Source organism: Amycolatopsis sp. NPDC004079, assembly GCF_040610415.1.
In the GTDB taxonomy this organism is placed as follows: domain Bacteria; phylum Actinomycetota; class Actinomycetes; order Mycobacteriales; family Pseudonocardiaceae; genus Amycolatopsis; species Amycolatopsis halotolerans.
This window is the reverse complement of the sequence record NZ_JBEXMH010000004.1, coordinates 1-55,514: the sequence shown is the minus strand read 5'-3', so window position 1 is coordinate 55,514 and position 55,514 is coordinate 1. Positions and strand designations below refer to the sequence as shown.

Below are 55,514 nucleotides of genomic sequence, written 5' to 3'. Positions count from 1 at the left end.
ACGCGGCGCACGGCGAGTGGGGTTTCGAGACGATCGTCTACGGGGCGTCGAGCGTGGCGTTGCCGGTCCTGGAGCGCGCGCTCGATCGCTTCGGGCCGACGTTGGTGCAGGACTACGGGCAATCCGAGGCTCCGATGACGATTACCTGCCTCAGCAAGTCCGATCATCTTGACGCGCAGGCGAGACAGTCCGCGGGGCGGCCTTGGCGGTCGGTGGCGGTCGAGGTGCGCGACGGGGACGGACGGGTCGCGCGGCCGGGCGAAATCGGGGAGGTTTATGTGCGCGGGTCGCATTTGATGTCCGGGTATCACCGCAAACCTGAGGCTACGGCCGCGGTTCTGGTGGACGGGTGGTTACGCACCAAAGATCTCGCGCGGGCGGACGAGCGCGGGTTTATTCATCTCCAAGGGCGCAATGACGAAATGATCAATTCCGGCGGGTACAACATCGCGCCTCGCGAGGTGGAGAACGAGCTGTCGGCGCACGCGGCGGTCAGCGAAGCGGTGGTGCTCGGCCTTCCCGACCCGCGCTGGGGCGACGCGGTCACGGCGGTGGTGCGGTTGCGGGACGCGCAGTCGGCGTCCAGTCAGGAACTGATCGAGTTTGTCCGGCCCCGGCTGGGGATTCGCACGCCGAGAAGGCTCGAGATCTGGGACGCCATTCCGCGCACGCCCTACGGGAAGGTCGACCGGGTCGAATTGCGCGACAAGCTGATCGGAGGGTTCGAGTGAACACCGACGACATTGAGATCTTGGGCGTGGGGATGCATCCCTTCGGCCGGTACACCAACTCCTCGCTGAAAGATCTCAACCGCGTCGCGTGTGTGTCCGCGTTGGTTGACGCGGGGCTTGCGGTGCGCGACATCGACGCGGTTTACGCGGCCAATGCGATGGCAGGGTTGCTGCAGGGGCAGGAGATGATCCGCGGGCAATCGGTGATGCGGGAGATCGGGATCGAGCGCGTCCCGGTCACGAATGTCGAGAACGCGTGTGCGAGTGGGTCGACCGCGTTGCGTCAGGCCATCTTGGCCATTCGCGCCGGGTCGGCGGATACAGTGCTGGTCGCGGGCGTGGAGAAGATGTTCGTGGAGGACCGTTCCCGGACACTCGCGGCATTGGAGTCCGCGGGTGACCTCGACGTCGTATCTGGGATCGGGCTGCAGTTCACCGCGGTTTACGGGATGCGGCTGCGCAAGCTCATCGCTGCGGGCAGGCTGACGGTGGACGACCTGGTCGCGGTTTCCGTCAAGAGTCACGCCAATGGCGAGCGCAATCCGTATGCGCAGCACCGGAAAGTCGTCAGCGCTGAGGAAGTGCTGGGTTCCCGGCCGATCGCTGACCCGTTGACGTTGCTGATGTGCAGTTCCATCTGCGACGGTGCGGCGGCGGTCGTGGTGGCGCGGCGTGGGGCGATTCCCACCAGAAAGCCGACTGTCCGGATCAGAGCGTCGCAAGCGGCAACCGGGTACACGACCACCGGGAACGAGCCGTCGTTGACCGAATTGTGCGCGGCCGCGGCGTATGCGGAGGCGGGGTTCGGGCCGGAGGACGTCGATGTCGCCGAGGTACACGATGCGATGGCTCCGGCCGAACTCATCGCGTACGAGCAGCTCGGCTTCTGCAATCCGGGCGACGCGGGCGCGCTGCTCGACAGCGGCACGACGCAGATCGACGGCTGCCGTCCGGTCAACCCCAGCGGCGGGCTGTCGTCGCGCGGGCACGCGGTGGGGGCGACCGGATTGGCCCAGATCGCCGAGTTGACCTGGCAGCTGCGTGGCGAGGCGACGGGACGGCAGACCCAGCGTCCGCGCATCGGCCTCGCCCACAACAACGGCGGCTGGCTGGAGGGCGAGTCAGCCGTCTCGTGCGTGCATTTGCTGGAGAGGACCGATCCATGGGATTGAACGCCGCTTTGAAGGTTCCGACTACCGCGGAGAGGCCGCGCGACAACGGGCATGCGCTCGTCGGCAGCCGTTGCGGACAATGCGGTGCGGCATCGTTTCCGGCCCGCGCCGTCTGTCATCGATGTGGGACGGCCGCGCCCGCCGAGCATACGTTCGCAGCGACTGGCGTGCTGCTCACCTACACAACCGTGCACGTCGAGCGACCTGGGCTGCCCGCCCCGTACACGCTCGGTCAGATCGCCCTCGACGACGGCGGGCCGATGGTGTTCGGCCAGGTCCGGACGGACGGGGACGGGCTTGAGGCCGGGATGGCCGTGCGCGTGCGGATAGGCGAGACGCCGCGCTACTGGTTCGTGCCCGAGCGTTTCGCTGGTTGATACGGTGACCTCACCTGAGGAAAACGCAGAGGTGGCCAGTGACTGAAACCCCCGACGGCTCCACGGTCCGCGCGGTCAGCCGGGCGATCGACATCCTGTTCGCACTCGGACACAACCCGCTCACGCTCGGCGACGTGGCCGAGGTCGTCTCGCTGTCGAAGCCGACGACCTACCGGCTGCTGAGCACGTTGCGCGCCAAGGGAATGGTCGTCCAGGACCAGGCCAGCGGGCACTACGGGCTCGGCCCCGGCTGCTTCCACCTGATGTCGTCGATCTCCAACGGCAACGCGGGCTTCATCTTCGAAGCGACGGACGCGCTGGAGCAACTGCGCGACGTCACCGCGGAGACCGTCGCGGTGCACGTGCGCGCCGGCCGTTCCCGCATCTGCGTCAAGGAACTGCCCAGCCCGCACCTCATCCGCTACATCGCGGGCGTCGGCGTTTCCGAGGGCATCCACACCGGGTCGGCGGGCAAGACGCTGCTCGCGTTCATGCCCGAGGCCGAGCGCGAGCGCCTGCTCAAGGATCTCCCGCTCAACCCGACGACGCCGAACACGATCACCGACCTCGAAACCCTGCGCGCCCAGCTGAAGAGCATCGCGGCCGCGGGCATCGCGCACAGCCACGGCGAACGGGCGATGGGCGCGGTCGGCGTCACCGCGCCGATCACGGACGCGAACGGTTTCGCGCTCGCGGCGTTGAGCGTCATCGGACCGGAAAGCCGCCTCGGCAAGGAGAAAATCGCCGAGATCGAACGGCACGTGCGGGAAGTCGCGGCCCGGATTTCGGCGACGGTGTCCGGAGCATCCGAAGTGGACTGAACGAGACGGAGGTCCAGTGGCCCACGACAGCGACGACATCACCACGGCGAACGACGGCCGGGTCCCGATCCGCGCGCGGTACGCGCCGACCGCTGCCGAGCCCGCGCTGAAAGCGTGGAGCGACAACCGGATCGCCGGGCCCGGACCGTTCCGGCCGCGCTTCATGGTCTACTCCGGGCTCGGCCCGCCCGCGATGACCGCGGAACGGCTCGCCGTGCTGCAGGAGGTCGGCGCGGAGTCGTTCCTGCTGGCCGCGGACCTGCCCTCGCAGCTCGGGTTCGACCCCGACCACGAGCTTTCGCACGCCCAGGTCGGCCGCGCCGGGGTGTCGTGCGCGACGCTCGACGACTTCGCCACGATCTGCTCCCGGCTCGACCTCTCCGCCGCCGACAGCGTCGGGATGCTGCAGAACTCGCTCGGCCACGTCGCGCTGGGAATGGTCCACAGTGTGCTGTCCGATCGGGACGCTCGGCACGTGAAGCTGGTGATGCAGAACGATCCGCTCAAGGAATTCACCGCGCGGGGCACCGAGATCCACTCCCCCGCGCAGGCGCTGCGGATCGCCGCCGACTGCGTCGCGTTCGCGATCGACGAGGACATGCCCGGCGCGGCGCTCACCGTCTGCTCCAACCACTACGACGTCGCGGGCGCGGGTCCGCTGCTGGCGGTGGCTTTCGCGTTCGGGAACGCCATCGCGTATGTGGACGAACTGGTCGCGCGCGGCTACGAGCCCGCGGACGTCGCCGGGAAGCTGATGTTCTTCTTGAACGAGCGGAGCGATTTGTTCGTAGAGGCTTCGGTTTTCCGCACGGCGCGGATCTTGTGGAGTGAGATTCTGCTTGGCCGCTACGGCATTCCGGTCGCCGAGCAGCCCGTCGCGAAGCTCATGGGTTACGCGCACGGCCTGGAATCCGCCGAGGAACCGCTGGTCAACATCCCGCGCGTGACGCTCAGCGTGCTCGGCTCCATGCTCGGCGGCGTCGACTACCTCTGCGCCACCGGTTACGACGAGGCCTTGCGCATCCCGTCCGCCGACGCCGCCGCGCTCGCCGTGCGGACGATGCAGGTCGTCGCCTACGAACACGGCGCGCTGACGACCATCGACCCGCTCGCGGGCAGCGCCAAACTGCGCGACGTGGACGAGCAGGTGATGCGCAAGGTCCGGCTCGAACTCGACCGCCTCACCGAGGCCGGCGGACCGCTCGAAGCCATCGAGAACGGCTACATCGCCGGGCGCATCGACGAGAACCGAGGCGCCCGCCAGGAACAACTGAGATCCGGCGAGCGGCTGATGGTCGGTCACGGCGTGTTCGACGCCAAGGCCCGCGCGGAGTGGTTCGCGGGCAAGAGCTCGGGCGAGATCGACTTCGCGAAGGTCGAGCGGGATGCCGTCGAACGGATCACCGAGCACAAGCGCCGGCGGGACACCGCGCTGGTCGACCGGGCGCTCAAGGCGGTCGAGACCGCGGCCGCGGGGACCGAGAACCTCGTCCAGCCCAGCATCGAGGCGCTGCGTGCGGGTGCGACCTCCGCCGAGATCGTCGGGGCTACCCGGGAAGGGTTCGACCGATGAAACGCGTCGTCCTCGCCAAACTCGGCCTCGACGGACACGACGTCGGCGTCCGGCTCATCGGCAAGCACCTCGCCGACGCCGGATTCGAAGTCGTCTACCTGGGCAAACGCGTCGCCACCGCGACGATCGTGCAGGTCGCGGTCCAGGAGGACGCGGACGCCGTCGGGCTCAGCTGCCTCAGCGGCGGGCTCGGCCACTTCGCCTCGCTGACCGTCGAGGGACTGCGTCGCGAAGGCTCCGACGTCCCGGTTCTCGCTGGCGGCATCGACGAGCCCGCCGAGATCGATCGGATGATGGCGGCGGGCGTCCACCGGCATTTCGGGCCCGGTGCGTCGATGGAGGAGGTCGTCGCGGCCTTCCGCGAGGCGACTTGACGTCGTCCGCGACCCGCCTCCCGCTCAGCCGACCGGGAGGTCCCGGTCCTGCCGCGAACAGCCCGGCAAGACCCCTCTTGACCTGCGTGACCAGGGCGAGTAGACAATCCATATCACGTAGTGATTCGCACGTTTCATAGGACGAAACACAGAGAGTTTCGTCCCGACGGCCGTCGAAGGTGGCGGAAGGAGCGGGCAATGGCGCCGGCGCAGGAACCGACCCAGGCACGACCCGAGACGAGACTGGCCAAGGTCGCGGTGACCGCACTCTCGGCCTCAAGCATCGAGAACTACGACTTCTTCATCTACGGCACCGCGGCGGCGCTGGTCTTCCCCCAGCTCTTCTTCCCCGAGCAAACCGCGCTGACCAGCGCACTGCTCAGCTTCGCGACCTTCGCGGTCGGCTTCATCGCGCGGCCGCTCGGCGGGGTGCTCTTCGGCCACATCGGCGACGTGCACGGCCGCAAGAAGGCGCTGATCGGCGCGCTGGCCGGGATGGGGCTCGCGTCGACCCTCATCGGCCTGATGCCGACGCACTCGGTGATCGGGGTCGCCGCGCCGATTCTGCTGGTATTGCTGCGTTTCCTCCAGGGCATCGCGGTCGGCGGACAGCTCGGCGGGGTCGTCCTGCTCGCGATGGAGAGCGCGCCGCCCCGGAAGCGCGGCTTCTTCTCGAGCTTCGCTCAGGCGGGCGGTCCGGGCGGCATCATCCTCGGCAACCTCGCGTTCATCGCCGCCATCCGGCTCACCTCGCCCGCCGCGTTCGAGGCGTGGGGCTGGCGCGTTCCGTTCCTCGCGAGCGCCGTGCTGGTCTGGCTGGCCATCCACTTACAGCTGCGTCTCGAAGACACGGATGCGTTCCGACGGCTCAAGCAAGTCAAGAAGCCGGCCGCCGAACGCTCCCCCGTACTGCGCGCGTTTCGCGTCCACTACAAGCAAATCGCGCTGGTCGCGGCTGCCTACATCGGCATCAACGTCACCTACTACCTGTTCATGACGTTCGCGGTTTCCTACAGCACGAACCCCGCGATTTTGGGCCTGTCGAAGGACACCGTCCTGCTCGCCGTCCTCGTGGCGGCCGGGGTGCAACTGGTGTTGCTCCCGGTGTCCGGCGCCATCTCCGACCGCATCGGCCGCCGCGCGATGCTGCTGGCGGGTTCGGGGATGCTCTGCGCCTTCTCGTTCGCGTTCTGGCCGCTGCTGAACACGAAATCGACGTTCCTGATCCTCGTCGCGTTCATCGTCGGCCTCGGCCTCATGCACACCACGATGTACGGACCGCAGGGCGCTTTCTTCGCCGAAGCGTTCTCCACCGGGCTCCGGTACTCCGGCGTCTCGCTGGGCGTGCAGATCGGCGCCGTCATCGGCGGCGCGTTCGCCCCGCTGATCGCGACGTCGCTGTACGCGGCGACCGGATCCTCGATGTCGGTGGCCATCTACATGGCGGTGGTCTGCGCGATCACGTTCGGCGCGGTACTCCTCATGCCGGAAACCCACCTGAAAGACATCAACGAATCAGTGGCGGCGGCCGAACCCGCCGCCGCGAACGACCCAGCCGTCTGACCAAAGGAGAAGCAGCATGGCGATGCCCACCCGGCATCTCGGCAAGCTCGACGTCGGCGCCCAAGGGCTCGGCTGCATGGGCATGAGCGATTTCTACGGCAGCGGAGACGAAACCGAGTCGATCGCGACCGTGCACCGCGCGCTCGACCTCGGCGTGACGCTGCTGGACACCTCCGACATGTACGGCTACGGCGCCAACGAGGAACTGGTCGGACGGGCGATCGCCGGTCGCCGCGACGACGTCGTCCTGGCCACCAAGTTCGGCGTCGTCCGCGCGGAGGAGGACTCGATGGCGCGCTCAGTGCGCGGGGACGCGGAGTACGTCCGGCAAGCCTGCGACGCGTCCCTGCGCCGCCTCGGTGTCGACCACATCGACCTCTATCAGCAGCACCGGGTCGATCCCGCAGTCGACATCGAGGAAACCGTCGCGGCGCTGGCGGAGCTGGTCGCGGCCGGGAAGGTGCGCCATCTCGGGCTGTCGGAGGCGTCGGCGGACACGATCCGCCGGGCGCACGCCGTCCACCCGATCACGTCTGTGCAGACCGAGTGGTCACTATGGTCGCGCACCATCGAGGACGAGGTGGTGCCGGTCTGCCGCGAGCTGGGCATCGGGATCGTGCCGTATTCGCCGCTGGGCCGCGGCATTCTCACCGGCCGCTACCGTTCGACGGACGACTTCGAGAAGGACGACTTCCGGCGGACGTCGCAGCCGCGCTTCGCCGAGGGCAACCTCGAACGCAACCTGGAGTTCGTGCGGGCCCTGGAGGAACTCGCCCGAGCACGTGGTGTCACGGCGGGTCAGCTCGCGCTGGCGTGGGTACACAGTCACGGCGACGACGTCGTGCCGATCCCGGGCACGAAGAAGCGGAGCAGGCTGGAGGAAAACGTCGCGGCCGTCGATATCTCGCTGTCCGCCGCTGACGTGGCAGCGATCGAACAGGCGGTGCCCGCTGACCAGATCGCCGGCGAGCGGTACTCCCCGGACCGGATGTCGTTGCTCGAATGACCTTGATGGGTTGGTGAAATGCGTTTCGCAGACCGTGTGGTGATCGTGACCGGCGGCGGTGGCTCCGGACTGGGCCGGACGCTGGTCCGCCGCTTCGCCGGCGAGGGCGCAGCCGTCGTGGTAGCCGACCGCGACGAGGCGGCTGCCGACCAGGCCGCCGCCGAGGTGGAAGAACAGGGCGGGCGGGCGTTGGCTGTCCGAACCGATGTCCGCAGCGACGACGACGTCCGCGCGATGGTCGAGGCCGTCCGATTCGTCTACGGCCGCGTCGACGTCCTCGTCAACAACGCCTTCACGTCCAATCCGGCGTCCATTCTGGACACCCGCATCGAGGATTGGCAACGCGACCTCGACGTCGTGCTGACGGGCGCTTTCCGGTGCTCCCAACAGGTTCTTCCCACGATGATCGACCAACAGCGCGGGGTGATCATCAGCGTCTCGTCGGTGAACGCGCACACCCACGTCGGCGCGGCCGGATACAGCGCCGCGAAAGCCGGGGTGGAGGCGCTGACCCGCAATCTGGCCGTCGAGTTCGCGCCCTTCGGCATCCGGGCGAACGCGCTGGTGCCCGGCACCTTCCGCACCGACGTCTGGAAGGAACGGCAGAAGATCGACCCGGACCTCCTCGACCGTCTCGCGACCTGGTATCCGCTCGGCCAGGTCGGCGTACCCGACGACATCGCGTCCGCGGCGCTGTTCCTGGCTTCGGACGAGGCGTCGTTCATCACGGGCAGCCTGCTGCCGGTCGACGGGGGTCTGCTGGCGGGCAATCCGCAGTTCGCGCGCGACGTGCATCCGGAGAATCACCGATGAAGGACGAGGTGCGCGTTTCGCTGGTGCAGTTCAGTTCCGCGGTACTGGACTGCCCAGGCAACGCCAAACGGATGGCGGAGTTCGTCGAGCGCGAGGCACAGGAGCACGGTGCTGAGCTGATCGTCTTCCCCGAACTGAGCAACACCGGGTACGTCCGCTCCGCGCGCGACGACGCCTATGCCGAAAGCCTCTACGCGGCGTCGGAACTCGTGCCGGGCCCGACGACGGAGGCGCTGGGCGAGGCGGCCCGCCGTGGTGGCGCACACGTCGTGGTTGGTATGTCACAACGGCATCCACGCATACCAGAGGTGCTCTACAACAGCGCCGTGCTGATCGGCCCGTCGGGCGATGTGATTGGTGTGCAGCACAAGGTGCATCCGTGCCGCGACGAGAAGGAGTACTACGTCCCGGGTGACGAGATCTCAGTGTTCCCCACTGCGCTCGGCACTCTCGCGCTCAACGTTTGCTACGACGTCCGGTTCCCCGAGATGGCTCGCGTGCAGACCCTCGCCGGTGCCGAGATCCTCGTCTCGCTGTGGGCATCGGCGGTCCAGCCGGGGAAGGTTCCGTCGGACAGCATCGTCTCCCGGTGTGCGACGCGGGCGATGGAGAACGCCGTGTTCTTCTTGGGCTGCAACCGAACTGGCACGGACGACGAGCAGCACTTCTACGGTCGAAGCGCCGTCGCGGGCCCGAGCGGCGACGTGCTCGCGCGTTCGGACGACGACCGTGAGGACGCTGTCCGGGCCGTGCTACGGGGTGCAGATCTCAAAGCACAGCGGCGATACCTCACGATCTTCCGCGACCGCAGACCGGAACTGTACGGCCGCGTCACCGAACCGCTCTCCCGCCCGGAGCCCTGATGACCTTGGACCTCTGCCAATGGACGGCTGAACAGCTCGGTGCCGCTTACGCGTCCGGCGACCTTTCGCCGGTCGAAGCGACGAAGGCAGCGCTGGAGGCGATCGACGTCCACGACGATCTCCGCGCTTTCGCTTACGTCGACCAGGAAGGCGCGCTCAAGCAAGCGACCTTGAGCGAACAACGCTGGGTCGACGGACGCGCGCTGGGACCGCTCGACGGCGTTCCCGCGTCGATCAAGGACCTCTTTCTCACCCGAGACATGCCAACGCTGCGCGGTTCGCGTCGCACCGACCCGGCGCAGCTCTGGGACACCGACAGCCCTGCCGCGGCAGCACTTCGCGCGAACGGTCTCGTCCTGCTCGGCAAGACGACGACGTCCGAACTCGGCTGGAAAGGCGTCACCGACAACCCCGTCGACGGCATCACCCGCAACCCGTGGGACCCGACGCTCACCGCGGGCGGATCGAGCGGCGGCAGCGGCGTGGCAGTCCGGGCGGGAATGGGCGCGGTGTCCGTGGCCACCGATGCCGCCGGTTCAGCCCGGATCCCAGCCGCTTTTTGTGGCGTTGTGGGCTTTAAACCGACGCATGGACGCATCCCGATGCACCCGCCGAGTGTCCTGGGCACGCTGGCGCACGCCGGACCGATGGCCCGCTCGGTAGCCGACGTCGCCGCGCTCACCGACGTCCTCTCTGCTCGGGACCACCGCGACCCCTCCTGGACGCCAACGATCGGCGACCCAGCGGCCCCTGTCAGGATCGCGTTCTCGCCAGCGCTGGGCCGCGTGGACGTGCAGCCGGAGATCGCCGCTCTTGTCGCGGAAACCGTCGCCTCATTGGCCGAGGCGGGCTTGCGGGTCGAGGAGGCCGACCCCTCTTTCCCAGACCCGGCAAGCGCCTTCGACGTGCTGTGGTCTGTCGGCGTCGCGCACATCGTCCGGCGCTACGGCGGCACGGCACCGCTCGACCCGGGCCTGCAGACGCTCATCGAACGAGCTGTCCGCTACGAGACCGCCGACTATCTCGACGCGCAAAGCGAACTCGCCGCGCTCGGCGTCGCCATGGGCGAGTTCCACACGCGCTACGACATCCTGCTCACCCCGACCGTGCCGATCGAGCCTTTCGCCGCGGGTCACGACGTGCCACCGGACAGCGGAATGACCGACTGGCCACAGTGGACACCCTTCACCTACCCGTTCAACATGTCACGGCAACCCGCGTTGAGTGTCCCGATCGGACTCACCGCACGCGGTCTGCCGGCGGGCATCCAGATCATCGGCCCCCGCTACGCGGACTCGGCAGTGCTCGCGGTGGGCGCGTTGATCGAGAAATTACGACCCGCGATCGACTATCCGCAGGAGGACGCATGAAGTTCGGCGTCAACACTTTCGTCACCGACGAGAGCATCCGCCCGGACGCACTGGGCCGGGCGTTGGAAGAGCGCGGTTTCGAAACGCTTCTCGTCACGGAGCACTCGCACATCCCGGTCAACCGGGAAACACCCTGGTCCGGCGGCGGCGAGCTGCCGCGCGAGTACCACCGTACCTATGACCCGTTCGTCGCCCTCGCCATCGCTTCCGCGGCCACGAGCACGCTCACCCTCGGCACCGCCGTCGCCCTGCTGGCCCAGCGCGATGTCTTCCAGACCGCGAAAGAAGTCGCGACGCTCGACGTCCTCTCCGGCGGCCGAGTCCTTTTCGGAGTGGGCGTCGGCTGGAACCGCGAAGAAATGCGCAACCACGGGGTCGAGCCGCGTCGCCGGGGCCCGCTGCTGAACGAGAAACTCGCCGCGCTCAAAGCGATCTGGACCACCGACGAGGCGGAATTCCACGGCGAGCACGTCGACTTCGCCCCGGTCTTCTCCTGGCCGAAACCCGCGCAACGCCCGCACCCGCCCATCGCCATCGGCGGCGAAAGTCCGGCCGCCCTCGACCGGCTCGCCCGCTACGGCGACGAATGGATGCCCCGCGCGAAAACCCCGGTCGACGAACTGCGCCGCGTGTCGTCTTGGCTGGCCGACCAGGGCCGTGCCGACGTCCGCACCACGCTCTGCGGAGCCACTTTGGACTCTGACCTCGCCGCCTACGCCGAGGCCGGAGTGGACCGGGTGACGTTCACGCTGCCGCCGTCACCGGAACGGGAAACGTTGCAGTACCTGGACAAACTGGCGGCATACATCGAACGACAGAAGAGCTGAATGCGGCCACTGCCAGCTTCAGCAGTGACCGCATCAGTTTTTGAAGACTAGATACCCATGCTCGCGCCGAGCGTGTCCAGCGCCTTGTTCACCATCCCCTGCGCGGCGGCGTTCAGGTTCGCGTTCGTCCCGTTCACCACCCAGTCCGAACCGGAGAACATCACCACGGTCACACCGTTGTCGACGCCACCGTCAGTGCCGCTGCTGTTGATGCCCAGCAGCGAAGCCGCCTTCACCGACGCTTCGCCCAACTCGCGGGAGTCGTTGTCCGAAGTGTCCTGGTCGTTCGCGGTCTGCGTGTCGCCGAAGATCGCGCCGATCACCTTGCTCTTGTAGAACATCAGCGCGAACTGCCTGCCCTTGATGCCGTGCTCCTTGTAGAAGAAGTGCGGGCACGGGCTCTTCTTGTCGTAGCAGTCGTCGCCGAGGACGTAGAACGGCACCTTGTGCGCGCCGAGCGACTTTCCGTTGCTGTCCTTGAAAGTCGTGGTTCCCTGGTGGTCGGGATCGGGGTCGGGGTCGCTGCCGTCGGTGTCGACGGCCAGGCCGGAACCGTAGGCGTAGACGCCCTTCGCCACCTGGTAGACGTTGACGTTCTTGGCCCGCGTCATGGTGTTGATGTGCGGCTGGGTATTGACCTTGTTCTCGTTCGTGCTGTTCTTCTTGACGCCGGCCAGCACCTCCGCGGCCGTGTACGACTTGGCGGCGGTGTCCGAGGTGGACGCGTGAGCGGAGTTGACGGCGAGCGGAACGGCGAGCGCCAGAGCGGCGCCGACCACAGCGAAACGCCTACGGGAGGATGACATGACCGGGCGACCTCCAGCCTTCATTAGGAAAACTTCCTAACATAGTGAACCATCCGTGACCGGTCGTTGTCACGAGGTGACTTGGAGAAAATTCCCGGCGGCGGCCTGGTGCTGGGAATCCACCCGGGACAGGTGCCGCTGAACGGAACTGCGGCGCGGGTCAGGGCAACTCGAAGCGGTAAAACTGGTGCCCTTCCACCATCAGAACAACCTGGCTGACCCCGCGGGTGCGGTACGGCAGAGCGGCACGCATCGCGAAGAAGATCGTCCTGATCGCCTCGAACATCGCGGGGCGGTCTTTCACCAGCCGGTAGCTGACCGGGAGACTCATGACCGCACTGGATCGATTGTTCTTCTGCGCGTCATCGAGAAGCTTCGCGGCGTTGACGGCGAACTCGCCCGCCAGGAGATAGTCCCCGGCTCGCTCGGTGCCGCGCACCTCCGGCGGCGTCAGCAACAGCGGGTCGAACTGCCGGGCCGCGGCCAAGACGGCCTCGCTCGGCCCAGCCTGCTTGAGGTTCGGTTTGGGCGCGTCCCGCGACGGAGAGAAATCGAACGGAACCGACGGGCCCGGGATGATCTTCTCGCCGGGCGCGGACGGAACCGGCGGCGCGACGGACGGCGGCACGACCTGGGCGTACGGGCTGCCCGCGCCCTCCTGCTGGCGTTCCATCGCCTTGCCCGGCTGCTGGTTGATCCATCCCTCCACGAGGCTGTGGATGGAGCCCTGCTCCTCGGGCTTGAGGTGTGCCTGATCCATCGCCACGTCGACAAGCTTGAGCACTCCCGACGCGACCGCCGACTTGGCGCCGTCCACGACGAGCTTCCGCAGGCCGTCGGACAGCCCTATCCGGCGGAGGATCGGCGTGAGGGTCGAGTCGACGATCACGGCGCCGACCGCCTCGCCCGCGTTCTTCGGCCGCTTGTCCGGGTCGGCCTTCGCCGGAGCGATGCCCAAATGCGCCACCCGATTCTCCGGAACGACGGGCGGCAGCTTCTTGGCGACCTCGTGCGCGAGGGCGGCCGGCGTGCCGGACACCGGCCCGGACAGCCACGCCTCAACCGACGCCATCTTCATCGCATCGCCGACGAAAAGCTTCAGGATCGCGGACTTCACCTCGTCGGTGTTGTGCAGCGTCTGGCCGCCCTGTACTCGCTGTATCTCGGTCAGGTATTCGGTGAGCGCCTTCTCCACCTTGCCGACCGGCACGCCCGGTTTCTCGCCGCGGCGGTCGACCTGCCGCTGGACCGCTGCGACCGGACCGCCGGGCACCGCCACCAGCCCCGCGTCGGCCGCCCGCTCGGCCGCGTCCCCGGGGGAACTCACCCCCGGCACGAGGCGGCTGGCATGCCGCTGCTGCACCACATGGGCCGCCTCGTGCGTCAGGAGGTGTTCGTCGGGGGCGCCGGCGACGACGATGTCCTCGCCGGAGGTGTACGCGACCGCGTCCAGGTCCCGCGCGGACTGCGCCGCCTCGGGACCGGTGTGCACCCGGACACCGCTGAGGTCCTCGCCCCACCGGTCTTCCAGCCGGCGCCGGACCTCGGACGGGAGCGGAGTCCCAGCCGAACGCGCTGGGACCTGGCTGAAGTCCGTTGAGATGGCAGCCGGCGTCTCCCGCGCCTCATCCGGCACGACCTGAGGGGCCGGATGAGGCGTCGGCCTCGTCGGACGGTGGTCGTGAGCCCGCATACCGCGCCTCGCTTCCGGTCGCCTGGCTACGGCTTCAGCCCCCAGGATCGGCCGGGCGCGTCACCGCCGCATCACCGCCGGGTCAGGACGCGCAATAGGCCTTGAGCGCCGCGTTGCCCAGCGTCGTCTGGCCACGAGTCACAGGCCCCGGAAGATGGTTCTCGTTGGCCGCGACCAGCACCTGCTTGCTGCCGTCGTCGCTGGTCAGCCACAGGTTGAAGTAGCCGAGCACCCCGCCGCTGTGATTCCAGGCCAGGCCGCAGGCCGTCGGCGACAGGCCGATTCCCAGCCCGTACTGGTTGCCCGCGTTGTCGATCGGCACCGTCGTCTTCAGCTCGGTTTGCTGCTGCGGCGGCAGGAGTTTTCCGCTCAGCAGCGCGCGTTCGAAGGCCGCCAGATCGTCCTCTGTGGACACAATGGCGCCAGCGGTGCCGAACGCCTGCACGTTGGAAACCGTGAAGTCGTTGTAGAACGTTCCGAACGAGATGTAGTAGCCGTTCAGATAGTTGCCGGTCAAGCCGGGATCGGCGGTCGGGAAGGAGGTGTTGCGCAAGCCGAGCGGTTCGATGACGCGCTTCTGGATCTCCGCGGCCGGTTCGTTCCCGGTCACCGCCTTGATCACCATGCCGGCGAGCACGTAGTTGGTGTTCGAGTAGTGGAACGAGGCGCCCAGCGACGGGTGCGACGTCGCGATGTCCACCAGCGTCTGCGGCGGCCACGGCTGGCGGGGGTTGGTGTTCGCGACGTAGGAGTTGAGGAACCGGGAATCGCCCGCGTAGTCCGGAAGCCCGGACGTTTGGTGCAGCACCTGCCGGACGGTGATCTTCGTGCCGTCGTTGCCGTTGGCGTTCACCGAACCGGGCAGCCAGCGCGCGAGCGGGTCGTCGAGGGACAGCTTGCCCTCGGCTTCCAGCTGCAGCAGGACGGCCGCGGTGAACGCCTTGGTGTCGCTGCCGATCCGGAACTGCGCTTTCGGGTCCGCCGGGGTCTTGGTGGTGAGGTTTCCGTATCCGGCGTGGATGTATTGCGCGGTTTCACCGTTCCGGACCAGGCCGATCACCCCGGGATACCCCACGCTGACCCCGGCCTGGGCTCCGGCTTGGAGGATCTCCGCCGGAGTCTCCGCCGAAGCCGGACTCGCCAGACCGGTCAAGGCCGCCACCACGGCCGCCGCGACCGCTCCGAAAGCTTTGCGTCTCATCGCACTCCCCGCGTCGAAGGTCGCCGGGCTTGCCGATTCCTGAACGGGCACAGCAGTTTCCGGCGAGAGGAATGCGCACCGTATCCGCTTACGATCAAACTTCGATGAATCGTCAGAGCTTCGCCGCGTCCACGATCGCCTGCGCGAACGGCCGCGGCGCCTCCTGCGGCACGTTGTGCCCGATGCCGTCAAGGATCCGGTGCTCGTACTTCCCGGTGAACTTGGCGCGGTAGGCCTTGCCGTCCTTGGCCGCGCCGTCGAAGTCGCTGGCGAGCGTGATCGCCGGGACGCCGATGGTCGCGCCCGCGGCGAGCTTCTGCTCATACGCCTCATACTGCGGTTCGCCGGGAGCGAGGCTGAGCCGCCAGCGGTAGTTGTGGATGACGATCGCGACGTGGTCCGGATTGTCGAACGCGGCGGCGCTGCGGTTGTACGTCGCGTCGTCGAACTGCCAAGCCGGCGACGCCGTCTTCCAGATCAGCTTGTTGAAATCGTGCCGGTTCGCCGCATAACCGGCGCGGCCGCGCTCGGTCGCGAAGTAGTACTGGTACCACCAGCCCAGTTCAGCGGCCGGGGGCAGCGGCTGAAGGTTGGCCTTGAGGTTGGCGACGATGTACCCGCTCACCGGGACAACCGCCTGGCACCGCTGCGGCCACAACGCCGCGATCACCGCGGCTGTCCGGGAACCCCAGTCGTAGCCGCCGAGAATCGCTTTGTCGATCTTCAACGTGTCCATCAGCGCGACGACGTCTTGCGCGATAGCCGTCTGCTGTCCATTCCGGACGGTGCTCGCCGACTTGAACACCGTCGGGCCGAAGCCTCGCAGGAACGGGACGATCACCCGGAACCCCTGCGCGGCAAGCAGCGGAGCGACGTCGGCGTAGCTGTACGGGTCATACGGCCAGCCGTGCAACAACAGCACCGGTTTGCCGTTAGCCGGGCCGAATTCCGCGTAGGCCATCGAAACGAGACCGGCGTCGGCGTGCTTGATCGTGCCCAGTGAGGTGTGCTCGCCCGAGCCCTCGCGCAAATCCACGCGAGGGGCGGGCTGCGAGGCAGCGGGCGAGGAGCAGGCAGCGAGAGAGGTCGCCGCCAGACCGGCCGCGAACGCCTGGGTGAATCGTCTCCTGCTGATCATCTGAACTCCTGTGCGCGAGACCGTGGGACGGCCTCGACGCTAAGGAGCCCGGCCGCCGGCCGCGCCCGTCAGATGACGCAACCGGCGTAAGTCAGTCGCTCAGCGCCCGCACCGCACCGGCCAGTTCGGCACGGGAACTGACGCCGAGCTTCGGGAAGATCCGGTGCAGGTGAGTCCCGACGGTCCGGTGCGAAAGATAGAGCCGTTGCCCGATCTCCCGGTTCGTCAGCCCCTCGGCGGCCAGCTGCGCGATGCTCAGCTCGTGCGGCGTCAGCTTGTCGCGGGCGTCCGGGCTCCGGTTCGGGCTCGACTCCCCCGCGCTGCGCAACTCCCGCCGCGCCCGCTCGGCCCACGCCGCCAGGCCGAGCGCGTCGAACGTCTCCCGCGCGGCACGCAGGTGCGCCCGCGATTCGACGACCCGGCGCTGCCGCCGCAACCACTCGCCGAACGCCAGGTGGACCCGCCCGCGTTCGGCGGGCCACCCGCTCAACTCCGCCTGCAAAGCCGCCGTGAACAGGTCTTCCGCGGTTTCCTTCGGAGCGAGCACGGCCCGCGCGAATCGCAGTCCGATGTGCAACGCCGGGGCTGACGTCACCGCAGCCAGCGGCTCCAGCTCGGCCAGGATTTCCCGCATCGCGTCGGCCTGCCCGGCCCGGACGGCGGCCTCGGTCAGCTCCGCGACGCAGTAGGCGCGCAAGGCCAGCTGATAAGCCGGATCCGCGGGATCAAGCAGGCGGCGGAGATCGGCGAACGCGTCCTCGTACCGGCCTTCGCTCAACCCCACGAGCCCGCGCGCGAGCTGGACCGTGGCCAGCACCGGACGGGCGCCCGCCGCGAGCCCAGCGCGTTCGGCCTCGTCGGCGAGTGCGCTGGCCTGCTTGTGGTCGCCGCGCAAAGCCGCGATCTCGGCCTGGACCGCCAGCGCCAGCCCGCCCATGAACGGCTGGCCCGTCTCCCGCGCGAGCCGGACGGCCTCCGCGGCGGAAGGCGCGGCACCGGCCAGGTCGCCGAGCCGGACCCGGCTCCACGCCTGGACCGCCAAGGCGCGCGGCAACACCCCGAGCTTGCCTTGTGCCCGCAGCCCCGGCACCGCGGCCGTCGAGAACCGGGCCGCCAGGTCGAATGCGCCGACCTGCAAAGAGGCGCTGCCCAGGTACCGGTCGGTTTCCGGATCAGCTCCGGTCGCGCCGACGAGCACCCTCAACTGCTCCAGCACTGCAGCGCCGCGCTCAAATGGCGCGACATACGCGGCGACCGCGATCAGGCGCGGGTCGTCGTCGTGGATGGGCGACTTGGCGGCGACGTCCAGCAGCGTCCGACGAGCCGTCGTGCCGGGTTCGGCCCAGAAACACCGCATCGCGGCTCCCCACAGGATCCGCATCGCCGCGTCGTCCTGCCCGTCGGCGGCGACGGCTCCGGCGAGGGCCGCCAACTCCCCGATCCGGGCGGGATCCTCGCGGACGCCGTCCTCGAAACCGCTGAGCAACTGGCTCGCGGCCGCCTTGCGGCGCGGGGAAAACGACTCGTCGCGCACCAAGCGTTCGGCGGTCTCGCGACGGCCCGATTCGACCGCCAGCCCGGCGGCCCGCAGCAGCCGATCGGCCCGCGCGTCCTGGTCTTCGCTGAGCCGCGCCGCCTGCTCCAGCGCGGCGATCGCGGCGGCGGCCCCACCCCTTCGGCGAGCCCGATCCGCCGCCGATTCCAAGGCCGCGGCCACGGTCTCGTCAGGTCCGGAAGCTGCCCGGGCTTGATGCCAGGCACGTCGATCAGGGTGTTCACGCACCGTCTCGGCCAACGCGAGCTGCGCCCGCCGCCGGTCGCCGAGCGTCGCGGCGGCGGGAATGGCCGAGCGCATCAACGGGTGCCGGAAGGTCACGCAGCCGACCTCGAACTCGACCAGCCGGGCGTCGACAGCGGGGCCCAGCACGTCGGGCTCGACCGGCGTGCCGAGCAGAATCCCCGTCGCGGCCAGGGTTTCGGCGATCGAACCGGTCTCGTTGAGCGCCGCGACGAGCAGGGCGGCTCGGGTGGATTCGGGCAGCGTCACGACCCGGGAGGCGAACGTCCGCTCGAGCCGTTCGGTGAGCGGCAGGACCGGGTCGAGCACGTCGAGGTCGGCCACCGCGGACGGAAGCTCGGTCAACGCGAGCGGATGGCCGGCGGACTCGGCGAGCAGCCGCGTCCGGACCATCGCGTCCAGCCTCGGTGCGACCGAGTCCAGCAATTCCGTGGCGGCGTCGTCGGTGAGGCGGCCGAGCGGCATCGGCGAGAGACCGGCGTCGAGCAGCGGGCCGGAATCGTCCCGGAGCGTGGCGAGCAGCGCGATCGGTTCGGTCTCGATCCGCCGGGCAACGAAAGCCAGGACGTCCGCGCTGGCGCGGTCGAGCCACTGGACGTCCTCGGCGACGACCAGCACCGGCTTCGCGGCGGCGGCATCGGCCAGCAGCGTCAACGCGGCGAGCCCGACCAGGTACGCGCTGGGTTCCGGCCCTTCCGCGAGCCCGAGCGCGGTCCGCAGCGCAGTCCGTTGCGGCGCGGGCAACTCGGCCACGCCGGAGCGGACCGGGTGCAGCAGCTGGTGCAGCCCGGCGTAGGCGAAGTCCTGCTCGGCCTCGGCACCGGTCGTCCGCAGCACCCGCGTCCCGGCGACCGAAGCAGCCGCGGCCGCCGCGGCGACGAGCGCGGACTTGCCGATGCCAGCCTCGCCGCGGACGAGGACGCCGACGCGTCCTTCCGGTCCGTCGACCAGCTCGGTCAGCTCCTTGAGCTCGACGTCCCGTCCGTGCAGCGTCATGATCCCTGACGATACCGGGAGACGACGTACGTCGACGGCGTCGTCCGACGGGCGCGAAGACGGCCGCGAGCGGCTTAGTTTCAGGCGAAAGCGACCCTCCACAAAGGAAAGCGATGAGACGCACCCGAACCCTTCTCTCGGCGTTGCCGCTCGCGGCGCTGCTGGTGACCACCGTCACCCAGCTCGCGCCCAGCGCCTCCGCGGCCGAGACCACCGCCTGCGCCACCGTCCCCGTCGCCGCGCCCAGCGGCGCGAAGATCGAATCGGTGCAGGCCGATCCGAAGCCCGGTTACTGCGAAATCACCGTCACGCTCACCCACCCCGGGGCCAATGACCACGTCAAGGTCGCCGTGGCATTGCCGCAAACCGGGTGGACCGGACGGCTCCAAGCTGTCGGCGGCAGCGCGTACGCCGCCGGCGACTTCGGCGCGCCGCTGGCCCAGGCCGCCAAGGACGGCTACGCGGGCGTGACCACTGACGCCGGTGTGCTGACGGGGCTGGACACCTCGTGGGCGCTGACCGCGCCCGGCAAGGTCAACCGGCCGCTGCTGACGAACTTCGCCACCCGCTCGGTGCACGAGGCCGCGCTGCTCGGCAAGGACGTCACCCAGCGGTTCTACCACCGGCCGGTGACCTATTCGTACTGGAACGGCTGCTCGACCGGCGGCCGCCAGGGCTACTCCGAGGCGCAGAACTACCCCGGCGACTTCGACGGCATCCTGGCGAACGCGCCCGCGGTCCACTGGACGCAGTTCGCGGTCGCGACGCTCTGGCCGCAGATCGTGATGAACCAGGAGCACGACTTCCCGAGCGCCTGCGTTTTCACCGCGTTCCGGCAGGCCGCGGTCAAGGCGTGCGACGCGAACGACGGCGTCCGCAACGGCATCGTCGACCGGCCGGACGAGTGCAGCTACGACCCGCGCGGTCTGATCGGCACGAAGGTCCTCTGCGACGGCAAGGAGGTCACCGTCACGGCCAAGGACGCCGACGTCATGCGCAAGATCTGGGCCGGGCCGACCGACGAACGCGGCCGGAAGCTGTGGGACGGCCTCCCGAAGGGCGCCGATTTCGCCTGGCTGGCCGGAACCGGCGACAGCCCGTACGCCACCGGCTTCCCGGTCGCGCTCAAGTGGGTGCAGTCGTTCGTCGCCAAACAGGCCGATTTCGACGCCTCGAAGCTCACCTACGCCCAGTTCGCCCAGGTGTTCCGCCAGTCGGTGCGGGAGTACGACGACGTCATCGGCACCGCTGACCCGGACCTGTCGGCCTTCCGCCGGACCGGCGGCAAGCTGCTGACCTTCGTCGGCTCGGACGACCAGCTCATCCCGCCCGGCGGCACGCTGCGCTACCGCGCCGAGGTCGAACAGGCGATGGGCGGCTCCCACCGGGTGAACGACTTCTACCGGCTGTTCCTGGCTCCCGGCGTCGAACACTGCGGCGGCGGGGCGGGCGCCTCGCCGACGAACCCGCTCGGCGCTCTGGTCGACTGGGTCGAGCACGGCAAGGCTCCGGCCACCTTGGCGGCCGCGACCGCGGACGGGAAGCAGACCCGCGACCTGTGCGCGTACCCGCGAGTCTCGCGGTACCAGGGCTACGGCGACCCGGCCGTGGCGTCCAGCTACCGCTGCCGCTGACCTGTGCCGTGCGTGCCGACCCCAACGGCACGCACGGCACTTCCCTGCCGACGTACAGCGATACGGTCATCCGACAGTCGCGGCGATGATCAACAGCGACCTAGTTTTCTTTCCATGGCTCACTTTCTTCGTACCGCGGTCCTCGGTTCGGTTGTCTTGCTGGCGACCGCCTGCTCAGCTTCCGCGGCTCCCTCGACTCCGCCAGCCGCCCCTCCCGCGGCGGCCTCGGGCTGGCCGCCCGCACCCGTCGTCCCGCTGCCGACCCAGCCGCCGCCCTCGCTCGCCGTCGACGCGCCGCTGCCGGAACAACTCGCGAAAGGCCTGGTCGTCCTGCGCTACCGGGCGGAGAACCTGCGCATCGTCCCGGTCTACGGCCCGGCCGCGCTCGACGTCTCGCCGCGCATCGGCCACATCCACGTCACGGTCGACGACGCGCCCTGGCACTGGGCCGACGGCAGCGGCGAACCGCTGATCATCCAGGCGCTGCCGCCCGGCCCGCACAAGGTGTGGATCGGGCTCGCCGACCCGACGCACCACGTCCTGGACAGCAAAACCGTCAGTTTCGTCGTGCCGGTGGGCGGCCACCACTGAGCGGACCGGCAGAATCGGGCGCATGCGAACAGCCGAGCGTTCCGGATGACCGATCTCGCCGACGGCAGGCTCAAGCTGCGGCACCTGCGGTACGTCGTGGCGATCGCCGAGCACGGGTCGCTGGTCGCCGCGGGCGAGCGGCTGCACATCACCCAGCCGGTGCTGACCCGCGGGCTGCGCGAACTCGAGTCGATCCTCAAGGTCGAACTGTTCGAACGCGGCCCGCGCGGGATGACGGCGACGCTGTTCGGCGAGGTGTTCGTCGACCACGCCCGGGCCGTGCTCGCCGAACTCCGCCAGGCCGGGCGGCATCTCGAAGAGCTGGTCGACGGCCACGCCGGCACCGTCACGATCGGCTCCTTCCTCGCCGGGGCGAGCGTGCTGCTGCCCCGCGCGGTCGCGCGGGTGAAAGCCGTCGCCCCCGACCTGACCGTCATCATCCGGCACGGCGGTCCGGAAGCGCTGTACGAAGCGCTGCTCGCGGGCGACGTCGACCTCGTCGTCGGCACGCTCGAACCGGCGAACAACGACCGGCTGCGCCAGCACCACCTCTACTACGAACCCGCCCGTGTGGTGGCGCGCAGCGAGCATCCCGCGCACCGGCGGCCCGGGCTCACGATCGCCGATCTGATCGGCGAACTCTGGTCGCTGCCGCCCGCCGACAACCCGCAGCGGCGCCAGCTGGAAGAACATCTCCTGAGCCGCGGCCTCTCGACCCCGGCCAACCGCATCGAATGCGGTTCGTTCCTGGCCGTGCGCGCCATCGCGCTGGAGACCGACACGCTGGTCGTGATGCCGCAGCTGGTCGCCGAAACCGAGCCGGAGCTGGCCGCGCTGCCGATCGACCTCGGCATCGTCGAATCGGTCGGCGTCACGCTGCCCGCGGGCAGGCAGCTCACCCCGACGATGCTGCTGATGATGCGGAAGCTGGACGAGGCGGCGGCCGAGATCCGGGCAACCATCGGCTATACCCAACCGACATAGTCCAGCGCCAACGCGGCATTGGACGGGCATGGCCACGGCTCCTAGCTTGGAGTCATGGAAATGAATTCCTCCTGCTGCACCCCTCCCGGTTCCGGTTCGGCGACCATTGTGCGCCCGGTTCCGACAGTCGGCGGAAGTTTCCGGCTGATCGACGATTCCGGCGCCGCGGTCACCGAGCGTTCCTATTTCGGCAAATACCTCATCGTCTTTTTCGGCTTCACGCATTGCCAGATCGTGTGCCCGCCCGCGCTGGCCCGGATCGACCAGGCACTCGAAGAACTCGGCGAACTCGCGAATAGCGTGCGGGCCCTTTACGTGACGGTCGATCCGGAACGCGACACTCCGGAGGTCCTGCACGCGTTTCTGGCCGCCCGGCACCCGCGGATCACCGGGTTGACCGGGTCCGCCGCGGAAATCGAGTCGATGAAGAAGGCGTATCACGTGCACGCCCGCCGCGTCGACGAACCGGACGGCTACCGGATGCCGCACAGCGCGTTCACTTTCCTCATGGGACCCGAAGGCGACTACCTCAAGCACTTCGCGGATACGGTGGACAGCAAGGACATCGCCGCCGCCGTCAAGGCCTTCCAGGCGGTGCGGTGATGCTCGCCGCACCGGACATCTCGGGGTATCCCGCGCTCGACGACTTCCAAGCGGGACACGTCCAGCACGTGCGCAATCTGGTCGCCCAGCAGGACAACGAGTGGGCGAACATGGGCAGCATGCTGTGGGGCCAGGAATGGACCGACGCCTATCGCTACCAGCTCACGCAGATGGCCTACACCCTGGGTTTCGCGCATTTCCACCATCTTCCCGCGGCCCCCGGAGCGTTCCGTCCGGCCTTCGAGGAGATCATCCGGAAAATGCAGCTTCCGGAAGTGTGGGCGTACTGGCGCGAAACCAGCCGGGGCAGTATCCGCAACAATCCGGACATCACGGAATTGCGCGAGGGCTGGCGCGATCCGGTGTTCAAAGAAAACATCATGTACAGCGGCCGCTTCTTCGCGATGCTCGGCATGCACAGCATGCTCTTCGACAGCGACCACTACGACCGCGACGGCGCGCTTTCCTTCCGCTGGGACCCGCTGTTCCAGGGACTCGGCCCGGAAGTCTACGAGTACTCGCTCAGCTCGCTCGCCGACAACCTGTACTGGCAGATGGCCGAACAAGGCTGGTACGGCATCGTCTGCGAACCCAACTGCCTCTTCCTTGTCTGCAACCAGTTCCCGATCCTCGGGTTCCGGTTCCTCGACCTGCGCAAGGGCACGTCGGTCGCCGAGGAGGTCACCCAGTCCTACCAGGCGGCGTGGGACAAGCGGGGAATCCTCAACGAATACGGCGAGTACTGGCGGCTCTGGCTGGTCGAGCAGGACCGCCCGGAAATGCCGCTGGAAGGCGGCGGAAACGCCTGGACGGCGCTGAACCTGAACGCCTGGAGCCGCGACCTGGTGCACCGGCTCTACCCGGACCAGATCCGCGACGAGATCCGGCGCACCCCGGACGGCCTGGTCACCCTCGCCGAGCCGACCGCGGCCCTGGAGGCCCGCAGGGCCCGCCTCGCCGGCCGCGCCCCGGAGTTCACCCGCGACCTGGACTTCACCTGGCGCGCCCCGGCTTTCGGCTACGTCGCCGGGTGCATGGCCGAGGTCGGCGACCAGGAGAACCTGCGCGGCCTGCTCGGCTACGCCGACGCCTACCTGAATCCGACCTGGGAGAACGGCGGCCTGTTCTACCCGCGTCAGGACCGTTCGTTCGACGAGAACGGCAACCTGATCTTCATGGACCGGCTGACCGGGAACGCGATGCTCGGCTACGCCCGGCTGAACGTCCCGGACGGGCTGTGGAAGATGTATCACCACCCGTGGACCGCGGAGCATTTCCGCGAACCCCAGGTGACCCGGATCGACGGCACGGCCGAGGTTCTCCGCGCCTGGTACGACCGGGAGAAGTCGCTGCTGGCACTGACTTTGCGTCCCGTCGCCGGAAAACCCACCGACGTGACGCTGCGGATCAGCAACGCCGAGGCGCCTTGGAAACTTTTCCGCGACGACGTGTTCGCCGCCGATTCCGCCGGGACGGGAACCCCAGGCCTGCACGTCCGGCGCGAGGGGAACGACCTCGTCGTCAGCCTCCCGCTGCCGGTGCGCACCAATCTGACGCTCTGCTTCTGAGGAGAAAACCGTGAAACTGGCCAATGTGGACGGCCGGGCCGTCCTGCTCACCGCCGAGGACAAGGGAATCGACGTCGCCAAGGCATCGGGCGGCATCTTCGGCTTCGGCTCCGTCTACCAGAACTGGACCGAATTCCGGGCCTGGGCGAAGAAACTCACCGCCGAACCCGACGTCGTCTTCACCCGTGCCCAGCTGGGCCCGCCGTCCCCCGCCCCGCGGCAGATCGTCGCGGCCGGGCTCAACTACGACGCGCACGCCGCGGAATCCGGTTTCGCCGCGCCGGACGGACTTCCCCCGGTGTTCGCCAAATTCGTTTCCGCGCTGACCGGCCCGGACGCCGAGGTCGTGCTGCCGCCCGGCGGAAACGTGGACTGGGAGGTGGAACTGGTCGCGGTCGTCGGGCAAACCACCCATCGCGTCGAGGAATCCGAGGCCTGGGACCACCTCGCCGGGGTGACGATCGGGCAGGACCTTTCCGAGCGGGTCTCGCAACTGGCCGGCCCGGCCCCGCAGTTCGGCCTCGGGAAGTCTTTCCCGAACTTCGCGCCGGTCGGGCCGTGGCTGGTCACGCCGGACGAGCTGGCGGATCGAGACGACCTGGCGCTGTCGTGCGCGGTCGACGGCGAGACCGTGCAGGACGGCCGGACCCGCGAGCTGATCTTCCCGGTCGGGAAGCTGATTTCCGCGCTGTCGCGGACCCTCACCTTGTATCCGGGCGATCTCGTCTTCACCGGAACGCCGTCCGGCGTGGGCGTCGGCCGTACGCCGCAGCGATTCCTGCGAGCCGGGGAAGAGCTGGTCAGCCGGATCGAAGGCCTCGGCGAAATGCGGCAGACCTTCGTCGCGGATCCGGAGGCCTGACATGGGGATGCATCGGCTGACCCGGGTCACGATGGGGGTCCCGAACGTCGCGGAAACCATTGCCTACTACGCTGATTTCGGTCTCGACCACGTCGGTGACGGGTCCTTCACCACGCTCGACGGCGGCGAACAGCTGCGCGTCCGGCACGCGCCTTACCGGCAGTTGCTCGAACTCGGCGTGGGTGTCGACGACGCCGACGACATCGCACGGACCGCGGCGCGCCTCAACCGGCTCGGCGTCGTCAGCACCGAAACCGGCACCGCCGTCGCGGCGATCGAGCCGGTCTCCGGATTCACCGTCCGGGTCGAGATCTCGCCGCGGATCACGCAGCAGCCGGTGCTGGCCACGCCGTACAACGGACCCGGCCGCATCGAGCGGTCCGGCCGCGCGCCCGGCGTGGTGCGCACCAGCGCGGTCCGGCCCAAGAAACTCGGCCACTGCGTGGTGGGCACCACCGATCTCGACGCCACCATGCGCTTCTTCACCGAAGCGCTCGGCTTCAAGGTCAGCGACTACATCGGCAACAAAGGCGCCTTCATGCGCTGCTCGGTCGACCACCACAACGTGCTGGCGCTCGCGGCGCCGGTGAACTTCCTGCACCACACGTCGTGGCAGGTCGACGACATCGACGACGTCGGCCGCGGCGCCGCGGCGATGCTGAACGGCCATCCCGACCGGCACGTCTGGGGCCTCGGCCGCCATCACGCGGGCTCCAATTTCTTCTGGTATCTCAAGGATCCGGCGGGGAATTTCAGCGAGTACTACTCCGACATGGACTGCGTCCCCGAGGACGAGATCTGGAAGCCGGAGGTTTTCGAAGGCGCACAGGGCCTGTTCAGCTGGGGCCCGCCCCCGCCGCCGTCGTTCCTCGAACCGGACGACCTCGGCGCGCTCATGACCGGCCAGCACTCCGCCAAGTAACCCCTGCAGTAATCCCAAAAAGGAGAGAAATCATGTCTGAAGCCCTGTACGTCCGGCAGATTCCGGACAACCTGAACATCCGCTTCGTCGAAAACCGCATCGTGGTCAAGCGCCCGGCGCAGGAGGTGTACGACTGGGTCACCACCTGGTCGAACCTGCCGAAGTGGCTGCCGATGGCGTCCGGCACCGAAGTGCGGCGCGGCACCGCGGACGTCCCCGCGGAACTCGGCGACGAACTGCTCGAAACCATCAAGCCGGACCTGAACGAAAAGCCGAAGCTGTACACCGTCGTCGCGCGGGTCCCGGGCAAACTCTGGACGGTGGTCGGCCGCGACGTGCTCGACGACGGAACCCTGGCGCCGTCGATGCACGCGATCGCCACCTTCACCACCTTCGACCTCGGCGACGGGACGACCCTGTTCTGCCGCCTGTTCGAGCGCCTGATCCCGCCCACCGAACCGGCCGGCCCGCACCCGGTCGAGGACCCGGCGCGCATCCAGCCCGGGCTGGAACTGCTCAAGGCGCACATCGAGGGCACCGCCGCGTAATTCGGCGGTTGACCTCCACCAAGGTCGAGGGAGAAGGATCGCGGTGAAGGTCTGAGCCATACCGCGAAGGAGATTGCTGATGATCTTGGTGACGGGCGCGACCGGAAACATCGGGCGTTCGCTGGTCGGACGACTCGCCGGGGCCGGAGCCGAGGTCCGCGCGCTGACCCGGTCCCCCGGCCGGGCAACGGTTCCGGCGGGAGTCGGCGTCGTCGAAGGCGATCTCGAGGATCCCGGCTCGCTCCGGCCGGCGCTCACCGGCGTCGAAGCGATTTTCCTGCTGCGGACCGGAGACACGGACACCAGCCAGATCCTGAAAACCGCGGCCGAAGCGGGCACCGCGCGAGTAGTGACAGTGTCGTCGCTGCTCGCGCAGACCCACCCCGACTCGTCCGTCGGCCGGACGCTGCTCCGCGGCGAGCAGGTCGTGCGGGACAGCGGCCTCGAGTGGACCATCCTGCGGCCCTGGGAATTCTTCTCGAACCTGCTGTTCTGGGCGCCCGCGATCCGCTCGGACGGCGTGGTGCGGGCACCGCGGCCGGGCCTGCCGTCGCCCGCCATCGATCCGCGCGACATCGCTTCGGTGGCGGCCAGCGCGCTGCTGGAGGACGGCCACGGCGGCAAGACCTACCCGCTCACCGGCCCTGCGACCTTGACGCCGCAGGAGAAAATCGCAGCGATCAGCGCGGCACTGGGCCGCCCGCTGCGTTTCGAGGAAGATCCCAGCCTCGCGACCGAGGACCCGGCCGACGACCTCGCCGCCGCGGTGTCGTTCCCCGGAGTCTGCGCGGTGGCGAGCCCCGGCGCACTGTCCACAGTGGAGGACGTGACCGGTGTTCCCGCGACGGCTTTCCGGCAATGGGCGATCGAGCACGCCGATTCGTTCCGCTGACCGGCCGCTGGCACTGCGTCGCCCGGCTCAACCCGGCGAGGCAGTGCCAGCCGCTCGCTACCGCGAGACGGTGACCGTCGGGCCTTCCAGCGTCTCGTAGGAGTAATTGTCTCCGACGAACTGGTGCTCAATTACATACTGTCCGAGCTGCGCGTTGGCGAAAACCCCGATAGTGAAGGTGAAGGTTTTGCTGCCGTTGACCGGGACATCGCCCACGTCGTAGCGAATGGTGTTTCCGGCCTGGTAGCACAGCGCGCAGGTGCTGACGTCCAGGAGTTGGTTGATCGCGCCGTTCGCGACGCCCAGGCCGAGCTTTCCGCCTTTCAGCGGGTCGGCGTCGGCGTTCGACAAGGTCACCGAGAAGGTCAGGGCCGCCCCTGGCGCGACAGTGGCCGGCGCAATGCTCACCGTGCTCGACGGTGCCGGGTCCGCGCTGGCGGGAACGCCCATCCCCAGCAAAGCGAGAACACACATCGCCGCGACGATAACTTTTCTCATGACAGCTGATCACCCGTTCCATGCTTGGGCAGAACACAGGAAAAAGGAATTGACCCGCCTCGGCCGCGCCGCACGTGCTCACGGCCGTTCGGAGCACAGCTGCTCATTCTTTCGGCCGCACGGAATTTCGTCGCCTTCAAGCCGGATTGACCAAGGGCGGGGAATGCGACCTCCTTCTCGGCCAGACCCCCGACAGGTCGACGTTAGCCCGGAAATGATAGCGGCAATCCGACCCGTTGCGCGAGAACTGTTCTTCGATCGCCGCTATCGTCGGAACCGATCGGCGAAAGGACCCGCGCATGCATCTCAGCCCGCTGACGGTCGCGTTGCCCGGCCAGGTCTGGGGCGTCGCGGCGCCCGGCCCGGACGGACCGCTGGTCGCAACCACGTACGACGGCGACAACCTGTCCCGCACGGTGCTCACCGCACTCGACGCGTCGGGTGCCGTGCTCTGGAAACACCGAGCTGACGGCCACCCGTATCCGCCGCCGGTCAGCGACAGCGGGACCGTGTGGATCGCCCAGCGGGACGCTGGCCGCTACGTCCTGACCGAACTCGACCTCGCTGGAGCGGTCCTCCGTTCAGTCGCGCTCGACCACGAACCGCACGAGCATCTCGGCGCGTTCGTCCTGCTGCCGGAAGGCTTTTGCGTGTCGTGGCTCCCCGCCGACAGGTCCCACGTCGTACCGCCTGGTCGCGTCCCGCGCGTTGCCCGCCACGACGAACGCGGCGAGACAGTCTGGTCCACCAGCATCCCGCTCGGCTCGCTGAAACTGGAAGACCTCGACTCAGCCGAACACTCGGGACCTTCGCGAGAGCCCCGAACGCTCGCCGCGTCGCGCTGGCAGCCGCTGCTCGTCTCCGCCGATCGCATCGCGGCCGGTTTCGCGGACGACGGCAGCGGGATCGGCGTGACGCTCTTCCTCGACACCGCGCACGGCAGCGTTATCTCCCAAACCCTGCCTGGCCCGCGCGGTCGGTGCGCCGTCGCGGCGCCCGGCGAATTCCTGATCGGCGAACAGGGCTACAGCTTCTTCCGCACCACCCGCTACGACCGCACCGGAATGGCTACGCAAAGGTGGTCCAGCCACGGCTTGCTGCTGGTCGATCAACACGGCGGCATTCGTGGTCCCGAATCCGAAAACATCCGCCGCTTGCGTTCGCGATTCCGCGGCCTGGCTGAAAACGGCACCCTGCTCGGCGGACCGCTGCTGCGCGGTTACTACACCACGTACCCGGCGCTGGACAGCAACGGCACCGCCGTGTTCTGGCGCGAAGGACGCCTCCTCACCGTCGATGCGGACCTCCGCCTGCGCAAGCTCTTCCTCAGCGAGGACGACCGCGCGGTGATGGGCCGGATCCTGCTGCTCGCGGACGGGCTGGTCGTCTTCAGCCTGGGCAGCGACCTGCTGTTCTTCCGCGACACAGGCCTCGGCCCCTTGGCCGACGGTCCGTGGCCCTGCGGCGGCGGCAATCTCAACGGCAACCCGGTGAGATACCAGTAGCGCTCAGCCGGAACCCGGCCTCGCCGCACGGAGCAAGCGCAGTCCCTCCTCCACCTCCGCCAGCGCCGCATCGCCAAGGAAGTGCTCTCGAACCGCGCGAGCATAAGCAGGCAGAGCGGACTCGTACGTGCCCAAACCCGCCTCAGTAAGCGAAATCCGCATCAACCGCCCTCGTCCCGCAGCCGCGCGGTCGACCAGGCCACGCCGGTGCATGCGGGCGAGTTGATGCGAAAGCCGGGTCGCGGTCCAGCCGGTCAGTTCGCCGAGCAGTTTCTGGCTCAGCTGCCGGTCCTCGGCCTCGTGCAGCCGCGCCAGGATCTGGAAATCCGCGCCGGACAACCCCGTAGCGGCGAACAGATCTCGCTCGACCGCCGCGACCACAGTGCCGCTGAACTGCACGAACGAACGCCACAGCCGCGTCTCGCGCGGATCCAGCAGCTCCGGGTCGCGGCTCATGCTCTCCCCTACGTCGGCTCTTGAGGTAGTATCGGACACCTGACTTGATACGTCAAGTTGACACATCAGGAGGGACACCATGCGAACAGCAGCGGTGCTCGGCACCGGCGACGCGGGTTCCGCGATGGCGCGGCGGCTCCGGGAGCACGGCCTCGCGGTCCGCGCGTGGAACCGAACCGAATCCCGCGCCCGGCCGCTTACGGGGCACGGCGTGGCGGTCTTCCCCACCGCCGCCGAGGCGGTGCGCACAGCCGAATTCGTGCTCGTCACGGTCTTTGACGCGGCAGCGGTGCTGGAGGTACTGCGCGAGATCGCACCAGCCCTCGACGCCAAAGCGGTCGTACTGCAAAGCGCGACCGTCGGTGCGGACATCGACGAGATTGTCCAGACCGCGGAGCAGCTCGGCGTGGCCTTGCTGGACGCGCCGTTCCTCGGCAACCCCAAGCAGGGCGGGCTCACGCTCATGGTCGCGGGAGCCGCTGAACCCAAGCGACTGGCGAGCCCGGTTCTCGAGGCGCTCGCGTCCACTGTGGTCGATGTCGCGGACCGGCCCGGAGATGCGAGCCTGCTGAAATTGGCCTGCAACACCTGGCTTTTCGGTCTGAACGCGATGGCCGCGCAAGCCGCCGCCCTGACCGAGGCATTCGGATTGGATTTCCGGCTCTTCCTCGACGCAGTCGCCGGCTCGAAGGCCGACAGCCCGTACCTGCACTACCGCGCGGCCCAGCTGACCGGCGAAACCGACGAGGTACTGAGCCCGGTCCGCGCCGCCATCAAGGACCTCGCCCACATCCGCGCCGCCGCGACGTCGGCCGGAGCCCCGGATCTGCTGCTGGACCGGCTCGCGCGGCTCTACACCCAGGCCGCGGACAACGGCCTCGGCGACCACGACCTGGCCGCGATCCGCGTCGTCCTCGGAAAGCAGGCGGCATGACGAGCCTGGCCGGAGTGCACCACCTGAAGTTCCCGGTGAGCGACCTGGACGGCAGCCTCGCCTGGTGGGAACGCGCGTTCGGCGCGGCAAGGCAGCCGCGCTGGGACCATCGCACGCCGGACGGGACGCTGTTCGGATATATCATCACCGTCCCCGGGATAGCAGAGCCGATCGAACTCAGGCTCGCACCCGGAACGGCCGCCGCGATGTCCGGCTTCGACCCGGTGACCTTCGCGGTCGCCGACCAGTCCACTGCAGAGACGTGGGTCCGCCGGTTCGACGCGGCGGGGGTGCCGAACTCCGGCGTGTTGCGCGGGTTGCTCGGCTGGCTGGTCGTGGTGCACGATCCGGACGGCGCGTCGATCCGGCTGTACAGCAAGGAAACCCACGACTGGGACGCCGACCGCGCGGACCTCGAATCTCCCTGGATCGCGCCGCTGGCACGTGACCGCCCGGCTAGTCACCGCACCACGACGTAGTCTCCGCTGGCCTGGGCCGCAGCGAGATCGGCGTGCGTCGACCCGCTGGTCCAGAACCGCCCCCGGACCACCCGGACCCAGGAACCGTCGAGAGGAAAGACGAGCACCGGCTTCGCCCCGTCAGTTCCGCGCAGCATCGAACCCGTTCTCAGGTTGCCGAGAAACTCGATGATGTCGCGTTCGATTTCCTCGGCGAATTCGCGATGACGCTCCTGCGAGATGTCGTACAGGTCGGTATCGATGTCGTAGGTGACCCGGCTGCCGCTCGCCGGATCCCGTGCCTCGAACTCCACTCCCAGCCAGCGCCGCGGATCGACGATCACCGTCGCCTGCCACGTCGACCCGCTCAGTTGCCACCTCACCGAAGCGTCGTCGGCGGCCACCGTCCAGGCGGTGGTCGCCTCCAGCTCACGGAGGAAGGCAAGGAGGTCAGCCATGCAGCCGATTCTAGGCCGCGGACCACTCAGCTCAGCGCACGGTGAACGGCAGGATCGAGTACGAATGCTGGCAGTCCAGTGCCACCCAGTAATTCCCGTTCCCCGCCGGAGTGACGTCCGGCCGCACCGCCGCCCGTGCGGTGCCGACGTAGGTGTGCGGGTTCGCCGGGAAACCGGTGAGCACGTTCGACCACAGCTGGCGCACCGGGCCGTCGTCCTTGCTGCATTGCCAGCTCATCGTCACCGGATCGCCGGGCGCGCCCGAGTTCGGATCGAGAGTCAGCTGCGAAGTCCTCGGCGACGCGGCCGAAGCAGGCACCACCGCGCCGATCCCGGCCAGCCCCAGCACGCCAAGCAAGACAATTGTCCGACGAATCATGACCCCTCCCCAGGTTTCGAACTCCTCACGATAGAACCGCGCACTTCCCGCTGTCCAGGCATCTCCGCGACCAGACGCCGCCCACCGAGGGCGGCGTCTGGCGCTTTCGCGAAACCGGCGGTTCCGTGCCGCGGGTTCGGCGGGGTGACACCGGTTCGCGAAGTGCGGCGGTCAGGCCCGCGGAATCCGGGGAAGCAGCAACTGCGGTCGCTGGTTTTCGTTGCTGTGCAAGGCAGTCCGGCCGCTATAAGCTGCCCGGTCGCGATCGCCGGGGAGTTCGTGCCAGTACGCACCGCTGCCCCGGACTTCGCGGCCGTAGGTCAGTTCGTGCGGGCCGGGCAAATGGTGCTCGTAATCCTGGCCGCGCACGGAAACCCCGAGCGCATACCCAGCCGGGACCACGATCGAGAACGGCCAGATCTCCACGTCGGCCTCGTACACCTCCCCGGGCACCAGCGGAGACGCGGCCGTATGCCGCTGCCAAGGACGGTAGGGGCGCGACAATTCCGGGTCGAGTTCGCGGTGCGACAGGCGCAACCAGCCCTGGCCGACCGGACCGTGCGGCTCGAAAGCAGTCGGGAAAAGGACCTCGACGCCGTCAGGATCGAACAGGTGCACCGTGACGAAAAGATCAGCGTCCTCGGTCGTCGACGAAACGAACAATTTCACCGCCGCCGGACCGGTGTATTCGACTTCCCGCGAGTCGGGCGGCAGAGTGAAGAGCAGCCCTTCCGACCGCGCGGCGAACTCCGCTTGCTGCCAGCCAGCGGGAGCGTGTTCAGTCAGCGCGCGAGTGCCGAGGTCGAGATTCAGCCAGGTCCATTCCGTACGCGCGAGCGGCCATTCCCGTTCGTGGCGCAGGAAAAAGCTGTCTGGCGTGCGTACCTGCAACTGGACCGGCGGCTGAGCGTCCCAGCCGTTGGCCTCGCCCTTGAGGAAATGGTCGAAGAACCGGCGCTGCACGTCGAGGCCGTAGTCGGTGTAGAACTCAGTCCAGTGTTCCAGCCCGTGCACCTCCAGCCACTTCTGTTCGGACGAAACCCGGTGGAAGCCCTCGAAGTTCCCGCGCGAATGCAGACCCATGCCGCCCCAGTTCGAGGAGGACAGCACCGGCACGGTGATCTTCTCCAGCACCGCGGTCCGGTCCTGGTAGTAGTTGTCGACGACCGGCCGTTCGAGCAGGACGTCGGAGATCCGGATCGCGGCCGCCGCCAGTTCTTCCTCGGTACGCACGGGTTTTCCGGAGACCCGACGCCCGGTGTTCGGGTTGGCCGGCGCGTCGGCGCGGCCGTGCTGGATGCGCAGCACCTGGTTCGGAGCCCAGCTGGGCATGAATTCCGTCGGGATCCCGCCGTGGTGGGTGTATTCGCGGAAATAGTCGGACGCGCCCTCCCACGGGCAAATGGCCTTGAGGTGCGGCGGGGAAAGCGCGGCGGCCAGCCATTGATTGGTCGCCAGATAGGAGATGCCGAGCATCCCGACGTTCCCGTTGCTCCAATCCTGAACACCGGCCCATTCGATCGCTTCGTAGAGATCTTGCGCCTCGCGCGGCGAAAAGAAGTCGATCGTCCCTTCGCTGCCGCCGGTGCCGCGCACGTCGATCCGCACGCACACATAGCCCTCCGGGACCCACCGTTCCGGGTCCGGGTACTCCCAAACCTGATAAGCGCCCGTAGAAGTGGCCACCACCTCGGGATGGTCGCGCACCAGCGCCGAGAACTGCGAAGGGAACCCGTCGGCGAACGAGAGTCCCTTCCCGTACGGACTCGCCGCGAGCAGCACCGGATGCGGCTGGTCGTCATCCGGCCGGAAGATGTCCGCGGCGAGCGTCACGCCGTCGCTCATCGAGAGCCGGACGTCCCAGTCGATCCGCATGCCGTCGCGCACTTCGGAGTACGGTTCGTAGTGCTGTGTCATGTTTTTCCTCTCTGTCCTTTGTGGTCAGTCGCGCGCTTTGCCCATCGCGGCCATCGCGACGAGGCCGACGACGGGGATCGCGCACAGCTGGATGACTCCGGCGGTGTGCCACCCCAAACCGGATTTGACCGCCGCGAAGAAATAGCCGGACACGCTCGCCGGGAGATACATGGCCGCGACGAACAGCCCGCTCGCCCGGCCCGCCTTCGCGGCGGGCACCGAACGCTGCATGAGCGCGTTTGTGTTGGTGTAAACGATCCCGGTGAACGCGATCCCCAGCACCAGCGAAAGCACGAGCTGCGCGGGATAGGCGTCGGCGAAGGCGAAGATGCCCGCCCCGCACCCGGCGATCGCGGCGAATCCGGCGACGTTGACCAGCCGCTGGTCGAGCCGGTCGGCGAACATGCCGCAGAAGACCGACGTGAGCGCGCCGAGCCCGAACATGCCCGCGGCGACTGAGATCTGGCTGCCGGAGTAGCCGTGCGCGTCGCGGAGATAGGTGGGATACAGCCCGAGGTAACCGTAGATCGAGAAGCCCGCCGCGAGGGTCGCGATGGCGCAGCAGACGACCCGGCGGTTGAAGAACCGGATCTCACGGCCGGTCGTCGGCATCTCACGGGGCGCCTCCTGGCGTCCGGTTTCCGTCGCCGATCGCGGCACCGTGAACGCCATGACCACGAGAATGACCAGGCCGAGCCCGCCGAACACCAGCAACGGAACGCGCCAGTTGCCGGTCGAGGACAGCAGCGCCCCGCCCCAGAGCGGACCGGCGAACGCGCCGAGCCCGAACGCCGCGTTGATCGACCCGATCGCGACCGCGCGGTTGCGGTGGAAGTACGCGCCGACGGCCGCGTACAGCGCCGCGTTCTGCGCTCCTTCGCCGACGCCGGACAGGATCCGCCACGCGGTCAGGTCGACGAGCCCGTGCGCCGTCGCCTGCAGCGCGCAGGTGATCGAGAACAGCAGCAGGCTCGCGATGATGACCCGTTTGCGGCCGATCCGGTCGGCCAGGTACCCCGCCGGGATGCCGGCCAGCCCCATGCCGAGGGTGAAGATCGTGGACAGCGTCCCGGCCTGGGTGCCGGTGAGCAGGTAGGCCTGCTTGATGTCCGGCAGCAGGATCGCGAACACCTGCCGGTCCATCGCGTTGACGAGGTAGGTCAGGTCGAGGACGAGCAGGATCAGCAAGGTCCGGACGGTCCACGGCGAAGCGTGCCTCGGGGTGGCGACGGCGAGTTCGGGAGTGGTCATGGCGGGGCTCCTCGGAGCGAGGCGGGTACGAGCGGCGCTGGCGAACGGGGGCGTTCGCGCCGTCCTCCGGGGACGGCCGGGTGCTGCCGGAAGACGGGTCAGTACAGGGAGAGCAGCCGCAGCCCGCGCCGCACGTGGTCGAGCCGGTCGCGGCTCTCGCGCCGGGCGGCGACGGCCTGGTCGAGCGACACCGGCACGAAACGGACCGTGTCCGGTGCTTTGAGCTGGGCGAGGACGTCGAGGTCGGCGGTCACGACGGTGCCGATCGTGGCGTAGCCGCCGCCGGTCACGGCGTCGCGCAGCAGGCAGATGGCCTCCTCGCCGTTGGGGACCTGCACGGAGCCGACCGGGTAGCCGAGGTCGACCACGTTGCTGGGGTTGTCGCCCGCGCCGAACGGGGCTTCGCGGTCCACGAACCGCAGTGCCGGGCCGATCAGCCTGCGGCCGGTGCGGTCGGACTCGGCCGAGACGGTGAACGTCGAGGAGAAGAACTCCCGGACGCTCTCGTCGGTGAAGCGGTACCGGCACAGCCCTTCGACCAGCCGCAACGGCTGGTGTCCGCCGAGCGCGGGACGCAACCGCGGGTCGACGGTGCTGCCCTCCCCAGGACAGAATCCGTCAGTCTCGTCGCCGATCGGCAGGGTGTCGCCGGAAGCGAGCGGACTGCCGATCGCCGAACTCTGGTAGGTGGACCGGCTGCCGAGGAACAGTTCCGTCGCGATCCCGCCGCGCACGGCGAGGTAGGCGTGGCAGCCGGTGCGCAACGTGCCGATCCGCAGTACTTGGCCGGCGTCCGCGGACAGCGTCTGCCAGCACTCGGCGCGTGTTCCGTCGATGCTGATCTCGGCTTCGCCGCCGGTGACCGCCACGATTGCCGGTTCGGCGAAGCGCAGTTCCGGGCCGATCATGGTGATTTCCAGCGTCGCCGCGGTTTCGTCGTTGCCGACGAGCAGGTTGGCGCAGCGGTGCGAGTACTGGTCGAGCGCGCCGGACGGGGGCAGGCCGATGGCGTATTGCCCGGCGCGGCCGAGGTCTTGGACGAGCGTGCGCGCGCCAGGGGCGAGGACGGTCAGCATGACAACGCCGTCCTCAATATCCGCGGATAGCCAGCTGGGTCGGCGAGGAATTCGGCGAGCGCGAACCGGACCGGCGCGCGGCGGTATCGGTAGCGGCCTTCGCGGGAATCGGTGCGCAGCTGCGCGTATTCGTCGCCGGGAATGGGCCGGAAGCTCAGCAGCGTGGAGATCGTGGCGAGCACTTTCGACGTCTCGAATCCGGGCGTCCGCTGCGCGAGATCGGCGACCGGGACCGGGGATCGCCCCAGCAGCTGGTAGCCGCCGACGCCTGCGGTGGGATAGACGACGGTGAACGCGCCGCCGTGCGCGACGGCCCTTGCCGGGGTTTCGGTCCGCGGGCGCAGGTATTTCGGCACCTGGAGTTGCCGTTCGCGCGGCACGAGCTGGACGCATTCGGTATTGCCCGGTTTGAAACACGGGAAAGTGACGATGAAAGGCGCCGACGAATGCGCGGCTACGAGCTCGTCCTCAGCCAGCCCGTTGACGCGCGCGGTGTAGGCGAGATCGGTTTCGGCTCCCGATTGGTGCCGGTCGCGGAACTTCAGGCAGACTCGCTCGGTCTCCGGATCTCCGTACCAGACCGGGATTTCGATGATCTCCGTGTCCAGCGCGACCGATCCCGCTTCCCCGAACCGTTCGTGCAGTCGGGCCAGGGTTCGCACCAGTTCGCGCGGGTAAAGGATGTCCGGGTCGACGCGCACGAGGTAGCTGGCGTTGGCCGGGGCGACGTCGAGAATTCCGGGCAGCTCGCGCCGCGACAATTCGCCGGTGATCGCCTGGATGCGCAGTGCCTGGGCGAGATCCATGCTTTCGCAGACCTCGACGAAGACGAACTCGTCGCCGCCGAAACTGGCGCGGGCGCCATCGGCGAAGAATTGGTAGCTCATGCCGCACGCACCACGAACCCAGCCGCCTCAAGACGACGACGCACCGCTTCCGCTACCGCCACCGCGTTCGGCCGATCGCCGTGCACGCACACCGATCGCACTGGCATCGGAATCACCGTTCCGTCGACCGTCTGGACCGTGCCGCGCGCCATCTCCAGCGCCCGGTCCGCCACCGCCGCTGGGTCCTTGGCCTCGGGAATCGGTTCGACGAGGTTGATGCCGTCCTGATCGAAGTCGAGGTCGGCCGCGTTCTCCGGGATGACCGGCAATCCGGCTGCGACCACCGCGCGCTGCGCCTCGGTCGGCGCGAACATGAGCGGCACCCCGTGGAGAACGGACTGAAGCTCTCTCGTGACCGTGACCGCCAGTTCGGGTGAACGGCAGATCCGGCCCATCAACGCGCCGTGCGGTTTGACGTGGGTGAGCGGGACTTCCTCCGCCGCGGCGAGTCCGGCGAGCGCGCCGACCTGGTAGAGGATGTAGTCGACCACGTCGGAGTCGGTCGCGGGCAATGCGCGGCGGCCGAAGCCCAGCAGGTCCGGGTAACCGGGGTGGGCTCCTGCGGCGATTCCCGCGTTCCGCGCGCGGATCAGGGACGAACGCATGGTCGCCGGGTCGCCCGCGTGGTAGCCGCACGCGATGTTGGCGGTCGTGATGTGCTGGAACAGGGCGTCGTCGTCGCCGAGGGTCCAGCGGCCGAAGCTTTCGCCGGCGTCGGCGTTGAGGTCGATCGTCGGTGCGGTCATGCGCACCTCCGGACTCGGGCGGCTGCGTCAGCGAAGCGCTCGAGCAGCAATGCGGCGTCTGCGGCAGAAAAAACCAGCGGCGGCCGGATTTTGATGACGTTGCCGTGCGGCCCGGACGCCGACACGAGCACGAAGTTCTCCCGCAGATCGTCCACAAGGGACTGAGCGGTTTCCCGGTCTGGCTCGGTACTGTCCGGTTCGGTCACCTCGATGCCGAGAAACAGCCCGGCACCGCGCGCCTCGACGAGAAACGGATGCCTCTCGACGATTTCGGTGAAGCCACTGAGCAACTGTGCGCCGATCTCGCGGGCGTTGTCGATGAGTCCTTCGCGCTCGATGGCGCCAAGCACCGCCGAGGCCGCCGCGATCGGCACGTTGCTGCCGCCGAATGTGTTGAAGTAGCGGACTTTCTGGCCGAACTCCCGGCCGATCTCGTTCCGCAGCACGGTCGCGGCCACGGGGATTCCGTTGCCCATCGGCTTTCCGAGGGTCACGAGGTCCGGTACGACGTCATGCCTGCCGAAACCCCACCATCCGGCCCCGGTACGGCCGAATCCGGCTTGGACTTCGTCGGCGAGGTAGACGCCGCCTGCCGCGCGGACTTCGGCGGCGAGAACTCCCAGCAGATCCGTCGGGAACGGCTGCACACCGTCGGAGGAGAAGATGCTGTCCACCACGAGCGCGCACACGCCGAAGTCATGCTGCTGAAGGTCTTCGATAGCTGCCCGGATCTCGTTGCGCAGCATGCCCGTCACGTCTCCGTGCCGCAAGGGATCCGGTGCGCTGATCGTGCGGACGTGCGGTCCCAGTGGCGACGTCGGGCCAAGTGACGGGGAGAACGCGGCGACCTCGGCGGTTACGCCGTGATACGCGTTGCGCGTGACGATGATCCCGGTGTTTCCGGTGTGCGCCCGGGCGATTCTCAGGGCGAGGTCGTTGGCTTCCGAACCGGTGCAGGTGTAAGTGACTCGGTCAAGTTCGGCGGGGAAGGTCGCGAGCAGTCGTTCGGAGAAGTCGAGCAGATCTTCTTGCAGGTAACGGGTATTCGTGGTGAGCGTCGACAGCTGCCGGGTCACCGCCTCGACGACGGCCGGGTGGCAGTGGCCGAGCGAGACGACGTTGTTGTAGGCATCGAGGTATTCGTTGCCCGCGGGATCGTAGAGGTGCACGCCCGAACCCCGGCTGACTTCGACCGGGTTGGTGTAGAACAGCTGGTATCCCGGCCCGAGCACTTTCGCGCGCCGGTCGATCAGCTCTCGGATGTGCGGTGGTTGAGAGGAAAGGTGCTCGCTGGTGAAGCCGTTGACCATTTCCGGCCGGGTCATCGCCCCACCTCCAGAACTCGGGGGTCCGCATACACGGCGCGGGCGGTGGTCCAATCGCGGGACGCGTGCGAGAGGACGTACTCCGCGCGGGCCGGGTCCCGCCGGGCCCGCCACGACGCGATCAGCGCGCGCTGCAACAATCTCGCGGTGGCCAGCAACGGGAGCAGCGCGAGTTCTTCTTCGGCGACCGGCCTGATCTGGAGGTAGCCGCGCAGCCACGCGAGCGGAGCCGCCCACGGGTCCGTCGCGTCCGCGTCGAGGAGGTTGGACAGCGCGATGGCAAGGTCGAAGATCACCGCCGTGGTGAGCACATCGCCGAAGTCGAGGATTCCGGCCAGCTCGCCGCGCGCGTCAACGAGGAGGTTGTGCGGACTCATGTCGTTGTGCACCAGTTGGGTTTCCAGCTCACCTGGCCGGACGCGGAACGCGAACTCCGCCAATACTTCTTGAGCGAGTGTTCGATGTGGACCGTCCACTGTGTCCAGCAACGGCACGAGCGCACCGAGGTGGCGCAGATCCCACAGCAGAGTCCGTTTCCCGGGGAAGCCAGCGAGCGCACGGGTGAGCTGCCCGTGCCACCGGCCGAAAGGCTCCGGATCAGCAGCGCTCTCGGCCAGCGGCTCCCCCGGCAAGAACGACAAGACCCGCAGCGACCGTCCACTTGCGATGTCGTGCAGATCCGCACCGTCCACACCGGACTTCACCACGGGCACCGGCAGCTCGGGTGCGGTGCGTTCGAGATGCCGCAGCACCGCCGTCTGCAACGCGAGATCCTCCCACGCTTCGCCGCTCACCTTGACCAGGTAGCGCGCGTCTGCCGTGTGCAGGACGAACGTCTCGTCCTTCTCCGACGCGATCCGCTCCAACCGTCCGGACAAGCCGTGCAGTTTTTGAAGCGCAGCAAGCACTACCGCTTCGTCGAGCGGTTCCGTGACCACGTCGAGCCCGCTCGCAGTCACGAGTTCGCGGAACTTCGGCTTCACGATGCCACCCAGCCGCCGTCGATCAGCAGGCTGGCACCGTGGATGTACGACGCGGCAGGGGAGGCGAGGAACGCGACCGCGGGCGCGATGTCGCCGACCTCGCCGACGCGTCCCGCCGGAGTCGAGTCGAGCATCTGGCGCTCGTAATCGGAATCCGCGAGCAGGTGCGCGTTGATGCTCGTGCGCACGTTGCCCGGGGCGACGGCGTTCACCCGGATTCCCTGCGGCGCGAACTCGGCGGTCAGCGATTTGACCAGCAGCTCCACCGCGCCCTTGGTCGCGCAATAGGCGCTGGAGTTCGGGAATCCGACGTGCCCGCAGATGGACGACACGAAGATGACGCTGCTGCCGTCGCCGAGGTGCTCGGCAGCCGCCCTGGTCAGCCGGAACGGCGCACGGACGTTGGTCGCCCACTGCGCGTCGAGGATCTCGTCAGTGGTGTCGGCGAACGGCGTCGGCAGGAAGACCCCGGCGGCGTGCACGAGCACGTCGATGCCGCCGAACCGGGCGATCGTGCGGTCCACGACCTCCTGGGGCCCTGCCGCGGTCGCGAGATCAGCGACGATCGGCTCGGCCTCGACCCCCGCCGAGGTCAGCTCCCCGGCGACCGCCGCGAGCCGCTGAGAATCCCGCCCCACCAGGGCAATCCGAGCCCCGGCGGAGCCGAGCTCGCGGGCGATCTGCGCCCCGATCCCCGAACTCGCCCCGGTGACGACGGCGATCCGATCACGAAGCGGGTGTGCGCTGCCGGCCATGAGGACTCCGCTCTTAACGTTAGAAAACTTGCACTAACGAGAAGTATGCGAAGGGATGGCCACTAATGCAAGAGATCCTGCAGTTAGATTTTTCAGCCAACGCCCAGACGGCCGCGAGGGGCTCGGAGTCAATGCCAGGAACTCAAGGCTGTGATGCGGACGTGCTGCTGGCGTGATTCCCCAGCTCAGCTGACTCGATCCGGTTGAGCGCAGGTCGCCGCGGACCCGCGTGCGGGCACCGGGTTGAGGTCCGTGAAGGGCCCCTTGGGGGAATCTGATTCCCTCAAGGAGTCCTTCACGGACTTCAAGACACGGTCATACGGCGACGAATCGGGCATTTTAATGCTTTGGCGTCCTTTGTGGACGATCAGCGGGCCGAGGTCACGCGGCTTAAGTTCCTGGCGTTGGGACTCTGAGTCCCGCACGGCCCTCGGCGAAGCAGGGGCAGCAGACCTCAGGCAGTAGCGAGCGCCCGATCCACCAGCGCCGCCAACTCCGTATCCGGCGGCTCATACCCGAAAATCGCCCGCAGATAGATCGGCGCGAGCACCACGTCGAACACGTGCGCCACCGTCGGCGGCTTCCCGCCAGCGGCCGCCACCCGGTCCAGCGCCCGTTGCAGCTGTGCGGTCCGCTGCCGCAGGTACCCGGCCGCATCGACAGCGGCCTGTTCGCCCTGCCCGCCCCCGAGCGGAGACGTAGCCGCGGCCAGCGCGCGGAACAACGCGAATCCCTCGCGCGTCTTCACCTGTCCGGCGACCGCGTGCGCCCAGTCGAGCAGGTCGCGGCGCAGGTCGCCGCTGTCCGGGAACGGGGCTTCGTCGTTGAGCTGGGTGACGGCGACGTCGAGGACCAGCGACTCGATCCGTCCCCACCGCCGGTAGATCGTCACCTCGTGCACACCTGAGCGTTCGGACACTTCCCGCACCGACGGCTGGTCGCGTCCCTCGGCGAACAACTCGCGCACGGCGTTGTGCACCGCCGCGCGCGTGCGAGCGGTCCGGCCTCCAGGACGGGTGTCTGCCATACGACCAGGCTAGCGTTCGCGGCTCAGGCCGCCGGGTCAGCGGGCAACGGCAAGGGACCGCGCCGCGCGTCGTTCTTTCGGGTCCACCAGTGCACCCTATCCCGGGGTGTTCGTCGGCCGAACACTGTTCGTCCCGGTGACCCGCTCGCCCTGACCGGGAGCTGCGGCCCGCCGTTACTGGAACCGGTACCGAAGCACCCGAGTGCCCTGCCGGGACAACGCGGTGCTGAAACCCATCAACCGAGTCACCGCGCGCAGCGGCTGGGGGAAAGAGCTGACCTCCGGAACGCGGGTCAGCAGCTGCTCGTCGACCAGAGTCAGACCGGCCTGCCACCTCTCCGGCTCGTGCGCGTCGTCGAAGCCCTGCGCCGCGGTGATCCCGATGGCCTTGATCGTCGGGTGGTACTTCATCGACCAGGCAGCGAACCGGGTGTAACCGTTGAGCGCCAACTCCCCGGTCTCGAAATGCGCGGTCAGCTGCCGCGCCATTCGCTGGAAGGCATCGCCGGGCAGGAACGGCAGGACGCCCTCGGCGACGATCATCGCGGGTCGATCGCGGGGCAGCGAGTCGAGCCAGCCGGGCTCAGTCAGATCAGCGCCGATGCACTGAGACCGCGCCGGAAGGAATTGCGGCCGCAGGGCGACGACATCCGGGAAGTCGACGTCGTACCAGTCGACGCCGTCGGGCGGGTCGCAGCGGAGCGCCCGCGAATCCAGGCCGCACCCGAGGTCTAGCACGACTGCGTCCGGGTGGGCAGCGACAAAGGCCCGGACCGCCTCGTCGAGTTTCTTGGCGCGCAGAGCGGTACCGCAGACCAGGCTCGGTTTGACCTTCAGCCGGGCGAAGTCGTAGTCGATCCGCTCAGCGACGCGGGCCGCGTGAATGTCGCCGAGGATGGGGTGCGGCGACTGGGAATCCAGGGCCCTGGCGTGGAGGGTGAGCAGCAGGGTCTCCCGGAGCGGGTCCAGGTCGAGACGCAGGCTTGGCACGAGAAAGTCCTTACGTTTTCAGGGGATTGCGCTCCGCGAGGTCGCGCAGCCAGGTCAGGGACCGTTGCGCGGCGCGGATGCGTTCGGTGTTCGGGCCGCCCCCGGCGAGTTTCATGCCCTCGTCGGCGATGTCGCCGAAGGCGCCGAGGCTGTCGAGCTTGCGCTGGACCACCTTGTGCCAGGCGTCGTCTTCGATGCGGTAGTAAGTCGTGCGGTCGCCGGGGACGCGGACCTTGCGGATGAGCCCGATAGTGGTCAGGAAGCGCATGTTCGACGTCAGCGAGGCGCGGCTGGCCTGGATCGTGTCGGCGATCTGGCCCGCGGACTGCTCAGGCGGGTCGCAGATCATCAGCAGGCCGAGGATGCGCCCGGTGATCGGCGGCAGCGCCCATTCCTCGACGCAGAACGTCGCCACCCGCTCGACCCACTGCAGCACCTCGCCCTGCTTGTCCTGATGGGACATCGCGCGCCCTCCTCGGCCGGCTCTTCAGATCAGTCACTCTGTCATGACGGCCCCCGTATCGCGGGAAGGCACCGGGGTGACGCCGGGCCGCGGGGCCTTGCGCAGGTGCTGGTCGAACCAATCCACGGCCAGCGCCATCGCCTCTTCGAGCCCAGGTCCGGTGTAGAGGCCGAGCACGTCGTAGGGCAGCACCTCGAGCCGCTTCGGCTCGCCTGCCTTGGCGAACGCGCTCTGCGCCTCCTCCAGCACGTGGTACGGATCCCAGCCGCCGTTGGCGATCATCAACAGCGGCGTCGGGGCCAGCCGGTGGATGAGTTCCTCCGGCGCGAAGGTGAGCAGGTGCTCGGTCGAGTCGAGCGTCTTTTCGTTGCGGTAGGCGGGAAACATCTCCGCGGCGACGTCCGGCGCGCCCTGAACGCTGTCCCCCAGCTTCAGATGCGGGACCCGCGCGCCGGCCTCGCCCTCGTACTGCCGCTGCCAATCCTCGTCGAGCTGGTCGCGCACCGCGCGCACCCCGGCCCAGCCGGCCATCCGTTCCAGGTACCGCCACCCGTTCCACACGCTGGGGCTCTGCACGACGACACACTTCGCACGCCGGTCCAGCACCGCCGCCTGCACCGCGACCGATCCGCCGATGCTGACCCCCCACAGCCCGATCCGTGCGCTGTCGACCTCCGGCCGTTGCTGCAGGTAGGAGATCGCGCTGCGAAAGTCCTCCGCCTGCCGTTCCGGATAGTCCTGGCCCCGCGGTTCCCCTTCACTGCCGCCGACCGTGCGGTAGTCGATCGCCAGCACGGCGAATCCGGCGCGCACGAAGTACGGCGCGAACACCGCCAGCGCCTCTTTGACCATCACCCCGCTGTGTCCCAGCACCAGACCGGGAACCGGGCCCTCGACGTCCGGCAGATACAGATCGCCGGCGCACCGGGTCCCCCGGCTGGTGAACCTCACCTGTTCAGAGCTCATGTGTCGTTCTCCCCTTCTTGCTAGTTATTTCAGTCTGCACTGAAACAGCTAGCAACGTCAAGCAGGCACCCTGGTCGCCATATACAGGTCATCGGTATATGCTTCCCGCATGAATGACGGTGCCCTGCGCGAGCCGACCTTCCTGGTCCTCACCGCGCTCGCCGCTCAGCCGCAGCACGGGTACGGCGTGCTGCGCGACGTCGAGTCGATCTCCGGCGGCCAGGTCACGCTGCGGGCCGGAACGTTGTACGCCGCGCTGGACCGGCTCAGCGCGGAAGGCTGGGTGGAAGTGGATCGCGAGGAAGTCGTGGACAGCAGGCTGCGCCGCTACTACCGCTTGACCGAACCGGGAGCCGCGCGGCTGGCCGCCGAAGTCCGGCGACGGCAACGCCACACCACCGCCGCCGAACAGCGGCTTCAGCTCCGCAGCGCGGGAGGACTGGCATGAACGACCTTGAGCGGCGCTACCGGCGGCTGCTGGCTTTGTACCCGCGCGCACACCGGGACGTGCACGGCGAAGAAATGCTGGGAGTGCTGCTCGACGGTGCCGGAAACCGAAGCACGCCAGGGAAAACGGAAACCCTGGACCTCGTGTGGGGTGCCGTCCAAGTGCGCTGGCGACAGACCCTGGGAGGGCACGGCCGCCGGGACGCGCTGGCGATCGTCAGCCTGCTGGCACCGTTGCTCCTGCTGACCGGAGCGGCTTCGACAGTGCGCGAGATCCGGACCGTGTCCCGAATGGACGGTTGGCCGCTGAGGATGTGGCTCAGCGCGCTAGCCGACGTCCCAGTGTGGACGGCTTGGCTCGCCGCCGCCGTGCTCGGCGTGTGCGGCCTGCGCCGGGCGTCGGTGGCCCTCGCCTGGCTGGCTACCGCCGCTCTGCTTTCTGTCGCGATTCTCGATCCTGCCCGGCACTGGGCGGTGGACGTGACCGCGGGCTGGGTGCTGCTCAGCGTTTTCGCGGCAGTCGCGATGACCGTGTCTCCAGGCCCGCGCCGTGCTTTGGCGCTGCTGGGCCGGTGGCGACTCGCCATTCTCGTCAGCACAGTCGCGGTACTGCTCGCTCTCACGACGACAGCCCGGGGCATGCACCTTCCTCTCGCCCAACTCGTGCAGCTGGTGGTGCTGGTGGTCGGCGTCTTTGCTGCCTGCCGCATTAGCACGCGAAGCGGCCGTCGTGCGGCGTTGATCCTTCTCGCGCCGCTCATCGCGGCACCAATCGTCGCGCGGGTGCTCGGACAGCTCGATGCCTACCCGGTTCTGCCGGTCGTCATTTACGCCGTACCGATAGCCGTCACGTTGGGATTCGCCTTCCTGCTCCACCGGTTCGACCGGCACCCGCACACGAACCGAATCTGAGAACAAGAGACTGCCCTTGCCGCCACCAAAAAACGGCCGACAGGGAAGGCCAAGGCCGCTCAGAAGATCGCGAGCGGGTTGACCGGCACCCCCGTCAACCCGAGGATCCTCGGCGGCGCGGCGACGAAGAGAAAGCTGTACCGGCCGAGCTCCGCACACACCGCGGCGAGTTCGTCGGCGTCCACGGCGTCGATCAGCGGCATGCCCAACCGCGGGAGGGCCACCCCGTGCATCGCGAACGGTTGCGAGGGCGGGTAAGCATCCGAGAGGTCCCCGGCATACAGCGACACACCGCGGTCGTGCATCCACCGCACCGCGTCGACGCTCATGCCGGGCATCGGGTTTCCGCGGTAGCGGGTCCGCACCCAGCCGAACCGCGCGACCAGTGCGTCGCCGGGTTCGACGTGGACTTCGCAGCGTTCCTCCGCGGCATCGAGGTCCTGCCCGGTGATCACGCGATCGGCGGGCACCGGTCCGTCGGCGCCGAGATCCAGCAGAACTCCCCTGGTCACAATCCCTTCGGCGAACGCCGCGGTCGACCCGTGCACGACGCCGCCCATCGTGACGCTCTCGTTCGCCGGGCGGCCCGGGTACACCTGTCCGTCCTGCGGGATGTGCGCCAGCGCGTCCAGGTGCGTCGACAGGGTGTGGTGGTTCGTCACCGTCATGACGTCCGCGTGCGCGAACGCCGGGCTTCCGGTGTACAGCATGAGCTGCTGCACCGGCGACTCTTCGGCGGTCCGCGGCGGGAAGGGGCCGCTCAGCACCGGCGCGGGCCGGATCGGCACCGCGAGGGAGACCGAGCGGCCGGTGCGCACTTCGCGCCCGGCTCGTTCGCGGACCTCGTCGGTGATCAGGTTCAGGGTGCCGCGTTCGTCGTCGGCGCCCCAGCGACCCCAGTTGCTCGGCAGTTCGTGCTCGCTCATGACCTTGATGCTACGGAGAATCCGCTGCCGGACAGGCCCGGCAGGTCACCGGCCGGGGTCGTGCTTCTCGGCGTAGGACCGGCCCCACGCCGCCATCGCGTTCAGTACTTCCTGCGCGTTTTCGCCCAGTTCCGTCAGGCTGTACTCGACCTTCGGCGGCACCTGCGGGTACACCACGCGACGCAGGAGGCCGTCGGCTTCCAGTTCGCGTAGCTGGCGGGTCAGGACTCGGTCGGTGAGATCCGGCAGCAGGCGCGAGAGTTCGCCGAAGCGGAGCACGCCGTGGTCGGCCAGTGCGTGCAGGATGCTCGGCTTCCACGCGCCGCCGAGCACCATCGTCGTGATCTCGGCGGCGCATGAGGTTCGCCACGCTCGCACGGCCTTCTCCGTTTGCGGACGCATCCGGCCTCCTCACTATCCATTCGGTTAGTACCGGACGGTGAAGTCCGTACTTGTCGACCAATGGGGTACCAGACACGATCGTCGCATGGCGTTGACCCGAGTGGAGCCTCGGCGCGGGCTCGTTCTGATTCCTTTGCTGGCTGGAGTGCTCGGCGGAAGTCTCGCCCTCGGCATGGTCAACACCGCGCTGCCGCGGATCGCTGCCGAACTGCAGGTGTCCGCGCCGGCGCGCGCGTGGATCGTCGACGTGTACCCGCTCGCGCTGGCGGTCGCGATGGTCGGCGCGGCTCGCGCGGGCGACCGGTACGGGCGGAAACGCGTGCTGCTGCTGGGCGTGAGCGCGTTGGCGGTGCTGAACGCGGTGGCCGCGGCCGCCACCAGCGCGGCGTTGCTCATTGTGTGCCGCGGGTTGCTCGGGGTGGCCAGCGCGCTGATTCTGGCCGGGGTCGTCGGCACCATCGGATCGCTCTTTTCCGGCCGCTCGCTCGCGTTCGCCAACGGGGCGTGGATCACGACGCTGGGAGTGGGGAACGCGCTGGGACCGGTCGTCGGCGGACTGCTGACCGAAGGGCCGGGCTGGCGCTGGGTTTTCCTCGCGCTGGTGCCGCTCGCGGTGCTCACGATCGCGCTGGCGATGTGGTTGCTGCCGGAATCGGTCGGGCAGGCGGCTGCCGGATGGGAGATCCCGAGTCTGCTGTGGTCGGTGGCGGCGATCGGCGGGATTGTATACGGGCTGCAGGAAATCACCGCCGCACCGTTGCGCGGGTTGTTGTGCACGGCGGCGGGTTTGGCGGCGGGAATTGTGTTCGTACGCCGACAGCTTCGGCTCCGGGAACCGTTGTTGCAGGTCCGGCTGTTTCTGCGGCCGGGGTTCGCGTCGTCGTTCGCACGGATCGTCGTTTCCGCCGCGACCGCCGCGGCTTGCCTCTATCTCGTCAGCCTCGAACTTCAGCACGCGCAAGGGCGGACGCCGATTGAGGCGGGTTTCGCGTTGGCTCCGCAAGCCGTGGCGACCGCAGTCGGCGGGTTGGTCGCGCCGTTCAGCCTGAACTGGCTGCGCAGCCGGACGTCGACGTCTATCGCGTTGGTGATTCAGGCTGTCGGCCTAGCCGCGATTCCGTTGACGCACACAGTGCTTCCGGTTGCGCTGGTCGGGTTTGGGTACGGCGCGATCGGCACCTTGGCGACCACTGCGCTGTTCGAGGCCGCGACCGCCGAACACGCCGGAGCAGCCGGGGCGACCCAGGAAGTCGGGTTCGCCATCGGTGCGGGCGGCGGGGTCGCCGTGTTCAGCACGATCGCCAACCTCGGCGGCGGGACCGGATTCGCGGCGGCGCTGATCGCGGCAGGAGCGGTCACGCTCCTCACCGCGATCCGCTGACCATTGCTTCCTCCACTGTGGACCCGAGCTGCACCCACCTCGTCGCCCCGATTGTGTGCAGGAACGGGATGTCGTGGCTCACCACCATAAGAGCGCCAGCGTAAGCATTCAGTGCCTCCGACAATTGCCGGACGCTGGCCAGGTCCAGATTGTTCGTGGGCTCGTCCAGCAACAGCAGTTGCGGTGCCGGTTCCGCGAGCAGCAACGTCGCCAGCGTTGCCCGGAAACGCTCGCCTCCCGAAAGGCTTCCGGCTGCCTGATCCGCCTGCCTGCCGCGCAACAGGAACCGGGCGAGTTGAGCGCGGATCTCGTTGTTCGACGCGGACGGGGCTGCCCGGGCCACGTTCTGTGCGGCGGACAGCGTGTCGTCGAGAATGTCGAGCCGTTGCGGCAACCAGCGCACCGGAACCGGGACGTGCACTGTTCCGGCGCGCGGCTCGATCGCTCCGGTGATCGTTTGCAGCAGCGTGGTCTTGCCGGAACCGTTCGGCCCGACCAAGGCGATTCGCTCCGCTCCGCACAGTGCGAGGTTCACCGCGAGACCGTTCCGAAGCTCCACATCGGACAGCGTGAGCACTTCTTTTCCGGACGGTACCGTGGTTTCCGGGAGGTCGATCCGGATCTCGTCGTCGACGCGGACCGCGCCCTCGGCCTCCTTCAGCCGTTCCTTGGCCTCCGCCACCTTGCCGAGATGCATCGCGCGGTGCTTGCCCGCGGCGATTTCCGCGTCCTCCTGGCGTTTGCGCATCCGGACTTTGGGCTCGCGCTTGTTCTCCCACTGTTTCCGGCCGTACCGAGCACGCCGGTCCAGTTTGGTCCGCGCCTCGATCAGCTCCCGCTTCTGCCGTTTGAGATCCGACTCCGCGGCGCGCATCATCCGCGCCGCCGCCTCCTGCTCGACGGCCACCGCGGCCTCGTAATCCTCCAGATTCCCGCCGTAGCAGGTCACCTCCCCGGAACGGAGATCGCCGATCCGGTCGACGTGCCGCAGCAACTCGCGGTCGTGAGATACCAGTACCAGCACGCCTTTCCACCCCCGGACCGCCTCGCCGACCCGGCGCCGGGCCCGCAGGTCCAGGTTGTTGGTCGGTTCGTCGAGCACGAGCACGTCCGGCTGCCGCAGGAACTGCGCGGCGAGGCCGAGCAGGATCAGTTCGCCGCCGGACAGCTCCCCCGCCCGCGCGTCCAGGGCGACGTGCGCGAGGCCGAGTTGATCGAGCGTCGCGCGGGTGCGTTCCTCGACGTCCCACTGATCGCCGACGGTCGCGAAATGGCGCTCGTCGGCTTCCCCGCGCTCGATCGCGGCGAGCGCGGCCCGGATCTCCCGCAGGCCGAGCACCTCGTCCACCCGGCGAGCGGAGGCGAGGATCAGGTTCTGCGGCAGGTAGCCGAGTTCGCCGGACACGCTGATCGTGCCCGCGGCCGGCCGCAGCTCCCCGGAAATCAGCCGGAGCAAGGTGGATTTCCCGGAGCCGTTGAGCCCGATGAGCCCGGTGCGGCCCTCGCTGATCGTCACATTGAACCGGTCGAAGACGACCTCGCCGTCCGGCCAGGCGAAACTGAGGTCTGAGCACACAATGGACGAAGACACAGGCGTAACTCCTCGTTCGTGATGGACAAGAACGGGGAGACACCGCGGCACAGCACGCGTATCACGGGACGGGATTCTGGTTGCCGTCATCCGAGGCCAGACGCGCGACGGGCGAAAACCCGGGTCGCGGTGTCTCTGCACCTCAGAAGATCAATGTCCCTCTCCGATGAACGGCAGCAGCTCCCCGTCAGCTTACCCAGCGGCCAAGGGCGGACGCGAACGAATTAACGCGGCGGGCGTGGTCCACCTGCGAAACCCCGCCCGCCACACCGCGTCAGCCGCCGTTCTTGCCCGGTGCCGCGCTGCCGGTGTACTCGGCGAGACCGGAGATGAGGTCCGCGATGTCCGGCACGTTCTCGAACCGGATCCGGTGGACCTCGGCGATCTTCGCGCCGATCTCCGGGTCCGGGTCGTCGGTGATGTCGGACGACATGAACTCGTCCACGAACGGCAGCCCGATCCGGTCCAGTTCGAGGTGCGCCGGGTGGTTCATGTAGTCCGAGTACCCCGCGATGTCCTCGATCACCAGGACGGCGCCGTATTCGTACTTCCCGCCGAAATCCGGGCCGGCGACGCGGGCCTTGACCGCCGGGATCGCGTCGAACAGCTCGCGCATCTTCGCGACGAGCGCACCCTTCTCGTCCGAGGTGACCTCGGGCTTGAGCGTGAACCGAATGCTGTGGTAGATCATCGGATTTTCCTTTCAGAGAGCCGCGAACGCGGCGGCGTAGTCCAGGGCGAAATCGGTGAGGTCGCGCGCGGGGCGGCCGGTGAGATCGGCGACGGAGGTGTGCACCTCGGCGGCCTCGCCGCGGGCGTAATGGGCGTAGTCCTCGACGAGGCCGCCGATCTGCCACGACGGGAGCAAGCCGGTCAGCGCGGCGGCGAACTGGTCGGCGGGTGCGTCGTGGAACGCGATGTCCCGTCCGGTGGCGGCCGAGAGCGCGGCGGCGATCTCGGTGTGGGTCACGGCGCGCGGGCCGGTCAGGGTGTAGGTGCGGCCGGAGTGTCCGCTGCTGGTGAGCACGGCAGCGGCGGCGGCTGAGATATCCCGGGTGTCGATGACGCTGACCGCCGCGTCGCCTATGGGCGCGGCGAGGAATCCCTGCGCGATGGTGGCGGAGAAGTTGAGCAACCCTTGCAGATAGAGATTGGGCCGCAGCACGGTGTAGTCGAGCCCGATTTTCTCGACGTGCGCCTCGACTTCGGCGTGCCAGCGCAGGAAGCGCACCGGCGAATCGGCGCGGGCCGCGTACTGGGAGAGCAGCACGAGCCGGTTGACGCCGGCGTCGCGGGCCAGGTTGGCGAACTGGATCTGCAATTCGGCGGCGTCGGCGGCCGAAGGGCTGTTCAGGAACACCGCGTCGACTCCCTTCAGCGCCGCGGCGACCGAGGCCGGGTCCTGCAGGTCGGCGGTGACGGTCTCGACACCGTCAACGGGACGGCCCCGGGTCATGGCGCGGACGGTGCCGCCGCGTTCCTGCAGAGCGGGGATCAGCGCGGAGCCGACAGTTCCGGTCGCTCCGGTGACGAGCACGGTGTCCATTGTGGAATTTCCTTTCCTCGGGTGGCCTGTCCCCACCATCGCCCGGACACCCCGCCGCTCGCGTCGGTGACAATCGCCTACTTCGCCTACGGCCGCTGCCCTAAGGTTCGGACCATGCCCACGACGTCCTCCCTCATCGGCCGGCACGACGAGATCGAGCGCCTTCTCGCGCTGGTCAAGGCCGCGGAGCGGGGCGAGGGCGGCGTGCTCGTCCTCCGCGGCGAGCCGGGGATCGGCAAGAGCGCGCTGCTGGACCACCTCGAACGGGCAGCGGAGCGGTTTCAGCGGATCCGTGCGTCCGGGTCGGAGTTCGAGGGCGAGCTGCCGTTCGCCGCGCTGCACCAGCTGTGCGTTCCGGTGCTGGAGCACCTCGACACCCTCTCGACGCCCTACCGCGACTCCCTCCTGGTCGCGTTCGGGCTGGCCGACGGCGCGCCGGACCCGTTCCGCGTCGGTCTCGCCGCGCTCGAACTGCTGGCCACCGCGGCCGCGGAACGTCCGATGCTGTGCGTGATCGACGACGCGCACTGGCTGGACGCCGCCTCGGCTCGCGCGTTGACGTTCCTGGCCCGGCGCGTCTCGGCCGAGCCGATCGCGATGGTGTTCGCCGCCCGCGACCAGGACCCGGTCCCCGGGCTGGACGAACTGCCCGGGCTCACCGTCGGCGGCCTGAGCGACGCGCAGGCACGCGTCTTGCTGGCCGAGGAGAAGACCGTGACGCTGGACGAGCGGGTGCGCGATCGCCTGCTCGCCGAAGCCCGCGGCAATCCGCTCGCCCTGATCGAACTGCCGAAAGCAGGCGGTTTCGCGCTGCCGACGCCGTCGCCGATCGCGAGCCGGATCGAGCGGAGTTTCCTCGCGAGGATGGCGGATCTGCCCCCGGACGCGCGGCAGCTGCTGGTCCTCGCGAGCGCCGATCCCACCGGCGACCCGGGTCTGCTGTGGGCAGCCGCACGACAGCTCGACCTCGACGTGCCCGCCGCGAGCGCTGCCGCGGAGGCGTCCGGGCTGATCCTGTTCGACACCCGGGCGCGCTTCGCGCATCCGCTGGCGCGCTCGGCCGCTTACCGCGCGGCTGAGCCAAAACAGCGGCAGGCAGCGCATCGAGCGCTGGCCGACGTCACCGACCCGGACACCGCTGGCGACCGTCGCGCCTGGCACCGTGCGCAGGCCACCGCCGGGCCGGACGAAGACGTCGCGGCGGAGCTAGAGCTATCGGCTTCCCGCGCACAAGCACGCGGTGGTGTCGCAGCCGCAGCCGCCTTCCTCGAGCGGGCCGCCGCGCTGTCGCTCGACCCCGGCAAGCAGGTCGAACGCACACTTGCAGCCGCGCGGGCGACGCTCGCGGCAGGCCGGACCGACGCGGCCGCCGACCTGCTGACCAGCATCGACACCTCGACGCTGGCGCTCCCGCAGCACGCCTCGGTCGACCTGTTGCGCGGGCAGATCGCCTTCGTCCAAGGCGCGGACGGGGCGGTTCGCGGTCCGGAAATCATCCTGCACGCCGCGCAGCAGCTCGCGGACAGCGATCCGGAACGGTCGCGCGAGTTCCTGGTGGCGGCGCTGGAAATGGGGCTGGTCGTCGGGCGGGCCGCGGGAGTGCTGGACCGGGTGCTCGCCGCCGCGCCCCCGTCCGGGCCGCCGGATCTCCTGGCCGCGCTGGTGCGCTTGACCACCGAGGGCCACCGCGCCGGGGTGCCCGCCGTCCGGCAGGTCCTCACCGGCGACGACGCGGGCTGGACCCGGACGCCCGCACTGGCCACCGTGCTCGCGGGCGAACTGTGGGACCTCGACCTGCACCGCACGATCATCGACTGGCTGACGCGGACCGGACAGTCCACGGGATCGCCGATGACCATCCGGCTCGGTCTCTCGCAAGCGGCGGTGTACGCGGTGCTCACCGGGAACTTCGGACAGGCGATGGCGGCGATCGCCGAGGAAGAAGCGATCGCCGACGCTCTCGGCGATCCGCCGCAGCTCTACCCGCGAGTGCACCTGGCGGCGATGCGCGGGCGCAAGCAGGAGGTGCTCGACCTGTTCGCCGAGGCCACGAGCCGGCGCACCGGGCAGCTGACCGCGAACGCCCACTGGGCGATGGCCGTGCTGTACAACGGCCTTGGCGAATATCCCGCCGCTTTCGAAGCCGCGACACAGGCCGTCGCGAGCGGTGACCTCTTCCTCACCGGCATCGCGCTGCCCGAACAGATCGAGGCCGCCGTGCGATGCGGGGAGGACGCCGTCGCGCGGTCGGCACTGGCTGCGTTGGTGGAGCGCACGGAATCCGCTGACACCGACTTCGCGCTCGGCGTCGCGGCAGGCGCGCGGGCGATGGTCACCGACGCGGAAGACGACTACCTCGCGGCGTTCTCGTATTTGTCCGGCAGTCCGTTGTCCGTGCAGATCGCGCGGGCACACCTGCGGTACGGGGAATGGCTGCGCCGCGCAGGCCGTCGTCGCGACGCACGCGAGCATCTGCGGGTCGCGCATGAGCAGCTGTCGAAGATCGGGCTGGAGGCGTTCACGCGACGGGCCGCCGACGAGCTGCGGGCTACCGGGGAGGTCGCGCGCAACCGTTCCTCGCATACCTATGACCGGTTGACCATGCAGGAAATGCACATCGCCCGCGAGGTCGCCGCGGGGGCTACGTCCAAGGAAGTCGCGACGCGGCTGTTCCTCAGCCCTCGGACGGTGGACGCGCACCTTCGGAACATCTTTCGCAAGCTCGGGATCACTTCGCGGAGGCAGCTCAGGGACATGCCTGATCTCCGTGACGCGGATTAGTTCCGGCGGGAGATCTCCGGGAAGGTGTACCTGCTGCCACCATCAAGTCGGATAGGAGCGTTACTGCCTCGGGCACGCCGCGAAGACATCCTGATGTGGTGCCCGAGAGGCGGGCACCGGAGGGGGTCAGGTGTCATGGCGAGCGGTGTCCCGCGGATCCTTGCGAAGACCGCAGCCGCTTCGACGCTCCCCCTGTTGCTGCGCCGGGCAGCCACGGTCCTCACCGTGCTCGGGCTGGCGATGATTCCCTGGCTGGTCTTCCTGCACACCGAGCTGCCGTCCACCGCTCAGGCCGCGCACTGGGCCTGGACGTGGACGGGTCTGGACAGCCTCGAGGCGCTCGGCCTGCTCTCCACCGGACTGCTCCTCAGACGCGGCGACCGCCGGGCCTGCCTGACCGCCGCCGCGACCTCGGCCCTGCTGCTGGCCGACGCCTGGTTCGACACCATGACGGCTGCCCCGGGTCCGGACTTCACGCTGGCGGTGCTGATGGCGGCCTTCGCCGAGGTGCCGCTGGCGGTGCTCTGCGCGGTTCTCGCGACCCGGGCCTTACCCCGGCCGGGCCGCCGAGTCGAAGAGCTCGCGACGTGATCGGCGCTCGCGGCTCGGCCCAGGGGTGTGGTGCGCCGCCTGGCTCCGCCCCTGCGAAAGTCCGTGAGGGGAACCCACACCGGAGACGAATACCACCAGGGTACCCACCCGCACCACCCCGTCCAGCCCCCCGCCAC

The 55,514-nt window shown here is 68.8% G+C and carries 55 protein-coding genes (1 of these 55 running past the window's edge); 29 read left to right on the top strand and 26 right to left on the bottom strand.

Annotated elements, in window-relative coordinates; translation table 11 throughout:
- The 12 genes from ABZX37_RS05560 to ABZX37_RS05505 form a co-directional block, all read left to right on the top strand.
- Positions 1 to 731, top strand: partial view of an AMP-binding protein gene (locus ABZX37_RS05560; protein ID WP_354736322.1) — the 3' end only. Its footprint begins 781 nt before the window's first position; only the last 731 of its 1,512 coding nucleotides appear in the window; the start codon falls outside the window, past its left edge; it ends in the stop codon at positions 729 to 731.
- Positions 728 to 1,903: a beta-ketoacyl synthase N-terminal-like domain-containing protein gene (locus tag ABZX37_RS05555; protein ID WP_354736320.1), complete on the top strand. Its 1,176-nt coding sequence runs from the start codon at positions 728 to 730 to the stop codon at positions 1,901 to 1,903. The genes ABZX37_RS05560 and ABZX37_RS05555 overlap by 4 nt, the downstream gene beginning before the upstream one ends.
- Complete coding sequence (locus tag ABZX37_RS05550) at positions 1,894 to 2,280, top strand: OB-fold domain-containing protein (protein ID WP_354736319.1); 387 nt, start codon at positions 1,894 to 1,896, stop codon at positions 2,278 to 2,280. Before ABZX37_RS05555 ends, ABZX37_RS05550 begins: the two co-directional genes overlap by 10 nt.
- 38 nt (positions 2,281 to 2,318) lie before the next feature.
- The gene (locus tag ABZX37_RS05545) at positions 2,319 to 3,101 is read left to right on the top strand and encodes an IclR family transcriptional regulator (protein ID WP_354736317.1); all 783 of its coding nucleotides are present in this window, start codon (positions 2,319 to 2,321) and stop codon (positions 3,099 to 3,101) included.
- Between the two features lie 16 nt (positions 3,102 to 3,117).
- Positions 3,118 to 4,674: a methylmalonyl-CoA mutase family protein gene (locus tag ABZX37_RS05540; protein WP_354736316.1), complete on the top strand. Its 1,557-nt coding sequence runs from the start codon at positions 3,118 to 3,120 to the stop codon at positions 4,672 to 4,674.
- Positions 4,671 to 5,048, top strand: coding sequence for a cobalamin-dependent protein (locus tag ABZX37_RS05535; protein ID WP_354736314.1), 378 nt, complete (start codon positions 4,671 to 4,673; stop codon positions 5,046 to 5,048). The genes ABZX37_RS05540 and ABZX37_RS05535 overlap by 4 nt, the downstream gene beginning before the upstream one ends.
- A 198-nt stretch (positions 5,049 to 5,246) precedes the next feature.
- Entirely contained in the window at positions 5,247 to 6,611 is a 1,365-nt protein-coding gene (locus ABZX37_RS05530; protein WP_354736312.1) for an MFS transporter, read from the top strand.
- A gap of 22 nt (positions 6,612 to 6,633) precedes the next feature.
- Positions 6,634 to 7,617 (top strand): aldo/keto reductase, encoded by a 984-nt coding sequence (locus tag ABZX37_RS05525; protein WP_354736709.1) that lies wholly within the window; start codon positions 6,634 to 6,636, stop codon positions 7,615 to 7,617.
- Positions 7,618 to 7,635: 18 nt separating this feature from the next.
- Entirely contained in the window at positions 7,636 to 8,430 is a 795-nt protein-coding gene (locus ABZX37_RS05520) for a glucose 1-dehydrogenase (protein ID WP_354736310.1), read from the top strand.
- Entirely contained in the window at positions 8,427 to 9,293 is an 867-nt protein-coding gene (locus tag ABZX37_RS05515) for a carbon-nitrogen hydrolase family protein (protein WP_354736308.1), read from the top strand. The genes ABZX37_RS05520 and ABZX37_RS05515 overlap by 4 nt, the downstream gene beginning before the upstream one ends.
- Complete coding sequence (locus ABZX37_RS05510) at positions 9,293 to 10,663, top strand: amidase (RefSeq protein ID WP_354736306.1); 1,371 nt, start codon at positions 9,293 to 9,295, stop codon at positions 10,661 to 10,663. Before ABZX37_RS05515 ends, ABZX37_RS05510 begins: the two co-directional genes overlap by 1 nt.
- Entirely contained in the window at positions 10,660 to 11,490 is an 831-nt protein-coding gene (locus ABZX37_RS05505) for an LLM class F420-dependent oxidoreductase (RefSeq protein WP_354736304.1), read from the top strand. The genes ABZX37_RS05510 and ABZX37_RS05505 overlap by 4 nt, the downstream gene beginning before the upstream one ends.
- A gap of 47 nt (positions 11,491 to 11,537) precedes the next feature.
- On the opposite strand, the gene ABZX37_RS05500 is transcribed toward ABZX37_RS05505, so the two are convergent.
- The 5 genes from ABZX37_RS05500 to ABZX37_RS05480 all read right to left on the bottom strand — a co-directional run bounded on the left by ABZX37_RS05500 (position 11,538) and on the right by ABZX37_RS05480 (position 19,122).
- On the bottom strand, positions 11,538 to 12,269 hold the full coding sequence (locus ABZX37_RS05500; RefSeq protein ID WP_354736302.1) for a glycoside hydrolase family 75 protein: 732 nt from the start codon (positions 12,267 to 12,269) through the stop codon (positions 11,538 to 11,540).
- A 187-nt stretch (positions 12,270 to 12,456) separates the two neighbouring features.
- Positions 12,457 to 13,989: a DUF4157 domain-containing protein gene (locus ABZX37_RS05495; protein ID WP_354736300.1), complete on the bottom strand. Its 1,533-nt coding sequence runs from the start codon at positions 13,987 to 13,989 to the stop codon at positions 12,457 to 12,459.
- Between the two features lie 82 nt (positions 13,990 to 14,071).
- The gene (locus ABZX37_RS05490) at positions 14,072 to 15,190 is read right to left on the bottom strand and encodes a serine hydrolase domain-containing protein (RefSeq protein ID WP_354736298.1); all 1,119 of its coding nucleotides are present in this window, start codon (positions 15,188 to 15,190) and stop codon (positions 14,072 to 14,074) included.
- Between the two features lie 112 nt (positions 15,191 to 15,302).
- Positions 15,303 to 16,328: an alpha/beta hydrolase gene (locus tag ABZX37_RS05485; RefSeq protein ID WP_354736296.1), complete on the bottom strand. Its 1,026-nt coding sequence runs from the start codon at positions 16,326 to 16,328 to the stop codon at positions 15,303 to 15,305.
- Positions 16,329 to 16,419: 91 nt separating this feature from the next.
- A complete protein-coding gene (locus ABZX37_RS05480) occupies positions 16,420 to 19,122 on the bottom strand; it encodes an AAA family ATPase (protein WP_354736294.1) in 2,703 nt (900 codons plus the stop codon).
- A 113-nt stretch (positions 19,123 to 19,235) separates the two neighbouring features.
- On the opposite strand from ABZX37_RS05480, the gene ABZX37_RS05475 reads away from it, so the two are divergent.
- From ABZX37_RS05475 to ABZX37_RS05435, 9 genes are all read left to right on the top strand, one after another.
- Entirely contained in the window at positions 19,236 to 20,756 is a 1,521-nt protein-coding gene (locus ABZX37_RS05475; protein ID WP_354736293.1) for a tannase/feruloyl esterase family alpha/beta hydrolase, read from the top strand.
- Positions 20,757 to 20,870: 114 nt separating this feature from the next.
- A complete protein-coding gene (locus ABZX37_RS05470; protein WP_354736291.1) occupies positions 20,871 to 21,347 on the top strand; it encodes a DUF6130 family protein in 477 nt (158 codons plus the stop codon).
- Between the two features lie 45 nt (positions 21,348 to 21,392).
- On the top strand, positions 21,393 to 22,331 hold the full coding sequence (locus ABZX37_RS05465; protein ID WP_354736289.1) for a LysR substrate-binding domain-containing protein: 939 nt from the start codon (positions 21,393 to 21,395) through the stop codon (positions 22,329 to 22,331).
- 54 nt (positions 22,332 to 22,385) lie between these two features.
- The gene (locus ABZX37_RS05460; protein WP_354736287.1) at positions 22,386 to 22,934 is read left to right on the top strand and encodes an SCO family protein; all 549 of its coding nucleotides are present in this window, start codon (positions 22,386 to 22,388) and stop codon (positions 22,932 to 22,934) included.
- Entirely contained in the window at positions 22,934 to 24,502 is a 1,569-nt protein-coding gene (locus tag ABZX37_RS05455) for a hypothetical protein (protein ID WP_354736285.1), read from the top strand. Before ABZX37_RS05460 ends, ABZX37_RS05455 begins: the two co-directional genes overlap by 1 nt.
- Before the next feature lie 10 nt (positions 24,503 to 24,512).
- On the top strand, positions 24,513 to 25,364 hold the full coding sequence (locus tag ABZX37_RS05450; protein ID WP_354736283.1) for a fumarylacetoacetate hydrolase family protein: 852 nt from the start codon (positions 24,513 to 24,515) through the stop codon (positions 25,362 to 25,364).
- Between the two features lies 1 nt (position 25,365).
- Complete coding sequence (locus ABZX37_RS05445; protein WP_354736281.1) at positions 25,366 to 26,286, top strand: VOC family protein; 921 nt, start codon at positions 25,366 to 25,368, stop codon at positions 26,284 to 26,286.
- A gap of 32 nt (positions 26,287 to 26,318) precedes the next feature.
- A complete protein-coding gene (locus ABZX37_RS05440; protein ID WP_354736279.1) occupies positions 26,319 to 26,834 on the top strand; it encodes an SRPBCC family protein in 516 nt (171 codons plus the stop codon).
- Positions 26,835 to 26,913: 79 nt separating this feature from the next.
- Complete coding sequence (locus ABZX37_RS05435) at positions 26,914 to 27,726, top strand: NAD(P)H-binding protein (protein ID WP_354736277.1); 813 nt, start codon at positions 26,914 to 26,916, stop codon at positions 27,724 to 27,726.
- Positions 27,727 to 27,783: 57 nt separating this feature from the next.
- Here ABZX37_RS05435 and ABZX37_RS05430 read toward each other — a convergent pair whose 3' ends face one another.
- A complete protein-coding gene (locus tag ABZX37_RS05430; protein ID WP_354736275.1) occupies positions 27,784 to 28,200 on the bottom strand; it encodes a hypothetical protein in 417 nt (138 codons plus the stop codon).
- A gap of 323 nt (positions 28,201 to 28,523) precedes the next feature.
- On the opposite strand from ABZX37_RS05430, the gene ABZX37_RS05425 reads away from it, so the two are divergent.
- Positions 28,524 to 29,729, top strand: coding sequence for a hypothetical protein (locus tag ABZX37_RS05425; protein WP_354736273.1), 1,206 nt, complete (start codon positions 28,524 to 28,526; stop codon positions 29,727 to 29,729).
- 3 nt (positions 29,730 to 29,732) lie between these two features.
- Here ABZX37_RS05425 and ABZX37_RS05420 read toward each other — a convergent pair whose 3' ends face one another.
- Positions 29,733 to 30,185 carry a MarR family transcriptional regulator gene (locus ABZX37_RS05420; RefSeq protein WP_354736271.1) on the bottom strand — a complete coding sequence of 151 codons (453 nt, stop codon included), beginning with the start codon at positions 30,183 to 30,185 and terminating at the stop codon, positions 29,733 to 29,735.
- A gap of 79 nt (positions 30,186 to 30,264) precedes the next feature.
- Between ABZX37_RS05420 and ABZX37_RS05415 the strand changes: the two genes are divergently transcribed.
- Together ABZX37_RS05415 and ABZX37_RS05410 are read left to right on the top strand one after the other, a co-directional pair.
- Complete coding sequence (locus tag ABZX37_RS05415) at positions 30,265 to 31,119, top strand: NAD(P)-dependent oxidoreductase (protein ID WP_354736269.1); 855 nt, start codon at positions 30,265 to 30,267, stop codon at positions 31,117 to 31,119.
- Positions 31,116 to 31,598: a VOC family protein gene (locus ABZX37_RS05410; protein ID WP_354736267.1), complete on the top strand. Its 483-nt coding sequence runs from the start codon at positions 31,116 to 31,118 to the stop codon at positions 31,596 to 31,598. The genes ABZX37_RS05415 and ABZX37_RS05410 overlap by 4 nt, the downstream gene beginning before the upstream one ends.
- On the opposite strand, the gene ABZX37_RS05405 is transcribed toward ABZX37_RS05410, so the two are convergent.
- The 14 genes from ABZX37_RS05405 to ABZX37_RS05340 form a co-directional block, all read right to left on the bottom strand.
- The gene (locus tag ABZX37_RS05405; RefSeq protein ID WP_354736265.1) at positions 31,580 to 32,035 is read right to left on the bottom strand and encodes a hypothetical protein; all 456 of its coding nucleotides are present in this window, start codon (positions 32,033 to 32,035) and stop codon (positions 31,580 to 31,582) included. The genes ABZX37_RS05410 and ABZX37_RS05405 overlap by 19 nt on opposite strands.
- A 31-nt stretch (positions 32,036 to 32,066) precedes the next feature.
- Positions 32,067 to 32,414 carry a hypothetical protein gene (locus ABZX37_RS05400; protein WP_354736263.1) on the bottom strand — a complete coding sequence of 116 codons (348 nt, stop codon included), beginning with the start codon at positions 32,412 to 32,414 and terminating at the stop codon, positions 32,067 to 32,069.
- 171 nt (positions 32,415 to 32,585) lie between these two features.
- Positions 32,586 to 34,331: a CocE/NonD family hydrolase gene (locus ABZX37_RS05395; RefSeq protein WP_354736261.1), complete on the bottom strand. Its 1,746-nt coding sequence runs from the start codon at positions 34,329 to 34,331 to the stop codon at positions 32,586 to 32,588.
- 24 nt (positions 34,332 to 34,355) lie between these two features.
- Positions 34,356 to 35,582: an MFS transporter gene (locus ABZX37_RS05390; protein WP_354736259.1), complete on the bottom strand. Its 1,227-nt coding sequence runs from the start codon at positions 35,580 to 35,582 to the stop codon at positions 34,356 to 34,358.
- A 98-nt stretch (positions 35,583 to 35,680) separates the two neighbouring features.
- Entirely contained in the window at positions 35,681 to 36,658 is a 978-nt protein-coding gene (locus ABZX37_RS05385) for a biotin-dependent carboxyltransferase family protein (RefSeq protein ID WP_354736257.1), read from the bottom strand.
- The gene (locus ABZX37_RS05380; RefSeq protein WP_354736255.1) at positions 36,652 to 37,545 is read right to left on the bottom strand and encodes a carboxyltransferase domain-containing protein; all 894 of its coding nucleotides are present in this window, start codon (positions 37,543 to 37,545) and stop codon (positions 36,652 to 36,654) included. Before ABZX37_RS05380 ends, ABZX37_RS05385 begins: the two co-directional genes overlap by 7 nt.
- Positions 37,542 to 38,291 (bottom strand): 5-oxoprolinase subunit PxpA, encoded by a 750-nt coding sequence (locus ABZX37_RS05375; RefSeq protein WP_354736253.1) that lies wholly within the window; start codon positions 38,289 to 38,291, stop codon positions 37,542 to 37,544. Before ABZX37_RS05375 ends, ABZX37_RS05380 begins: the two co-directional genes overlap by 4 nt.
- Positions 38,288 to 39,616 (bottom strand): aspartate aminotransferase family protein, encoded by a 1,329-nt coding sequence (locus ABZX37_RS05370; RefSeq protein ID WP_354736251.1) that lies wholly within the window; start codon positions 39,614 to 39,616, stop codon positions 38,288 to 38,290. The genes ABZX37_RS05375 and ABZX37_RS05370 overlap by 4 nt, the downstream gene beginning before the upstream one ends.
- Entirely contained in the window at positions 39,613 to 40,599 is a 987-nt protein-coding gene (locus tag ABZX37_RS05365; protein WP_354736249.1) for a phosphotransferase, read from the bottom strand. Before ABZX37_RS05365 ends, ABZX37_RS05370 begins: the two co-directional genes overlap by 4 nt.
- Entirely contained in the window at positions 40,596 to 41,354 is a 759-nt protein-coding gene (locus ABZX37_RS05360; RefSeq protein ID WP_354736247.1) for an SDR family oxidoreductase, read from the bottom strand. Before ABZX37_RS05360 ends, ABZX37_RS05365 begins: the two co-directional genes overlap by 4 nt.
- A 454-nt stretch (positions 41,355 to 41,808) precedes the next feature.
- On the bottom strand, positions 41,809 to 42,381 hold the full coding sequence (locus tag ABZX37_RS05355) for a TetR-like C-terminal domain-containing protein (RefSeq protein WP_354736245.1): 573 nt from the start codon (positions 42,379 to 42,381) through the stop codon (positions 41,809 to 41,811).
- A gap of 174 nt (positions 42,382 to 42,555) precedes the next feature.
- Positions 42,556 to 43,371 carry a class I SAM-dependent methyltransferase gene (locus ABZX37_RS05350; RefSeq protein ID WP_354736243.1) on the bottom strand — a complete coding sequence of 272 codons (816 nt, stop codon included), beginning with the start codon at positions 43,369 to 43,371 and terminating at the stop codon, positions 42,556 to 42,558.
- A 10-nt stretch (positions 43,372 to 43,381) separates the two neighbouring features.
- Positions 43,382 to 43,834: a transcriptional regulator gene (locus ABZX37_RS05345; protein ID WP_354736240.1), complete on the bottom strand. Its 453-nt coding sequence runs from the start codon at positions 43,832 to 43,834 to the stop codon at positions 43,382 to 43,384.
- A gap of 33 nt (positions 43,835 to 43,867) precedes the next feature.
- A complete protein-coding gene (locus tag ABZX37_RS05340; protein WP_354736239.1) occupies positions 43,868 to 44,800 on the bottom strand; it encodes an alpha/beta fold hydrolase in 933 nt (310 codons plus the stop codon).
- A gap of 109 nt (positions 44,801 to 44,909) precedes the next feature.
- On the opposite strand from ABZX37_RS05340, the gene ABZX37_RS05335 reads away from it, so the two are divergent.
- Both ABZX37_RS05335 and ABZX37_RS05330 read left to right on the top strand, forming a co-directional pair.
- Complete coding sequence (locus ABZX37_RS05335; protein ID WP_354736237.1) at positions 44,910 to 45,248, top strand: helix-turn-helix transcriptional regulator; 339 nt, start codon at positions 44,910 to 44,912, stop codon at positions 45,246 to 45,248.
- A complete protein-coding gene (locus tag ABZX37_RS05330; protein ID WP_354736235.1) occupies positions 45,245 to 46,159 on the top strand; it encodes a hypothetical protein in 915 nt (304 codons plus the stop codon). Before ABZX37_RS05335 ends, ABZX37_RS05330 begins: the two co-directional genes overlap by 4 nt.
- Before the next feature lie 59 nt (positions 46,160 to 46,218).
- Here the strand turns inward: ABZX37_RS05330 and ABZX37_RS05325 are convergent, their stop codons facing one another.
- Together ABZX37_RS05325 and ABZX37_RS05320 are read right to left on the bottom strand one after the other, a co-directional pair.
- Complete coding sequence (locus ABZX37_RS05325; RefSeq protein ID WP_354736233.1) at positions 46,219 to 47,085, bottom strand: cyclase family protein; 867 nt, start codon at positions 47,083 to 47,085, stop codon at positions 46,219 to 46,221.
- 45 nt (positions 47,086 to 47,130) lie between these two features.
- Positions 47,131 to 47,487: a winged helix-turn-helix transcriptional regulator gene (locus ABZX37_RS05320; RefSeq protein WP_354736231.1), complete on the bottom strand. Its 357-nt coding sequence runs from the start codon at positions 47,485 to 47,487 to the stop codon at positions 47,131 to 47,133.
- 85 nt (positions 47,488 to 47,572) lie between these two features.
- Between ABZX37_RS05320 and ABZX37_RS05315 the strand changes: the two genes are divergently transcribed.
- A complete protein-coding gene (locus tag ABZX37_RS05315) occupies positions 47,573 to 48,868 on the top strand; it encodes an MFS transporter (protein ID WP_354736229.1) in 1,296 nt (431 codons plus the stop codon).
- On the opposite strand, the gene ABZX37_RS05310 is transcribed toward ABZX37_RS05315, so the two are convergent.
- The 3 genes from ABZX37_RS05310 to ABZX37_RS05300 all read right to left on the bottom strand — a co-directional run bounded on the left by ABZX37_RS05310 (position 48,852) and on the right by ABZX37_RS05300 (position 52,005).
- A complete protein-coding gene (locus ABZX37_RS05310) occupies positions 48,852 to 50,459 on the bottom strand; it encodes an ABC-F family ATP-binding cassette domain-containing protein (protein ID WP_354736227.1) in 1,608 nt (535 codons plus the stop codon). The genes ABZX37_RS05315 and ABZX37_RS05310 overlap by 17 nt on opposite strands.
- 274 nt (positions 50,460 to 50,733) lie before the next feature.
- Positions 50,734 to 51,150 carry a Dabb family protein gene (locus tag ABZX37_RS05305; RefSeq protein WP_354736225.1) on the bottom strand — a complete coding sequence of 139 codons (417 nt, stop codon included), beginning with the start codon at positions 51,148 to 51,150 and terminating at the stop codon, positions 50,734 to 50,736.
- Positions 51,151 to 51,162: 12 nt separating this feature from the next.
- Positions 51,163 to 52,005 carry an SDR family oxidoreductase gene (locus ABZX37_RS05300; protein ID WP_354736223.1) on the bottom strand — a complete coding sequence of 281 codons (843 nt, stop codon included), beginning with the start codon at positions 52,003 to 52,005 and terminating at the stop codon, positions 51,163 to 51,165.
- 114 nt (positions 52,006 to 52,119) lie between these two features.
- On the opposite strand from ABZX37_RS05300, the gene ABZX37_RS05295 reads away from it, so the two are divergent.
- Positions 52,120 to 54,786 (top strand): AAA family ATPase, encoded by a 2,667-nt coding sequence (locus tag ABZX37_RS05295; protein ID WP_354736221.1) that lies wholly within the window; start codon positions 52,120 to 52,122, stop codon positions 54,784 to 54,786.
- A gap of 135 nt (positions 54,787 to 54,921) precedes the next feature.
- Positions 54,922 to 55,377: a hypothetical protein gene (locus ABZX37_RS05290; protein ID WP_354736219.1), complete on the top strand. Its 456-nt coding sequence runs from the start codon at positions 54,922 to 54,924 to the stop codon at positions 55,375 to 55,377.
- The last annotated feature ends 137 nt before the right edge of the window (positions 55,378 to 55,514 follow it).

Coding starts and splice junctions, on each gene's coding strand:
- ABZX37_RS05480 (WP_354736294.1), bottom strand. CDS start 19,122: ATGACGCTGCACGGACGGGACGTCGAGCTCAAGGAGCTGACCGAGCTG.
- ABZX37_RS05395 (WP_354736261.1), bottom strand. CDS start 34,331: ATGACACAGCACTACGAACCGTACTCCGAAGTGCGCGACGGCATGCGG.
- ABZX37_RS05470 (WP_354736291.1), top strand. CDS start 20,871: ATGGCTCACTTTCTTCGTACCGCGGTCCTCGGTTCGGTTGTCTTGCTG.
- ABZX37_RS05410 (WP_354736267.1), top strand. CDS start 31,116: ATGACGAGCCTGGCCGGAGTGCACCACCTGAAGTTCCCGGTGAGCGAC.
- ABZX37_RS05430 (WP_354736275.1), bottom strand. CDS start 28,200: ATGTGTGTTCTCGCTTTGCTGGGGATGGGCGTTCCCGCCAGCGCGGAC.
- ABZX37_RS05460 (WP_354736287.1), top strand. CDS start 22,386: ATGGAAATGAATTCCTCCTGCTGCACCCCTCCCGGTTCCGGTTCGGCG.
- ABZX37_RS05445 (WP_354736281.1), top strand. CDS start 25,366: ATGGGGATGCATCGGCTGACCCGGGTCACGATGGGGGTCCCGAACGTC.
- ABZX37_RS05290 (WP_354736219.1), top strand. CDS start 54,922: ATGGCGAGCGGTGTCCCGCGGATCCTTGCGAAGACCGCAGCCGCTTCG.
- ABZX37_RS05535 (WP_354736314.1), top strand. CDS start 4,671: ATGAAACGCGTCGTCCTCGCCAAACTCGGCCTCGACGGACACGACGTC.
- ABZX37_RS05525 (WP_354736709.1), top strand. CDS start 6,634: ATGCCCACCCGGCATCTCGGCAAGCTCGACGTCGGCGCCCAAGGGCTC.
- ABZX37_RS05360 (WP_354736247.1), bottom strand. CDS start 41,354: ATGGCCGGCAGCGCACACCCGCTTCGTGATCGGATCGCCGTCGTCACC.
- ABZX37_RS05300 (WP_354736223.1), bottom strand. CDS start 52,005: ATGGACACCGTGCTCGTCACCGGAGCGACCGGAACTGTCGGCTCCGCG.
- ABZX37_RS05405 (WP_354736265.1), bottom strand. CDS start 32,035: ATGGCTGACCTCCTTGCCTTCCTCCGTGAGCTGGAGGCGACCACCGCC.
- ABZX37_RS05390 (WP_354736259.1), bottom strand. CDS start 35,582: ATGACCACTCCCGAACTCGCCGTCGCCACCCCGAGGCACGCTTCGCCG.
- ABZX37_RS05490 (WP_354736298.1), bottom strand. CDS start 15,190: ATGAGACGCAAAGCTTTCGGAGCGGTCGCGGCGGCCGTGGTGGCGGCC.
- ABZX37_RS05330 (WP_354736235.1), top strand. CDS start 45,245: ATGAACGACCTTGAGCGGCGCTACCGGCGGCTGCTGGCTTTGTACCCG.
- ABZX37_RS05550 (WP_354736319.1), top strand. CDS start 1,894: ATGGGATTGAACGCCGCTTTGAAGGTTCCGACTACCGCGGAGAGGCCG.
- ABZX37_RS05465 (WP_354736289.1), top strand. CDS start 21,393: ATGACCGATCTCGCCGACGGCAGGCTCAAGCTGCGGCACCTGCGGTAC.
- ABZX37_RS05400 (WP_354736263.1), bottom strand. CDS start 32,414: ATGATTCGTCGGACAATTGTCTTGCTTGGCGTGCTGGGGCTGGCCGGG.
- ABZX37_RS05325 (WP_354736233.1), bottom strand. CDS start 47,085: ATGAGCGAGCACGAACTGCCGAGCAACTGGGGTCGCTGGGGCGCCGAC.
- ABZX37_RS05355 (WP_354736245.1), bottom strand. CDS start 42,381: ATGGCAGACACCCGTCCTGGAGGCCGGACCGCTCGCACGCGCGCGGCG.
- ABZX37_RS05485 (WP_354736296.1), bottom strand. CDS start 16,328: ATGATCAGCAGGAGACGATTCACCCAGGCGTTCGCGGCCGGTCTGGCG.
- ABZX37_RS05515 (WP_354736308.1), top strand. CDS start 8,427: ATGAAGGACGAGGTGCGCGTTTCGCTGGTGCAGTTCAGTTCCGCGGTA.
- ABZX37_RS05380 (WP_354736255.1), bottom strand. CDS start 37,545: ATGAGCTACCAATTCTTCGCCGATGGCGCCCGCGCCAGTTTCGGCGGC.
- ABZX37_RS05295 (WP_354736221.1), top strand. CDS start 52,120: ATGCCCACGACGTCCTCCCTCATCGGCCGGCACGACGAGATCGAGCGC.
- ABZX37_RS05315 (WP_354736229.1), top strand. CDS start 47,573: ATGGCGTTGACCCGAGTGGAGCCTCGGCGCGGGCTCGTTCTGATTCCT.
- ABZX37_RS05425 (WP_354736273.1), top strand. CDS start 28,524: ATGCATCTCAGCCCGCTGACGGTCGCGTTGCCCGGCCAGGTCTGGGGC.
- ABZX37_RS05340 (WP_354736239.1), bottom strand. CDS start 44,800: ATGAGCTCTGAACAGGTGAGGTTCACCAGCCGGGGGACCCGGTGCGCC.
- ABZX37_RS05510 (WP_354736306.1), top strand. CDS start 9,293: ATGACCTTGGACCTCTGCCAATGGACGGCTGAACAGCTCGGTGCCGCT.
- ABZX37_RS05415 (WP_354736269.1), top strand. CDS start 30,265: ATGCGAACAGCAGCGGTGCTCGGCACCGGCGACGCGGGTTCCGCGATG.
- ABZX37_RS05455 (WP_354736285.1), top strand. CDS start 22,934: ATGCTCGCCGCACCGGACATCTCGGGGTATCCCGCGCTCGACGACTTC.
- ABZX37_RS05520 (WP_354736310.1), top strand. CDS start 7,636: ATGCGTTTCGCAGACCGTGTGGTGATCGTGACCGGCGGCGGTGGCTCC.
- ABZX37_RS05505 (WP_354736304.1), top strand. CDS start 10,660: ATGAAGTTCGGCGTCAACACTTTCGTCACCGACGAGAGCATCCGCCCG.
- ABZX37_RS05435 (WP_354736277.1), top strand. CDS start 26,914: ATGATCTTGGTGACGGGCGCGACCGGAAACATCGGGCGTTCGCTGGTC.
- ABZX37_RS05475 (WP_354736293.1), top strand. CDS start 19,236: ATGAGACGCACCCGAACCCTTCTCTCGGCGTTGCCGCTCGCGGCGCTG.
- ABZX37_RS05385 (WP_354736257.1), bottom strand. CDS start 36,658: ATGCTGACCGTCCTCGCCCCTGGCGCGCGCACGCTCGTCCAAGACCTC.
- ABZX37_RS05440 (WP_354736279.1), top strand. CDS start 26,319: ATGTCTGAAGCCCTGTACGTCCGGCAGATTCCGGACAACCTGAACATC.
- ABZX37_RS05305 (WP_354736225.1), bottom strand. CDS start 51,150: ATGATCTACCACAGCATTCGGTTCACGCTCAAGCCCGAGGTCACCTCG.
- ABZX37_RS05370 (WP_354736251.1), bottom strand. CDS start 39,616: ATGACCCGGCCGGAAATGGTCAACGGCTTCACCAGCGAGCACCTTTCC.
- ABZX37_RS05495 (WP_354736300.1), bottom strand. CDS start 13,989: ATGCGGGCTCACGACCACCGTCCGACGAGGCCGACGCCTCATCCGGCC.
- ABZX37_RS05320 (WP_354736231.1), bottom strand. CDS start 47,487: ATGCGTCCGCAAACGGAGAAGGCCGTGCGAGCGTGGCGAACCTCATGC.
- ABZX37_RS05530 (WP_354736312.1), top strand. CDS start 5,247: ATGGCGCCGGCGCAGGAACCGACCCAGGCACGACCCGAGACGAGACTG.
- ABZX37_RS05420 (WP_354736271.1), bottom strand. CDS start 30,185: ATGAGCCGCGACCCGGAGCTGCTGGATCCGCGCGAGACGCGGCTGTGG.
- ABZX37_RS05335 (WP_354736237.1), top strand. CDS start 44,910: ATGAATGACGGTGCCCTGCGCGAGCCGACCTTCCTGGTCCTCACCGCG.
- ABZX37_RS05375 (WP_354736253.1), bottom strand. CDS start 38,291: ATGACCGCACCGACGATCGACCTCAACGCCGACGCCGGCGAAAGCTTC.
- ABZX37_RS05345 (WP_354736240.1), bottom strand. CDS start 43,834: ATGTCCCATCAGGACAAGCAGGGCGAGGTGCTGCAGTGGGTCGAGCGG.